Source organism: Aerococcaceae bacterium DSM 111021, assembly GCA_020112395.1.
In the GTDB taxonomy this organism is placed as follows: Bacteria; Bacillota; Bacilli; order Lactobacillales; family Aerococcaceae; genus Ruoffia.
Genome location: JACCEK010000003.1, coordinates 115,344 through 173,014 on the forward strand (window position 1 = coordinate 115,344; position 57,671 = coordinate 173,014).

Annotated in this window: 54 protein-coding genes, 1 other RNA gene and 2 pseudogenes (2 of these 57 cut by a window edge); 44 read left to right on the forward strand and 13 right to left on the reverse strand. The window is 34.6% G+C overall.

Going from position 1 to position 57,671, the window contains the following annotated elements; all coding sequences use genetic code 11:
- Positions 1–205: the 5' portion of a hypothetical protein gene (locus tag HYQ40_10255; protein MBZ6528146.1), read on the reverse strand. The gene continues 146 nt to the left of window position 1, outside the view; only the first 205 of its 351 coding nucleotides appear in the window; it begins with the start codon at positions 203–205; the stop codon falls past the left edge of the window.
- A gap of 311 nt (positions 206–516) precedes the next feature.
- Here HYQ40_10255 and pepA point away from each other — a divergent pair, with 311 nt between their 5' ends.
- The 18 genes from pepA (at position 517) to HYQ40_10345 (ending at position 18,603) form a co-directional block, all read left to right on the forward strand.
- A complete protein-coding gene (gene pepA / locus HYQ40_10260; GenBank protein MBZ6528147.1) occupies positions 517–1,590 on the forward strand; it encodes a glutamyl aminopeptidase in 1,074 nt (357 codons plus the stop codon).
- A 29-nt stretch (positions 1,591–1,619) separates the two neighbouring features.
- Positions 1,620–2,249 (forward strand): DUF4479 domain-containing protein, encoded by a 630-nt coding sequence (locus HYQ40_10265; GenBank protein ID MBZ6528148.1) that lies wholly within the window; start codon positions 1,620–1,622, stop codon positions 2,247–2,249.
- 38 nt (positions 2,250–2,287) lie between these two features.
- Complete coding sequence (locus HYQ40_10270; GenBank protein ID MBZ6528149.1) at positions 2,288–2,848, forward strand: hypothetical protein; 561 nt, start codon at positions 2,288–2,290, stop codon at positions 2,846–2,848.
- A gap of 21 nt (positions 2,849–2,869) precedes the next feature.
- Complete coding sequence (locus HYQ40_10275; GenBank protein ID MBZ6528150.1) at positions 2,870–4,204, forward strand: UDP-N-acetylmuramate--L-alanine ligase; 1,335 nt, start codon at positions 2,870–2,872, stop codon at positions 4,202–4,204.
- Positions 4,205–4,282: 78 nt separating this feature from the next.
- Positions 4,283–6,949, forward strand: coding sequence for a DNA polymerase I (gene polA / locus HYQ40_10280; GenBank protein MBZ6528151.1), 2,667 nt, complete (start codon positions 4,283–4,285; stop codon positions 6,947–6,949).
- Positions 6,950–7,291: 342 nt separating this feature from the next.
- Positions 7,292–8,176: a glycine/betaine ABC transporter substrate-binding protein gene (locus tag HYQ40_10285; GenBank protein ID MBZ6528152.1), complete on the forward strand. Its 885-nt coding sequence runs from the start codon at positions 7,292–7,294 to the stop codon at positions 8,174–8,176.
- 222 nt (positions 8,177–8,398) lie between these two features.
- Positions 8,399–8,965 carry an ABC transporter permease gene (locus tag HYQ40_10290; protein ID MBZ6528153.1) on the forward strand — a complete coding sequence of 189 codons (567 nt, stop codon included), beginning with the start codon at positions 8,399–8,401 and terminating at the stop codon, positions 8,963–8,965.
- Positions 8,955–9,725 carry an ABC transporter ATP-binding protein gene (locus tag HYQ40_10295; GenBank protein ID MBZ6528154.1) on the forward strand — a complete coding sequence of 257 codons (771 nt, stop codon included), beginning with the start codon at positions 8,955–8,957 and terminating at the stop codon, positions 9,723–9,725. Before HYQ40_10290 ends, HYQ40_10295 begins: the two co-directional genes overlap by 11 nt.
- Positions 9,722–10,354: an ABC transporter permease gene (locus HYQ40_10300; protein ID MBZ6528155.1), complete on the forward strand. Its 633-nt coding sequence runs from the start codon at positions 9,722–9,724 to the stop codon at positions 10,352–10,354. The genes HYQ40_10295 and HYQ40_10300 overlap by 4 nt, the downstream gene beginning before the upstream one ends.
- Before the next feature lie 140 nt (positions 10,355–10,494).
- Positions 10,495–11,331, forward strand: coding sequence for a DNA-formamidopyrimidine glycosylase (mutM, locus tag HYQ40_10305; protein MBZ6528156.1), 837 nt, complete (start codon positions 10,495–10,497; stop codon positions 11,329–11,331).
- Between the two features lie 13 nt (positions 11,332–11,344).
- Positions 11,345–11,941, forward strand: a complete 597-nt coding sequence (locus HYQ40_10310; GenBank protein ID MBZ6528157.1) for a dephospho-CoA kinase — start codon at positions 11,345–11,347, stop codon at positions 11,939–11,941.
- Positions 11,942–11,958: 17 nt separating this feature from the next.
- Positions 11,959–12,459 carry a transcriptional repressor NrdR gene (gene nrdR, locus HYQ40_10315; GenBank protein MBZ6528158.1) on the forward strand — a complete coding sequence of 167 codons (501 nt, stop codon included), beginning with the start codon at positions 11,959–11,961 and terminating at the stop codon, positions 12,457–12,459.
- On the forward strand, positions 12,443–13,894 hold the full coding sequence (locus HYQ40_10320) for a hypothetical protein (GenBank protein ID MBZ6528159.1): 1,452 nt from the start codon (positions 12,443–12,445) through the stop codon (positions 13,892–13,894). The genes nrdR and HYQ40_10320 overlap by 17 nt, the downstream gene beginning before the upstream one ends.
- Entirely contained in the window at positions 13,894–14,829 is a 936-nt protein-coding gene (gene dnaI / locus HYQ40_10325) for a primosomal protein DnaI (protein MBZ6528160.1), read from the forward strand. The genes HYQ40_10320 and dnaI overlap by 1 nt, the downstream gene beginning before the upstream one ends.
- Positions 14,830–14,840: 11 nt before the next feature.
- The gene (locus HYQ40_10330) at positions 14,841–15,044 is read left to right on the forward strand and encodes a hypothetical protein (GenBank protein MBZ6528161.1); all 204 of its coding nucleotides are present in this window, start codon (positions 14,841–14,843) and stop codon (positions 15,042–15,044) included.
- A gap of 367 nt (positions 15,045–15,411) precedes the next feature.
- Entirely contained in the window at positions 15,412–17,358 is a 1,947-nt protein-coding gene (thrS, locus tag HYQ40_10335) for a threonine--tRNA ligase (protein MBZ6528162.1), read from the forward strand.
- Positions 17,359–17,539: 181 nt separating this feature from the next.
- The gene (locus HYQ40_10340) at positions 17,540–17,902 is read left to right on the forward strand and encodes a DUF488 family protein (GenBank protein ID MBZ6528163.1); all 363 of its coding nucleotides are present in this window, start codon (positions 17,540–17,542) and stop codon (positions 17,900–17,902) included.
- Positions 17,903–17,994: 92 nt separating this feature from the next.
- A complete protein-coding gene (locus HYQ40_10345) occupies positions 17,995–18,603 on the forward strand; it encodes a hypothetical protein (GenBank protein MBZ6528164.1) in 609 nt (202 codons plus the stop codon).
- A 42-nt stretch (positions 18,604–18,645) separates the two neighbouring features.
- Here HYQ40_10345 and fetB read toward each other — a convergent pair whose 3' ends face one another.
- The 3 genes from fetB to HYQ40_10360 all read right to left on the reverse strand — a co-directional run bounded on the left by fetB (position 18,646) and on the right by HYQ40_10360 (position 20,660).
- Positions 18,646–19,425 carry an iron export ABC transporter permease subunit FetB gene (gene fetB / locus HYQ40_10350; protein ID MBZ6528165.1) on the reverse strand — a complete coding sequence of 260 codons (780 nt, stop codon included), beginning with the start codon at positions 19,423–19,425 and terminating at the stop codon, positions 18,646–18,648.
- Complete coding sequence (locus HYQ40_10355) at positions 19,412–20,089, reverse strand: ATP-binding cassette domain-containing protein (protein MBZ6528166.1); 678 nt, start codon at positions 20,087–20,089, stop codon at positions 19,412–19,414. The genes fetB and HYQ40_10355 overlap by 14 nt, the downstream gene beginning before the upstream one ends.
- Before the next feature lie 148 nt (positions 20,090–20,237).
- Positions 20,238–20,660 carry a cupin domain-containing protein gene (locus tag HYQ40_10360; GenBank protein ID MBZ6528167.1) on the reverse strand — a complete coding sequence of 141 codons (423 nt, stop codon included), beginning with the start codon at positions 20,658–20,660 and terminating at the stop codon, positions 20,238–20,240.
- 280 nt (positions 20,661–20,940) lie between these two features.
- On the opposite strand from HYQ40_10360, the gene HYQ40_10365 reads away from it, so the two are divergent.
- Positions 20,941–21,099, forward strand: coding sequence for a hypothetical protein (locus HYQ40_10365; GenBank protein ID MBZ6528168.1), 159 nt, complete (start codon positions 20,941–20,943; stop codon positions 21,097–21,099).
- Positions 21,100–21,168: 69 nt separating this feature from the next.
- Here HYQ40_10365 and HYQ40_10370 read toward each other — a convergent pair whose 3' ends face one another.
- From HYQ40_10370 to ald, 3 genes are all read right to left on the reverse strand, one after another.
- The gene (locus tag HYQ40_10370) at positions 21,169–21,579 is read right to left on the reverse strand and encodes a DUF2871 domain-containing protein (protein MBZ6528169.1); all 411 of its coding nucleotides are present in this window, start codon (positions 21,577–21,579) and stop codon (positions 21,169–21,171) included.
- Position 21,580: 1 nt separating this feature from the next.
- On the reverse strand, positions 21,581–22,090 hold the full coding sequence (locus HYQ40_10375) for a TetR/AcrR family transcriptional regulator (protein MBZ6528170.1): 510 nt from the start codon (positions 22,088–22,090) through the stop codon (positions 21,581–21,583).
- Positions 22,091–22,462: 372 nt separating this feature from the next.
- Positions 22,463–23,578 carry an alanine dehydrogenase gene (gene ald, locus HYQ40_10380; protein MBZ6528171.1) on the reverse strand — a complete coding sequence of 372 codons (1,116 nt, stop codon included), beginning with the start codon at positions 23,576–23,578 and terminating at the stop codon, positions 22,463–22,465.
- A gap of 319 nt (positions 23,579–23,897) precedes the next feature.
- On the opposite strand from ald, the gene HYQ40_10385 reads away from it, so the two are divergent.
- Positions 23,898–24,665: an NRDE family protein gene (locus HYQ40_10385; protein MBZ6528172.1), complete on the forward strand. Its 768-nt coding sequence runs from the start codon at positions 23,898–23,900 to the stop codon at positions 24,663–24,665.
- A 66-nt stretch (positions 24,666–24,731) separates the two neighbouring features.
- Positions 24,732–25,097, forward strand: a transfer-messenger RNA (tmRNA) gene (ssrA, locus tag HYQ40_10390).
- A 315-nt stretch (positions 25,098–25,412) separates the two neighbouring features.
- Here the strand turns inward: ssrA and HYQ40_10395 are convergent.
- The 3 genes and pseudogenes from HYQ40_10395 to HYQ40_10405 all read right to left on the reverse strand — a co-directional run bounded on the left by HYQ40_10395 (position 25,413) and on the right by HYQ40_10405 (position 26,768).
- A pseudogene (locus tag HYQ40_10395) lies at positions 25,413–25,931 on the reverse strand (GrpB family protein).
- A 34-nt stretch (positions 25,932–25,965) separates the two neighbouring features.
- Complete coding sequence (locus tag HYQ40_10400) at positions 25,966–26,103, reverse strand: hypothetical protein (protein MBZ6528173.1); 138 nt, start codon at positions 26,101–26,103, stop codon at positions 25,966–25,968.
- Positions 26,104–26,243: 140 nt separating this feature from the next.
- A pseudogene (locus HYQ40_10405) lies at positions 26,244–26,768 on the reverse strand (sugar O-acetyltransferase).
- Positions 26,769–27,457: 689 nt separating this feature from the next.
- Here HYQ40_10405 and HYQ40_10410 point away from each other — a divergent pair.
- From HYQ40_10410 to HYQ40_10455, 10 genes are all read left to right on the forward strand, one after another.
- Positions 27,458–27,772, forward strand: coding sequence for a DnaD domain protein (locus HYQ40_10410; GenBank protein MBZ6528174.1), 315 nt, complete (start codon positions 27,458–27,460; stop codon positions 27,770–27,772).
- Between the two features lie 261 nt (positions 27,773–28,033).
- Positions 28,034–28,318 (forward strand): hypothetical protein, encoded by a 285-nt coding sequence (locus HYQ40_10415; GenBank protein ID MBZ6528175.1) that lies wholly within the window; start codon positions 28,034–28,036, stop codon positions 28,316–28,318.
- Between the two features lie 165 nt (positions 28,319–28,483).
- A complete protein-coding gene (locus tag HYQ40_10420) occupies positions 28,484–28,948 on the forward strand; it encodes a hypothetical protein (protein ID MBZ6528176.1) in 465 nt (154 codons plus the stop codon).
- 335 nt (positions 28,949–29,283) lie between these two features.
- On the forward strand, positions 29,284–33,486 hold the full coding sequence (locus HYQ40_10425; GenBank protein ID MBZ6528177.1) for a hypothetical protein: 4,203 nt from the start codon (positions 29,284–29,286) through the stop codon (positions 33,484–33,486).
- Positions 33,487–33,818: 332 nt separating this feature from the next.
- A complete protein-coding gene (locus HYQ40_10430; GenBank protein ID MBZ6528178.1) occupies positions 33,819–34,052 on the forward strand; it encodes a TIGR04540 family protein in 234 nt (77 codons plus the stop codon).
- Positions 34,053–34,071: 19 nt separating this feature from the next.
- Complete coding sequence (locus HYQ40_10435) at positions 34,072–35,982, forward strand: Eco57I restriction-modification methylase domain-containing protein (GenBank protein ID MBZ6528179.1); 1,911 nt, start codon at positions 34,072–34,074, stop codon at positions 35,980–35,982.
- Position 35,983: 1 nt separating this feature from the next.
- Positions 35,984–39,310: a DEAD/DEAH box helicase family protein gene (locus tag HYQ40_10440; GenBank protein MBZ6528180.1), complete on the forward strand. Its 3,327-nt coding sequence runs from the start codon at positions 35,984–35,986 to the stop codon at positions 39,308–39,310.
- 85 nt (positions 39,311–39,395) lie between these two features.
- Positions 39,396–40,307, forward strand: a complete 912-nt coding sequence (locus HYQ40_10445; GenBank protein ID MBZ6528181.1) for an Mrr restriction system protein — start codon at positions 39,396–39,398, stop codon at positions 40,305–40,307.
- A gap of 430 nt (positions 40,308–40,737) precedes the next feature.
- The gene (locus tag HYQ40_10450; GenBank protein MBZ6528182.1) at positions 40,738–40,998 is read left to right on the forward strand and encodes a hypothetical protein; all 261 of its coding nucleotides are present in this window, start codon (positions 40,738–40,740) and stop codon (positions 40,996–40,998) included.
- A gap of 248 nt (positions 40,999–41,246) precedes the next feature.
- Positions 41,247–42,092 carry a toll/interleukin-1 receptor domain-containing protein gene (locus HYQ40_10455; protein ID MBZ6528183.1) on the forward strand — a complete coding sequence of 282 codons (846 nt, stop codon included), beginning with the start codon at positions 41,247–41,249 and terminating at the stop codon, positions 42,090–42,092.
- Between the two features lie 520 nt (positions 42,093–42,612).
- Here HYQ40_10455 and HYQ40_10460 read toward each other — a convergent pair.
- A complete protein-coding gene (locus HYQ40_10460; GenBank protein MBZ6528184.1) occupies positions 42,613–43,806 on the reverse strand; it encodes a D-alanyl-D-alanine carboxypeptidase in 1,194 nt (397 codons plus the stop codon).
- A gap of 201 nt (positions 43,807–44,007) precedes the next feature.
- Here HYQ40_10460 and HYQ40_10465 point away from each other — a divergent pair, with 201 nt between their 5' ends.
- From HYQ40_10465 to HYQ40_10505, 9 genes are all read left to right on the forward strand, one after another.
- Entirely contained in the window at positions 44,008–45,168 is a 1,161-nt protein-coding gene (locus tag HYQ40_10465; GenBank protein MBZ6528185.1) for an O-antigen ligase family protein, read from the forward strand.
- A gap of 203 nt (positions 45,169–45,371) precedes the next feature.
- A complete protein-coding gene (gene infC / locus HYQ40_10470; GenBank protein MBZ6528186.1) occupies positions 45,372–45,902 on the forward strand; it encodes a translation initiation factor IF-3 in 531 nt (176 codons plus the stop codon).
- Between the two features lie 32 nt (positions 45,903–45,934).
- Entirely contained in the window at positions 45,935–46,132 is a 198-nt protein-coding gene (gene rpmI / locus HYQ40_10475; protein ID MBZ6528187.1) for a 50S ribosomal protein L35, read from the forward strand.
- A 29-nt stretch (positions 46,133–46,161) separates the two neighbouring features.
- Positions 46,162–46,518, forward strand: a complete 357-nt coding sequence (gene rplT, locus HYQ40_10480) for a 50S ribosomal protein L20 (GenBank protein MBZ6528188.1) — start codon at positions 46,162–46,164, stop codon at positions 46,516–46,518.
- Between the two features lie 135 nt (positions 46,519–46,653).
- A complete protein-coding gene (locus tag HYQ40_10485; protein ID MBZ6528189.1) occupies positions 46,654–48,387 on the forward strand; it encodes an ABC transporter ATP-binding protein in 1,734 nt (577 codons plus the stop codon).
- Positions 48,388–48,400: 13 nt separating this feature from the next.
- Positions 48,401–50,164, forward strand: a complete 1,764-nt coding sequence (locus HYQ40_10490; GenBank protein MBZ6528190.1) for an ABC transporter ATP-binding protein — start codon at positions 48,401–48,403, stop codon at positions 50,162–50,164.
- A gap of 153 nt (positions 50,165–50,317) precedes the next feature.
- Positions 50,318–51,172 (forward strand): prephenate dehydratase, encoded by an 855-nt coding sequence (locus HYQ40_10495; protein ID MBZ6528191.1) that lies wholly within the window; start codon positions 50,318–50,320, stop codon positions 51,170–51,172.
- Between the two features lie 30 nt (positions 51,173–51,202).
- Complete coding sequence (locus HYQ40_10500) at positions 51,203–52,066, forward strand: prephenate dehydrogenase (GenBank protein MBZ6528192.1); 864 nt, start codon at positions 51,203–51,205, stop codon at positions 52,064–52,066.
- Between the two features lie 336 nt (positions 52,067–52,402).
- Complete coding sequence (locus tag HYQ40_10505; protein MBZ6528193.1) at positions 52,403–53,401, forward strand: bile acid:sodium symporter family protein; 999 nt, start codon at positions 52,403–52,405, stop codon at positions 53,399–53,401.
- Between the two features lie 71 nt (positions 53,402–53,472).
- Here the strand turns inward: HYQ40_10505 and HYQ40_10510 are convergent, their stop codons facing one another.
- Together HYQ40_10510 and HYQ40_10515 are read right to left on the reverse strand one after the other, a co-directional pair.
- Positions 53,473–54,138, reverse strand: coding sequence for a DsbA family protein (locus HYQ40_10510; GenBank protein ID MBZ6528194.1), 666 nt, complete (start codon positions 54,136–54,138; stop codon positions 53,473–53,475).
- A gap of 85 nt (positions 54,139–54,223) precedes the next feature.
- Positions 54,224–54,814, reverse strand: a complete 591-nt coding sequence (locus HYQ40_10515) for a CYTH domain-containing protein (GenBank protein ID MBZ6528195.1) — start codon at positions 54,812–54,814, stop codon at positions 54,224–54,226.
- A gap of 159 nt (positions 54,815–54,973) precedes the next feature.
- Between HYQ40_10515 and HYQ40_10520 the strand changes: the two genes are divergently transcribed.
- The 4 genes in view from HYQ40_10520 to HYQ40_10535 are tightly spaced (at most 28 nt apart) and all read left to right on the forward strand, a layout consistent with a single transcriptional unit that may run on beyond the window.
- Positions 54,974–55,651: a GTP pyrophosphokinase family protein gene (locus HYQ40_10520; protein MBZ6528196.1), complete on the forward strand. Its 678-nt coding sequence runs from the start codon at positions 54,974–54,976 to the stop codon at positions 55,649–55,651.
- Positions 55,648–56,463: an NAD kinase gene (locus HYQ40_10525; GenBank protein MBZ6528197.1), complete on the forward strand. Its 816-nt coding sequence runs from the start codon at positions 55,648–55,650 to the stop codon at positions 56,461–56,463. The genes HYQ40_10520 and HYQ40_10525 overlap by 4 nt, the downstream gene beginning before the upstream one ends.
- Before the next feature lie 17 nt (positions 56,464–56,480).
- The gene (locus tag HYQ40_10530) at positions 56,481–57,077 is read left to right on the forward strand and encodes a hypothetical protein (protein MBZ6528198.1); all 597 of its coding nucleotides are present in this window, start codon (positions 56,481–56,483) and stop codon (positions 57,075–57,077) included.
- A gap of 28 nt (positions 57,078–57,105) precedes the next feature.
- On the forward strand, positions 57,106–57,671 hold the 5' portion of the coding sequence (locus HYQ40_10535; GenBank protein MBZ6528199.1) for an RluA family pseudouridine synthase. It continues 331 nt past the right edge of the window; only the first 566 of its 897 coding nucleotides appear in the window; the start codon lies at positions 57,106–57,108; its stop codon lies off the right edge, out of view.

The following is a 57,671-nucleotide window of genomic DNA, read 5'->3' on the forward strand; positions in this document are numbered from 1 at the left end:
CAATTGAATCATAGTCTATCCAAGAGCCTACGACGTTGCCTTTTTCACCCAAACGATTTTTTGCAGTTTCTAATACTAGACCCGCTTTTTTTGGGCGATTTTCTTTAATTAATAAAGTTGTTGCGGCGCCAATAAGTATACCCGTTGCAAGAAGGAGCCCTCCGAGGAGTCCGTTACTGTTGTTGTAGTTATTATTTTCACTCATTTACTTCACTCCTATTTTGTTAGTCTGCAACTAGTTTAACACGTTGATTGAATCAAGGCTAAAGAAAACATTGGAAAAAGCCTAAATTTAACAACGATGGGCGCTTAACCTATAATCATGCGGTTAAATTCCGCTCTTTTATTTGCTCGTAGTATCTTATAAATAGATGGAAAAACACGCCTTTTTATTAGAAAATTCTATGAATAATGAGACTTACTTATAAATTGCATTTTGACGCTATTTGTGCAACAATTAGAAGGATTGTTTACAGATAAAAGTTTATTAGAAGGAGGCAGTTTAACTGCATGACTATTAATGAGAATCAATTTAAACGAATTAAAGAATTAACTGAATTACAAGGGATTTCCGGTAACGAGGGCGAAGTAAGAGCTTACCTCAAAGAGAAATTAACACCACTTGTAGACGAAGTTGAAATAAGTGGTTTAGGGAATATCTTTGGAATTAAAAAATCAACAACAGAACATGCACCTAAATTAATGGTTGCAGCTCACATGGATGAAGTAGGATTCATGGTTAGCCAAATTAATGATAACGGGACATTCAAAGTGACACCTATTGGTGGTTGGAACGTTTATGCAGTATCTGCGCAACGTTTTACATTACAGACAAAGCAAGGAAACTATCCTTGTGTCTCAAGTGCAGTAGCGCCACACTTATTACGTGGAAGCAAAGCGCAGTCACTTAAACCAGCTGATATTCTGTTCGACGCAGGCTTTACTTCTAAAGAAGAAGCGATGTCTTACGGTGTAAGACCTGGTGATAGTTTAGTCCCAGATGTTGAAACAATTCGAACAGCTAATAAAGAATCGATTATTAGTAAAGCTTGGGATAATCGTTACGGTAGTGCTGTTATATTAGATACGTTAGAGAAGATACAAGGCAAATCATTAGCCTCAGACTTAATCATGGGTGCTTCTGTTCAAGAAGAAGTGGGCTTACGTGGTATTCGCGGAGCGGTACATCGTTACCAGCCAGACCTATTCTTAGCAGTAGATTGTTCACCAGCAGCGGATGCTGAAGGTAAAAAAGATGTACAAGGGCGTTTAGGTGAAGGATTCCTGTTACGAGTACAAGACCCAGGAATGATTACACACAAAGGCTTACGAGAATACTTATTAGATACTGCGGAGTCCAATAACATCCCGTATCAATATTTCTTCTCAAAAGGTGGAACAGATGCCGGTGCAGCTCACACGATGAATGAAGGTGTGATTAGTGGCGTAATCGGTGTTCCAGCTAGATATATTCATGGTCATCAATCATTATTTAGAATATCAGACTATGAAGCCGCGCAAGCAATGTTAGAAGCAGTGGTAACGACATTTGATCGTACTACTTACGAGACTTTAATTCAAAATACTTAATATTGACGGAAAGAAAGGATTTAATTTTTATGTGGATAGCTTTTTATAACGAACAAGGTGTTGGAGATGTATTGATGTTAACTCATGGGCAAGCAGATGAGAATCATTTAACTTCTGAATCGAATAAGAACGTGACTATCGTTAGAGATAGTACGAAAGATAATCAAGTTATGTCAGTGAATTTATTTAATATTTCTGAAACATTTAAGCCAAATGGTAATGGGAATGTTGACTTAACTGCGGAACAAGTATCTCAAGTTAATGACAAGATTAAAGAAGCTGGATTTGATGTTGAAATAGTTGTTGACACAAAGCCTAAATTCGTAGTAGGATACGTTGAATCATGCGAAAAACACGAAGATAGTGACCACTTATCAATAACTAAAACAAACGTTGGAGACGAAGTGTTGCAAATTGTTTGTGGAGCGAATAATATTTCTGAAGGAATGAATGTTATGGTTGCTCGTCCTGGAGCAGCTATGCCAAGTGGATCAATTATTTGGCCAGGTGAGTTACGTGGAGTTGAAAGTTTTGGAATGATCTGCTCAACACGTGAATTAGGATTAGCAGACATTGAAGATTTACCAGGAATCTGGGAATTAGAGAAGTCATTTAAACCAGGGACAAGTTTAGAAGATGTAGTCGCTTCATACAAGTAATAAAAGGTGATTAAACTAGTAGTCAAGGATGTGAAATGATGAAAAAATACGAAGGACCAGCATATAATAATGGAACAGGTCAGTCAGCAAAAAGACGCTTCGCTCATCCAACTCAAGGAATGGAATCAGGTAAGTTCAAGTTTGAACCTGCCTATTCGATTAAGCAGAAAAAATCACAACATTCAGAGGATATTCGTAATACTCAAACCAAACAAGCCAATGAAGATATAACCGATGAATTAAAACAACCAGCGCCAAAAAGTGGATTAGAGCACTATGAAATACCATTTTTGAAGAAGCAACATAAAACGATGACACCGGTTAAGAATCATAAGGATTTAGAAGAGAGTCAAACAAGGAACGATGAGAACCATGATATAACGTCACGATCTCAAAGGTCCAACTATGAACCTTCATACAAGAAGCAAATTGAGCAACTGTCTGAAGAAGAACAGGTTAGGCGACCTTTTAAACCTAAAGAATTACCGAAGCCATATAAGAAACCAGAAGCAATCGATCGACGAGTAGATGAGAATACAAGATTACTAGCTAAAAGATTACATAAATCTAAAAATAGCTTTTTATTGTTTGAGAACTAGGAGGCAATAAAACATATGAATATGATGAATAGAGAACAAACATATCATTTTGTTGGAATTAAAGGATCTGGAATGAGTGCATTAGCGCTTATTCTACATGGAGAAGGTTATAATGTTCAAGGTAGTGATGTAGGGAAATACTTCTTCACTCAACAAGAACTAGAAAACCAACACATAACAATTTTAGAATTTGATGCAGAGAACATCACAGAGAAATTAACAATTATTGCAGGGAATGCATTTAATGATGATCATCCTGAATTAGTAAAAGCTCGAGAACTAGGCTTAGAAATTCATCGTTATCATGATTTTATCGGTGGGTTAATTGAAAACTACACAAGTATTGCAGTTACAGGGTCACATGGTAAAACATCGACAACTGGTTTGCTGTCACATACATTAAAGAATCTTGCTCCGACAAGTTATTTAATTGGTGATGGAACTGGTTTTGGTGACGAAACGGCAACATATTTCGCACTTGAAGCGTGTGAATATCGTCGTCACTTCTTAGCTTACAAACCTGATTATGCAATTATTACTAACGTCGATTTTGATCATCCAGATTACTACCGCTCGATTGAAGATGTATTTGAAGCCATTCAAACATTCTCACATCAAGCGAAAAAAGCAATCATTGCTTGTGGAGATGACGAACATTTACCGCATTTAAAAGCGGATGTTCCTGTGTATTACTATGGACTGACTGAGGATTCGCATGTTCATGCGAAGAATATAGATCGTACAGTTGAAGGATCTGAATTTGACGTTGTCGTAGATGGCGAATTATTCGGACGATTCACTATCCCAGTATTTGGTGAACATAATATCCTGAATGCTTTATCTGTGATTACAGTTCTTTACTTGGAAGGATTTAAAGCATCAGATATCAATCAACATATTGCTACGTTTGGTGGCGTTAAACGTCGTTTTTCTGCCCGACAAATTCAAGATTTAACGATTATTGATGACTATGCGCATCATCCATCTGAGATTACAGCAACCATTGATGCAGCAAAACAACGGTATCCAAAACGTGAGATCGTTGCAATATTCCAACCGCATACTTTCTCAAGGACTGTCGCAATGCTTAAAGAATTTGCGGAGTCTTTAGGGTTAGCGGATAAAGTTTATCTCGTTGAAATATTCAACTCAGCACGTGAAGCGAATGGTGAGGTAACGATTGATGATTTAGCAAAATTAATCAATCAGAAAGTTGAGATTATCTCGACAGAACATTTATCACCATTAATGGATTATAACGATGCTGTATTCCTGTTCATGGGTGCAGGAGATATTGACGAATTATCTCGTCAGTTTGAGAAAGCATACGCTAACTTAAGCCCTAACCGACTATAGAACATATAACAACCGGCCAACGAGTTAGAATTCGTTGGCTGTTTGTGCTTAAAAATCAAAATGATGGAGGAATATTCAATGAGTCAACGTAAAATTATGTTAATTGACGGAAGCAGTCTTGCTTATCGCGCATTTTATTCTATTCTGGATTTAGATCGATTCAAAAACAAATCGGGCTTGCACACGAATGCACTTTATAGCTTTCATCGAATGTTAGACAGTGTCATGGAACAATTTAAACCGACTCATATTCTAGTTGCTTTCGATAAAAGTGAAGTAACCTTTAGAAATGAGATGTTTAAAGAATATAAAGGTGGTCGCCAAAAAACACCAAGTGAATTCAAAGAACAAATGCCTTATTTAAAAGTATTACTTGATGCATACGGAATGAAACATTATGATGTTCTGCGTTACGAAGCGGATGATGTTATCGGTACATTATCTCATCAAGCCGATACACAAGATGAAGTGATTGTTATTTCAGGTGATAAAGATTTAATTCAATTAGCTACTGATAATGTGACAGTATATATAACACGTAAAGGTGTCAGTCAACTGGAAGCATATACACCGGAAACAGTTATGGAAACTTACGGTGTAACACCTAAACAGTTTATAGACTTAAAAGGCTTGATGGGAGATCCATCAGATAACTATCCTGGTGTCACGCGAATTGGTGAAAAAACTGCAATCAAGTTAATGAAAGAATATCATTCGGTTGAGGAACTTTACGAACGCCTTGATGAATTAAAACCATCAAAAATGAAAGAGAATCTAACCAATGAAAAAGATCAAGCATACTTAAGTAAAGAATTAGCAGAAATCTTATTAGAAGCACCGATTGAAATTGGGATAGAAGATATAGAATATAAGGGTAAAAACATTGAAGAATTAGTTGAGTTTTATCGTCAGATGGAATTTAATAGTTTCCTAACTGAACTTCAGGCTACGTCTGATGTTGATATTACAGCGATTGAAACTGATCAACCAGAACTTGAATATGATGTGCAATATGTCGAAGAAATAACTGAAGCGATGTTGCCGCAACAATCGGCAATCTACTTTGAGACTGTGGGAGACAACTATCATTTTGATGATGTCTTGCAAGTATCTTGGTACAGCCAAGTTGAGAATACAGTCTATATTGCTGAAGCTGATATGGCATTGAATGATTCATTATTTAAGGCATGGCTAGAAGACGAAACCGTAGATAAAATTACATTCGACTCTAAACGCGACCAAGTTTTAGCGAGTCATTATGGCATTCAATTAGCCGGAATTTTCTTTGATACACTCATTGCAGCTTACTTAGTGGAAGCGAATCATATGGATGAAGTGGCGAATGTTGTAAGAGCCTTAGAAGTCCCAGTGAATGTTCAACTTGATGAGATGGTATATGGTAAAGGTGCCAAGCGGAAGTTACCTGAAGACAAAGAGGTCATGATTAAACATGTAGCAAGTAAAGCAATGGCACTTGGTGCTTTAGTTGAACCCCTTCAAACCCGGCTAGTCGATTTAGAGATGGATGGGTTGTATACGGATATTGAGATGCCTGTCGCACGTGTTTTAGCACGTATGGAAATAACAGGAATCAAAGTGGATGGGGAGACTTTAGAAGAGAAGAACAAGGAATTGATCCAACGACTCAAACAAATGGAAGCGCGAATTCATGAACATGCCGGTCAAGAGTTCAATGTCAATTCACCTAAGCAATTAGGAGAAATTCTCTTTGACAAAATGAACCTACCTGTGATTAAAAAGACAAAAACAGGTTATAGTACTGCTGCGAATGTGTTAGAGAAATTACTTGATAAACATCCGATTATCCAAGAGATTTTAGATTACCGTCAAATAAGTAAGCTACAAGGTACATATTTAGCTGGACTGCCGGGATATATTAAAGAAGATGGTAAGATACATACTAAGTTTGTCCAAACACTCACTCAAACAGGACGATTAAGCAGTGCGGATCCAAACTTACAGAATATTCCAGTTCGTTTAGAAGAAGGGCGCAAAATTCGACAAGCTTTCGTGCCATCAGAAGAAGGTTGGCAATTATTTGGAGCAGACTACTCACAAATTGAATTGCGTGTTCTAGCTCATATAAGTCAAGAAGAGAATATGACTAAAGACTTTGTTGCTGGCGAAGATATTCACTCAGCAACCGCGAGACGTGTGTTTAATATGGAATCTGATGAAGAAGTGAATAGCGATTTACGACGACAAGCTAAGGCTGTTAACTTCGGAATTGTTTATGGTATTAGTGATTACGGTTTATCTCAAAACCTGAATATACCAAGACCTGAAGCGAAAGAATTTATTGAGCGCTACTTTGTCATGTACCCAGGGGTGCAACAATTTATGGACGATATCGTCGTCAAAGCACGAGAAGAAGGGTATGTTAGTACCTTATTCCACCGTCGTCGATATTTACCAGATATCAAAGCGAGCAACTTCAATATACGTTCATTTGCTGAGCGAACAGCAATGAACTCGCCTATTCAAGGAACGGCTGCTGATATCTTGAAGATAGCGATGATCAGACTTCAAAAAGCGATAGATGATGAAGGTCTTCAAGCACGTCTTCTACTACAAGTGCATGATGAGTTGATATTAGAGGCACCATCAGAAGAGATGGAACGCTTAAGTGAACTCGTACCAGAGATTATGGAAAATGCAGTTGATTTAGATGTACCATTAGAAGTTGATTACAATCAAGGTATTAATTGGTATGAATTGAAATAATAAGATGTTACTCTTCCTATTTTTAATAGGGAGAGTTTTTTAGGTTAGGAAGCTTTTAGTGGATACAATTGAGAGTCTGACACATATTTTTGTGTCATGGGGGAATTTCTTACTGTCACTTCACTACTGTATTAAAAAAGTGAAAACTGTACGGATAGATTTCGATTTACACATAGATTTATCCCGTAGGTACTTTCATTTGAGCATGTCAATAAATTGCTTGATCTTATGAATTCCTTTATAATAAAATTAACATTTATTTTGTTTCAGTTTAAGTCTCTGAATAGGGATTCCACAGGTATTCTATTGAGTTAAAGTTTATTATCGTAAAGGAGTAGAAAAATGAAAAAAGTTAAATATATTATAAGTTTAATTGCAGTCACGAGTTTAATTCTTGTCGGATGTTCTTCAGGAGCGTCTGATGGTAGCATAAAGATTGGATCAAAAGACTTTACAGAAAGTCTGATTGTGAGTGAGATTTATGCTTTAGCATTGGAAGACAATGGATATAGTGTTGAGCGGGTACCAAGTATCGCAAGCTCTGTCATCCCACAATCAATTGAAAGTGGAGAGATTGATTTGTATCCTGAATATACGGGTACTGCTTTGTTAACCATCTTTAATTTACCCATGGATACAGACCCTGACAGTGTTGCTGAGACGATTCGAGGTGCATATGAAGAAGGTGGGGATTTAACTACGTTAGAATATGCCCCAGCCAATGACTCTCAAGGTATTGCGATAACAACAGCAGCATCAGAAGAATACGGAATTGAAACAATTAGTGATTTACAAGCGAATGCTGAGAGTATTCGTTTTGCTTCTCAAGGAGAGTTTGAAGAACGAGAAGATGGGTTAAAAGGACTTGAAGAAGTATACGGTGAGTTTAATTTTGAGTCGATGACTGTATACGATAATAGTTTAAAATACCAAGTATTGAGCAGTGATGAAGCTGACGCAACGCCGGCTTATACAACCGAAGGACAATTATCAAACACGGATATGTATAAAGTATTAGAAGATGATCAACGATTTTGGCCACCTTATAATTTAGTGCCGGTTATTCGCCAAGATGTGTTAGAAGCTAACGCTGAGATTGAAACCATTATTAATAATATAAGCGAAACGCTTGATACAGAAACTGTTATTGATTTAAATGCGAGAGTGGATATTGATGGTGAAGATTATATGGAAGTTGCACAAGATTATTTTAATTCGATTAAATAAGAGCCAGTAGATAATTAATTATACACGTTCGTAGAATCAACCGTTCTACAAGCGTGTTTTTTACTTGATACGGTACATATTTATAGAATATCATGATGTATCATGTAAAATACAGTGTAAAAAGACATAGGAGTATACATAGGAGGGAATAGCTTGCTTAATCAAATTATCGACTACTTTCAAAGTAATTCTAGCCAGTTTATAGGGTATTTAATCCAACATATGAAGCTGAGTTTTATAGCATTGTTTATCGCGATATGTATAGGAATTCCCCTAGGTTATATTAGTTACCGAAATAAAAGATTAGGAGAAGTCCTAACAACATCGTCGCAATTATTACGAATTATACCGAGCCTTGCAGTGTTATTCATACTCATTCCGCTTATCGGAGTAGGAGAGTTACCAGCGCTCATTGCTTTAACATTTTTAGCAGTTCCTCCGATTATTATGAATACAATTTTAGGGTTCAATGAAATACCCTCTATAACTTTAGAAGTAGCGCAAGGATTAGGGATGAACGAGAAGCAGTTGAGAAATCGGATTGAATTTCCTTTAGCTGCCCCTTATATCTTAAACGGAATCAAATTAGCTTTAGTTGAAATTATTGCGAGTGCGACACTTGCCACTTATATTGGAGCAGGAGGTCTGGGAACGTTGATATTTACAGGACTTGGACTCTACCGCATGGATTTATTAATCATTGGTGGGGGAACCGTTGCGATATTATCATTACTGAGTATGTTTATGATGGATTTACTTATAGAAAAGGTGGCAGAGAATCATGGCTAATACAACAATAAAGTTTAGAGATATCAATAAATCATTCGGAGAAAAACAAATCATCAACGAATTATCTTTTGATATCGAAGAAGGGCAATTTATTACAATATTAGGCTCATCAGGATCAGGAAAAACAACAACGCTTAAAATGGTCAATCGGCTTGTAGAACCAGACAGTGGAACGATTGAAATTAATAATAAAGAGATTAAAGAGTATAACTTGATAGAACTACGAAGAAAAATTGGTTACGTGGTACAACAAATTGGCCTATTCCCTCACGTCACTATTGAGAAGAATATTGCGACCGTACCGGAATTACTAGGATGGGACAAAGAAAAAATAAAACAACGTGTTATAGAATTAATGGATCTAATTCAGTTACCTTATTCTGAATATGCACATCGATTTCCCAAGCAGTTATCTGGAGGACAACAACAACGAATAGGGGTTGCTAGAGCCTTAGCAGCTAATCCACAAATTATGCTTTTAGACGAGCCGTTTGGGTCCGTTGATGCAATTACACGTAAAGAATTGCAAGCACAAATTAAAGCAATCCATGAAGAATTGGCAGGTAAAACATTCCTCTTCGTAACCCATGATATTAATGAAGCCTTCTTACTTGGTGATAAAGTGATGATTATGAATGAGGGGCGAATAGAGCAATATGATACACCAAAGAATATAATCAAGAATCCTGAAGGTAGTTTCGTGAATAGTCTCTTGGATACTGTCCGTGAGGAAGAAGCATTATGGAGTGAGTTAGTATGATTGATTATTTAGTACGATATAGTGACCGACTCATCGATGCAACACTGACACATCTACAACTCGTTACTGTCTCTTTACTTATTGCTATTGTCATTGCTGGGTTGATCATCTATACCTTAATCAACAATCAAGTATGGCTTAAGCGAGTAACTTATTTTTTCTCCGCTTTATATTCCGTACCTAGTTACGCATTGTTTGCTTTGTTAATTCCTTTAACGGGGTTAGGTGCAGACACTGCAATGATTGTTTTAACACTTTACTGCGAGTATATTCTACTTCGAACGTTTAGCACGGGAATCAATGAAATTAATCCAATGATTATTGAATCAGCCATCGGTATGGGTATGACTGATAAAGAATTGTTTTTTAGAATTCAATTACCACTAGCATCTAAAGCGATCTTTAGCGGGATTAGACTTGCAATGACATCTAGTATCGGTATTGCCACAATTGGGGCGACGATTAATGCTGGAGGATTAGGGACAATCTTATTTTCTGGGTTAAGAACCCAAGATATGGTTCAAATTCTTTGGGGGATGATTTTAACCGTTTTTCTCTGTATTGCGTGTAACTTTATTTTGAAACAAATCGAGAAACTAGCTTTAAGAAACTTCGAATTGGAAGGCTAATCTCGGTAATAAATGATGTAAATATTCTATAACCAGCCTGAATGCAAAAGCATTTGGGTTTTTTGTTATATTTAAGGTTTTAACTCACAAAGTATATAGGAATTTTGTTATAATTATCATATATAGAAAGAGGTGTGTTCATGCCTGAGTTACCAGAAGTAGAAGTCAATCGGAAAGGATTAGACCGATTAGTTAAAGGTAAGAAAATAAAAAATATCCAAGTAGATTGGGCAAGGATCGTCGTTGAATATGAAGAAAATCCAACAGTGCTTGAACCATTAATTAATGAGACTATTTTAGCAGTTGAACGAAGAGGCAAATACTTATTATTTAGTTTTACAGATAGTTATTTAGTCTCTCACTTAAGAATGGAAGGCAAATACTTTTACTACCCTGAAGAGGAAGTTCCAGAAGTTAAAGATAAGCATACTCATGTTAGGATTGAATTTTACGATAACAGCCAATTACATTATAATGATGTAAGAAAATTTGGTAGAATGGAGTACGTTCCTAAAAATCTCATCAAGCAATTCTTTGATGAGCGTAAGATTGGTCCAGAACCAACAAAAAAGGACTTTCATTTGAATGAATTCAAAGAAAAACTGGCAGCATCAAACCAACCTATCAAAACAGCATTACTATCTCAAAAGATAGTAACGGGTTTAGGTAACATCTATGTTGATGAAGTATTATTCGAATCACATATTCATCCGCTTACGACAGGGAATAAACTGTCTGATAGCCAGATAAACACCCTGTATCATGGTATAATTAATATTATGGCAAAAGCGATTGAACTAGGTGGATCTACAATTCGTAGTTACCGGAATACAGTTGGAGAAGTAGGGCGATATCAGAACGAATTGAAAGTTTACGGCAAAAAAGGGGAACCATGTACTCGGTGTCAAACACCGATCGAAAAAATACGTGTTGCTCAAAGAGGGACTCATTATTGTCCAATTTGCCAAGAATTATAATGGGAGATAAATGATGAAAGTAATCGCTATAACAGGAAGTATTGCCACAGGGAAATCCACTGTATCAAATCACATAATCAAGCAAGGTTTTCCAGTGATAGATACGGATATTCTCAGTCGTGTTGTTGTCGAAAAAGGGACAGAGGGCTTAGACGGTTTAAGTGAGCTTTTTGGTGAAAGTATCTTGAATACTGACGGGACACTCAATCGAAAAGCTCTGGGCGATATTATCTTTAACGATGAAGCGAGCAAGAAAAAAGTCAATCAACTATTGCATCCATTAATTGCTAAAGAAGCCCATGACCGCATAGATAAATACAAAGATGAAGGGCAAAAACTGGTCTTTGTTGATATCCCACTTTATTATGAAGTAGATATAGATATTCCAACAGATGCCGTATGGCTTGTTTATACAAAGCCAGAAATACAGTTGGACCGTTTAATGAAACGTAATAATATAAATGAAAAAGAAGCCCGTCAGCTTATCAGCAATCAAATATCGATCGAGGATAAAGCTAAATGGAGCGATATCATTATAGATAATTCAGACACAACTGAAATAACAAACCGACAAGTTGAAAAACGATTAAAGTTAGAACAAATTAGTTAAAGAAGGAGGTATGTGCTATGCAATGCCCTAAATGTCAAAGTCAGTCATCGAAAGTTATCGATTCACGACCAGCAGAAGAGGGACAATCTATCCGACGCAGAAGAGAATGCTTGGAATGTGCTTTTCGCTTCAATACACATGAGCGAATTGAACAAGCACCATTACTTGTAGTTAAACGTGATGGAACCCGAGAAGAGTTTAATCGAGACAAATTATTACGCGGAATTGTTCGAAGTGCAGAGAAACGTCCGATCGCAGTGGAGCAAATGAATGAACTTGTGAATCAAGTAGAAGAGTCTATTCGTAATGCAGCAGATCAAGAAATCGAAACCAGCCGTATTGGAGAATACGTTATGCCTCTTTTAATGGAATTGGATGAGGTTGCTTATATCCGCTTCGCCAGCGTCTACCGTGAGTTTCAATCACGTGAGATGTTCATGAAAGAGTTAGAGTCAATGGCTGGAAAACATGATACACATATTGAGGAAGGTCAAGATCAAGATGAGCTTATCAATTAACCCACTTCAACCTTTCGTGCTGAGAGGGCAAGAAGATATTTCAGCTATATGTTTAAAAAGTCTAACCCAGTTATATCAACCGATTGTAGGGCCAGCAAGTATTAGCTTATATCTGACCTTAATGTCACAGCCTAATGTGGTCAATGATGATAGTAGACGATCACTACGTCATCAGATTCTACTTCTACAGTTGAATATTGGAATCAACGAACTTAATGAAGCGCGGACAAAACTCGAAGCTGTAGGGCTAGTGCGAACGTATCGCGATATGGAATCAAATCCAAATCCGCAACATCAAACAATTCTTTATGACTTAAAATTACCATTACTGAATCGAGCGTTCTTCCAAGATGCCTTATTAAGCACTGCTTTATTAAACCAACTTGGCGAAAAAGATTATGAAGATCTGGCCACGAAGCTTACAGTGGCACCGATTGATGATAATCGCTATGCAGAGGAGACGGTAACGTTTCAAAAAGCTCTTTACCCAATTCGGGTTGAGGAGACAGCTAAGAAAGTATTGGACGAGGAACAAGAAAAGGCAAATAACTATTCGCCTGGCTTAGACTATAGCCGCTTTATCTCGTATGTGATATCAGAAGGGATCAATCACTCAGAAATTACTGAGCAGTTAAAAGATCAGATTTATGCTATTCATGATATTTATGGCAATTCCGAGAGTGAATTAGCCAATCTTGTCTTTTTAGCTATGGACAAAGCCAATGGTAATGTAAATTTAACTGACCTTCAAAAAATAGCTCAAAGACAAAACGCCAAAGCCAATTCAACGTGGCAGACAGAGGCGCAACAAGATGACATTTATGAGATTAGAAGCGAAGCAAACCGCACTTCACAGATGTATACTAAAGAAGATATCGAGATGCGAAAAAAACAATTAAAAGACCAGTATCCTGAATTGATTCCAGGGGATATGCAGCTGATTATATCTTGTGAACAAATGCCAAGCAATGCTTTCTTAAATAAGATGAAGCAAGCAAAAAAATCATTTGCAACGGATTCAGAGCACTTCTATATTAAAGAATTAGCACAAAAAACGCGTCTTAATGAACATGTCGTGAACTTTTTAATATATTATTTATTGGTTATTTTGGATAGGCCGAATATTTATAAGGGTCAATTAGAGCGAACGGCTAGTGAATGGCAACAAGAGGAATTAACTAATATTCCTAAAGCGATGCAGTATGTTAAAGCGCAGCGTAAGAAGAAAGAAATAGAACAGAAACAACAAGAAAATCGAGCAAATTACAGAAAACGTGGGCAATCTCAACATCAAGAAATTATTCCATCATGGATGAAAGAGAAAGAGCAGCCTACACAGCAACAACAAGCAACTCCACAGCCAACATCTCAATATAGTGAAGATGAGATGCGTAAACGACTGAATGAGTTGATAGGGGAAGAAGGTGAGTCATAGTGCAAAAAATTAATCAATTATTAAACAAATTTACTAGAGATCCAAAGTTTCAAGCAGACTATAAGACAACGGTAGATTACGTATTAAATCATGCTGATGTGAAGGCCTTTATTAACCAGCACGAGAAAGCAATCTCTCAAGAGATGATTGAAAATTCAATTTCGAAATTGAATGAATTCGCTCGTGAAATGGACCTATTGAAAAAAGGTGAACAAGGGCAAAACCCAGGATTTAAACCTGTATTATTTTTAAATATTAATTACATTGATGTATCATATGTTCCGACTAAAGCTTACTATGACAATAAAGAAAAGCAACAACAGCGGAATTTATTAGATAACCGTATGATGGCTGCTGATGTTCGAGAAGCAACATTGAATGATTACTATGCCAATACGGAATCACGCAAACAATTATTAGGTGAAGTCCTAAGCTTTTTAGAAGAGTATAAGAAACATCCACTCCGTGCTCAAGGGTTGTATATATCAGGTGAATTTGGTGTAGGAAAGACATTCTTACTAGGGGCATTAGCGAATGCTCTTGTTAAGTTAAATAAGAGTGTGACAATGATTCATTATCCAACCTTTACTACAGAGATAAAGTCGACCTTTGCAGATAATTCGACACAACAAGTGTTAACTGACGTTAAATCAGTTGATATCTTAATCATCGATGATATTGGGGCAGAGGCGAATACCGTTTGGGTGCGTGATGAGGTATTAACAACGATTCTTGAATACCGAATGAAAGAGTCATTAGCAACATTCTTCTCGTCTAACTTTAATTTAAATGAGATAGAGAGTCACTTAGCTCATTCAAGAGATGGTGGGAATGAAACAATAAAAGCCAAACGAATTATGGAAAGAATTCGATTCTTGGCTAAAGAAGTATCTCTATCTGGAGAGAACTTAAGACATCGAGATCGAATAAGATAAGGAGTGATGATTTGAACCATAATCCTGAAGAAGATTTAAAACAAAAGCGATTATTGATGATTTACTTTGGTATAGCATTGGCTATTCAAATAATTGTCTTAGTTATTTATTACTTTAGAGAAGGTCAGACACAATTGGCATTTCCGATGCTTTTAGGAATTTTTATTACTGGAGCAGGCTTGGTGACGCTTTCGCAATTTGGTAAAAGACATTAGGACTTGTAATCCAATAAAAGTCATGATATAAATATGATAGAGCTTTTGAAAAGCCAAAAAATGAATACTTAAATTTACATGAAGACAACTTTGTAAGCTCGATGCTTTTAGAGAGGGATGACTTGGTGAAACATCCTACATTGATTTATATAAGACCCCTTCATATTTATTTACTCAGAACCCTTTAGAGGCATTAAGAGTAAACGCAGACGCCCGTTAAGCTTTAATGAAGTTCATAGGACAAGATTGTATCTGTTGCTATGAAAGATTTGGGTGGAACCACGTAATAAATTAACGTCCCATTGGTTGAGTATCAACTCAATCGATGGGACTTTTTTGTATAGTTTAAACGTAGAGGAGAATTATAATGGATAAAATTAAATTAACGTTTCCGGATGGAAATGTAAAAGAATTTGATGCAGGCATTACAATTGCTGATGTTGCAGATTCAATTAGTAAATCACTTAAAAAAGCGTCATTAGCAGGGAAATTAAATGGTGAGATTATTGATTATCATACACCAATCAATGAAGATGGTTCGATTGAAATTATCACAAATAAAAGCCCAGAAGCATTAGAATTAATGCGTCATTCATCAGCGCATCTATTAGCTCACGCATTGACACGCTTATACCCAGGCATTCAATTCGGAGTAGGACCAGCGATAGAATCAGGCTTCTATTATGATACATTCAAAGAAGAGCCTATTACAGAAGAAGACTTACCAAAAATTGAAAAAGAAATGAAGAAAATTATTTCTGAAAACCATGATATTATTGGTCGTATTGTGACTAGGGAAGAAGCACTAGAAATCTTTAAAAACGATACATTCAAGCAAGAATTAATTAATGAATTACCAGAAGATGAAGACATTTCAGTATATCAACAAGGTGAATTCGTTGATTTATGTCGTGGTGGACATATGCCTTCAACAGGTAAGATTAAGATTACTAAACTATTATCACTTGCTGGAGCTTATTGGCGAGGTAATTCAGATAACACTATGATGCAACGTGTTTACGGTACTGCATTCTTCAAACAAGATGAATTAGATGAATTCTTACGTTTACGTGAAGAAGCAAGAGAACGTGACCACCGTAAGTTAGGTAAAGAACTCGGTATCTTCATGATTAATCAAGAAGCAGGGCAAGGTCTCCCATTCTGGTTACCGAACGGGGCAACAATCCGTCGTACCATTGAACGTTACATTATGGATAAAGAAATTAACTTAGGTTATGAACATGTGTATACACCGATTATGGCTAAATCTGATCTGTATAAAACATCAGGACACTGGGATCATTATAAAGATGACATGTTCCCACTAATGGATATGGGAGACGGCGAGATGTTAGCACTTCGTCCAATGAACTGTCCACACCACATGTTAATCTATAAGAATGATATCCATTCATACCGTGAGTTACCTATTCGTATTGCTGAATTAGGTATGATGCACCGTTATGAAAAGTCAGGTGCATTATCTGGTTTACAACGTGTACGTGAGATGACATTGAACGACGCGCATATCTTTGTACGTCCTGACCAAATTAAAGAAGAATTCAAACGCGTACTGAAATTAATTGAAGATGTATACAACGACTTTAATATTACAGATTATCGCTTCCGCTTAAGCTACCGCGATCCAGAAGATAAAGAGAAATACTTTGATGACGATCAAATGTGGGAAAAAGCAGAAGCAATGTTAAAAGAAGCGATGGACGAATTAGGTCTAGAATACTTTGAAGCGATTGGTGAAGCAGCCTTCTACGGACCTAAATTAGACGTACAATTCAAGACAGCTATTGGTCTTGAAGAAACAATGTCTACGGTTCAATTAGACTTCTTATTACCAGAACGCTTTGAATTAACTTATGTCGGTGAAGATGGACAAAATACGCATCGTCCAGTAGTTATTCACCGTGGGGTTGTATCAACAATGGAACGTTTCGTTGCTTACTTAATCGAAGAGTATAAAGGGGCATTCCCAACGTGGTTGGCACCTGTTCAAGCGATATTATTACCAGTAAGTAATGAAGCACATGGAGACCGTATTGAAGAGCTTTACCACGATTTAAGAGCGAAGGGCTACCGTGTTGAGATGGATCTACGTAATGAAAAGTTAGGTTATAAGATTCGTGAAGCACAAACGTCTAAAGTTCCTTATCAAATTGTCATTGGAGACCAAGAAGTAGAAGACGGTACAGTGAATATTCGTTCATATGGTTCTAAGGACTCTAAGACAATGTCTTACGACGAGTTTGTTGAATACCTTGAGAAAGATATCGCATCAAAAAGTCGTGACTCTGAATAATTTAAATAGTTAATAGCAGAACAGCTCAACCGTTGTGGTTTATGACCATGATTGTTGAGCTTTTTTGCATGGAAGTGAGGGACTAAAGTGCCGACCACAATTTGTGTATCTCGTGACTTTACTTTAAGTTAGCGCTAAGCTAATTATATACAGCTTTAAACAACTTAAGGAGGATTATATTATGGCGAAAATACATATTAAAAGAGCTTATGATGATGCTAAAGACCAAGATGGTTACCGCGTACTAGTGGACCGTCTATGGCCAAGAGGCATTAAGAAAGAAGACTTACATCATGATGAGTGGTTTAAAGACTTGGCCCCTTCATCAGACTTACGTAAAGACTTTGATCATGAAGAGGATATATTCTCATGGTTCAAAGAAAAATATGAAGAAGAGTTGAACAATCATGATGAGAAAAATTCTTGGCTAGCTTTGGTCAAAGAAAAATTAGATGATGGTCCTGTAACTTTGTTATATGCAGCTAAGGATAAGGACAATAATAATGCTGTTGTATTAAAAGAATGGACAGAGGATCATCTATAAAAATACTCGATACAATCAATTTCATTTTACTTTTAACTAATAACATCGCTATAATGGAACGAAAGAGATTAAAAAATTGAGGAGGAAAATAAATGGTCTTTGAAATTGTAGTGATAGTAATATTAGTTATCTTACTCATCAACCAATTTAACTTATGGAATCGCTTTACAGTTTGGTTTAATCAACAATCTGGTAGCGAAGTGGGAGAAAATGGACGCAATTATAAGGGGTATATCTTTATCGTACTCATTGGAGCAATCTTCGCTTTCATCACAGCTTACTTTCAAACAGCTAGAGAGATTAACTTTGCAGCGACATCCTTAGCGCTTGAGAAATTAGCAATGAATAACGAAGTGATTGCGGAATCAGCAATGAATGCCCAAACTGCTGCGTTTCAGAATGCCTTTGATTTCACATCATTGTACTGGCAAAAATTCTTTGAAAATGCGACACTGTTTATCTTATTACCAGTCTTAATTAGTTTAGGAACAGTATTCATGCAAGATGAAATGAAGAAAACAAAAGAAGAGTTAGCGCAAGTTACGATTGGTGATTCGAAAAAAATTGAACCAGAACCTGAAATAGAAGTCACAGAAACAACTGAACCCACAGAAGAACCTATAGTCAATGAAGACATCGCTGTATTAGCTGAAGAAGAAAGCAAGGAAGAAACACAAGACGATACAACGGAATTCTTATAACAAAAAATGAGTTAGAGAGAAATATCTCTCTAACTCATTTTTTTATTTATCTTGTAATCGATTTGTACGTAATTGGTGTCGGTCACTAAAGAATGAACGATACGTTAAGTAAGTTGCGATATAAGTAGAGATTGCTGTAGAGGCTAGCATCATAAACATAACCATAATTTGGTAAAGAATGGCTTTAGTAGGATCAATTCCCGCAAACATTAAACCAGCCATCATCCCAGGTAAAGTCACTAATCCAACAGTCTTCGTACTATCAATCGTTGGTTGTAACCCCCGACTCATTGTTGCTTTTAGAATCGATTGGGAAGCTTGATAAGGTGTCGCACCAAGAGCCAGTTTTTCTTGAACGGCTTGTGCTTGGTCTGTAAACGTCTGTGATAGGGTAGAGAAGGCTAAACCAATCGAACTCATTGAGCCCCCGATAATCATCCCAGTAATTGGAATAAGTTGAGAGGGTGTGAATTCCAAACTACCTGAAAGTACAAGGACACTAATCGTAATCGTCGCTGTGGTTAAAATCGCAATTAAAGAATTGATAAAAGCATTTTTCAGCCCTTTACCACGTTGTCCTGCATTCCAGCTAGCATTCAATATCATGACTAGCATCATCGCTAGTGTTACAAATGTGTTATTAACTTGGAAAATTCCTTGTAATAGGAACCCAACCACAACGAGTTGAACAATCATGCGGACAATCGCAATAATTAACTCTTTTTCAAGTTTTAATTTTTCTCGGTATGAAATGATAATCGCAATAATGACTAAAATAAATGATAAAACTAAAGAAGTTGGGGTCACATTAAGCTGGTTCATGGTTATCCTCACTTTCATCGAAGGCTATCTTATCTAAAGTAATTATTCGGTCAGCTAATTGCTGTTCTTTTTCAATGTGGCTGACTAAAATAACTGTAACATTATTCTCTTTACGGTATTGATTTAACCATTCCCAGATGATTTTTCGAGTTTCTGAATCTAAGGCACTCGTAATCTCATCAAGTAAAAGAATATCAGGACGGAATTGAACGTTACGAATTAAAGCCACACGTTGTTTCTCTCCACCAGATAAAGTTGTAATGTCTTTATCCAAATACGACTTCGGTAATTGAACATGTGAAAGCAAATCTTTCGCAAGCTCTTCATCAAAGTCCATATCGCGAATATCATAACTAAACTGTAAGTTATCGCGCACCGTCTCACCAAATAAGGTTGGCGCTTGGAAACAATATGAGACATTTTGACGTAATTCAATGGGATCAATGTCTTCGACATTCTCACCTTTGAATAAATAGTCACCTGACGTTGTTAAGGCAGGACTTTGTAATTGCGCAAGGTATTTGAGTACGGTACTTTTACCGCTCCCAGAAGGGCCATTAATCGTAAGAATTTCGTTGGGTTGAACGTTAAATGATAAGTTACTTATGATTGTTTGCGTATTGGTTTTAATTGTTAGATTATTAATCTGTATAAGTTCTGACACGGTAATCACCTTTCTTTGAAAAACATATAACCTAATTGTAAGTATTATAATTGGACTTTGCAAGACGTACTAAAAATATATATAAAAACTCTGAGCCAATGTCATGAACTAACACCGGATCAGAGTTGCTTTGTTAATGATTGATTATTTAATGTTCATTCGGATCGTTTTCTGCATCTTCATGAGTCGGGTGGACTGTTCCTTCTAAGTGATCGGGTCCAGCATATATTGTATATAACTTAAGTGGTTTAACTCCAGTATTCTCGATATTATGCCACATATTTGCTGGAACAAATACAGCATCATCATCAGATACTTTTATTTGTACATTTAAATCATCTTCAGTTGGCCCCATCTTACATAAGCCTTCACCATCTTCAATTCGAATAAATTGATCAATGCCTTCGTGTACTTCTAAACCAATATCATCACCTGGTTGAATTGACATGACAGTTACTTGTAATTTTTCGCCTGTCCAAATTGTAGTACGATAGTTATTATTTTCCTTTGTTGCATCTTCGATATTTATTACATACGGCTTTTTACCATGGTCCTTGTAGTCAAATTCCATATTAAATCCTCCTCGTAATAGTTTACACATCTAAAATACATATGTTACATAGACAATAACGATTATATAAAATTTTGTCAAATAATATAAATGTTTTTTATAAAAAAATATTGAGGGAGCAAATTATATTTATATTAGGTAATGATTTGAAGGGGCATAATGAGAGAGTAGTTTTCAAGATTTAAAGGCAAGCTTATAAAGCAAAGGTATAGTAATTCGAGAATGGTCAACAACAGAAAAATGAATCACTTATATAAGCAATACAAGTGAGGGTGATGTGTTGTTAGATCGATATTATCAACAATATAAAAAAGAAGGTATAAAATCAATTGATATTCAAGAAGAGAGTTTATTGATAACGATCGAAACAATTAATCAACTAAAAAATTATTTCACCGAAGCTGTTGAAAAGATTGATCAAATAAATAACTCGAATTAATCAGGTGCAAGCTATTAAGAGCCCCTTAAATCCAAACGAGGATTAAAAGGGGGCTCCTCTTAAATAAAACTATTTAACTGCTTTAATACTATCCATTAATACTTTAAAGAAAAAGCCAAGACCAATTGTTAGTAGAATATGCCCAATACCAGCAATCCCAGACATCATTGCAGATGATTCCATTCCCATCACAATCATTGATCCGTGAATTAACATAATTAGTAAAGATAAGCCTAAACCAGATTGGTAGAACATAATGAATTTTTTATAATGGCGGTGTGCGCTTAATTTAAATTGGTGTTCAAGAATTAATACAATTAAGAAAAAGAACATTCCTAAAATTAAAGTGTGTGTGTGTAATACTCCTAATTGAGTATAGCCAGTAAAGTCATAAATTCGAGCGAATTCACGATCAAATAATCCGAAAGCCAGACCTAAAATCATATAAATCATACTCGTACGTGCTAATTTGTGTTGCATATTAATCTCCTTTTGTGTTGTTTATGCCATGTAGTAACCAAGAAATCTTTCGATCGTATTCTAAGAGAAGTGTCTGTGAATCCCATTCATTGGCGATATATTCAGTTAAACTATTCGTAACCAATGACATGACAAAGTATAAAAAGCTCATCGCTTCTTCTTTATTTGAGATATCAAAGTGATTCTTCTCTAATATCGTAAACCAATGATCAAACATATGTGATTCTGAAGGAACTTTACGACGTCTTGAGAATATCAATTGATCACTTCGAGTTAAGAATTTGATTTGTTTCCATTGAATATCTTGATGATCGAGGTGACTAATTTCCCTCAAGTAATTCGCAATCCCATCGAATAGGGCATCCTCGCTTTGTTGAATGTGCTGCATAATATCAATATGAATTGCGCGTGCCACTGTTGATATTAAGTAATCATTCGCATCAGCCAAATCTTTAAAATACTTATAAAAAGCGCCGCGAGACATATTCATTAAAGAAATAATTTCTGACACCTTTACTTGACTCAGTGGTTGATCGTAAAGAACATCCAATAAAATCAATTCAATCTGTGTGCGTTTATCAGCATCTAAATGTAAAAAAGTATCTTTAGGGATATGAAAACCTCCTCTATAACTTATTAGTGACAGAATGTCACTATGAGAGTATAGCACGAGAGTGACACTCTGTCACTCTGAAAAAAAGGTATAACTTAAATTATAAACATTACATAGAATAATGCCGGCCCAGCAGGTGAGAAGAAAATCGGTGTTATGAATCTAAAAGTATGAAAAGAATATTTCGGCATGCTCATTCTAAATGACGTAGTAGGTAATGTACGGCAAAAAAAACGTCATCCTTATAAGGATGACGTTTTTTGAATTAAATTAATCTTTTAATAATTCTATAGCTTCTTGATATTCACGGTCTTGGGATTCAGCGACACCTTCTTGTGTAAGATGTCCTTTATACGTATTGATTCCTGTTAAGATAGTTGAATTCTCTAAAGCTGCTTGTTTAACACCTTTACTGATAATATCTTGTGCATAACGTAAAGTAACGTTTGTTAAACCTAATGTAGCTGTACGTGGCACAGCACCTGGGATGTTAGCCACTGTATAGTGTAGAACACCGTGTTTAATATAGATTGGATCTTTATGTGTTGTCGCATGTGTCGTTGTTTCAAAGTTTCCACCTTGGTCAACGGCGATATCAACAATAACAGATCCTTCTTTCATTGTCTTAACCATATCTTCAGTTACTAAGATTGGTGCACGACGACCTGGGATTAACACAGATCCGATTGCCACATCAGCATCTTGAATGACACGGGTAATATTCTCTTCCGTAGACATTAATGTCTCAACTTGACCATCAAGTAAGTCTTCTAATTCAGCTAGACGTTGTGGGTTAATATCTAAGATTGTCACTTTAGCCCCCATACCCACTGAGAGTCTTGCTGCGTTGTATCCTACGATACCTCCACCAATAACAACAACATGGGCACTGCTCACGCCTGGTAGACCATCTAATAGAATTCCACGGCCACCATTTTGTTTTTCTAAGAAGTGAGCACCAATTTGAACAGCCATTCGTCCCGCTACTTCACTCATTGGGATAAGTAACGGTAGGGCACCATTTTCAACCATTGTTTCGTAAGCAATTCCAATAACGCCTTTGTCTAGAAGAGCTTGTGTTAATGCTAATTCTGGAGCAAGGTGTAAGTATGCGAATAAGATTAATCCATCGTGGAAGTAATCATATTCTGCTGGTAGAGGTTCTTTTACTTTAATTACCATATCAGCAGACCACACGTCTTTTGCGTCTGATTTAATTTCAGCGCCTGCTTCGATATATTCCTCATCAGTAAAACCAGATCCGTCACCTGCGTGTTTTCCAACGTAAACTGTATTACCTGCTTCGACTAACGTTTGCACGTTACCGGGTGTCATACCAACGCGATCTTCATTCGGTTTAATTTCTTTCGGAATTCCAATTATCATAAATATTTCTCTCCTCAAATTTCTTTTATCAAATGTCAAATTATAAATTTCCAACAAATTTAGTATAACACGATTCGTGAAAAAGTTATAATGATATACTTATTTTTCCGAAAATAGCCTAATCTAGGAGTTTAAATTTAGGTTAATAATTTAACTTAATGAACAATGAAAACAATATATAACAAAATAGGTTTTTATTTAATTATATAGTCTCTTCATTCAATATAAGCACATTCATACTAAAAATTATTGAGAGTGATATACTAACATAAATGAGCGTTATTTATAGAAAAGAGACAACTTTAGCGAGGTGATTAAAGTGTGCTTAATAACATTTAATAAGCAAAGCAGTAGTAAGTATCCATTAATACTTGTAGCCAATCGAGACGAATCGTATCTACGGGAAAGTAAACCAATTCATTTTTGGGAGGATAATCCTGACATACTCGGAGGAAGAGATATGAAAGCTGGGGGAACATGGCTTGCTATTACAAAAACAGGGCGGTTTGCTGCGTTAACGAATCAACCATTCACTCAGCATGAGCCGATTGAACTTACTTCACGAGGAGCATTAATAACAAACTTTCTTAAAAGTGATATCCATGCCATTGATTATGCAAAGGAACTAAGAGAGAATCGGATGAATTATGATGGGTATAATTTAGTCTTTGGAACGGTTGATGATTTATATTTGTATGACAATGTGATTGATGAATTTAAACCTTTTACAGATGGGACTCACAGTGTTAGCAATACTAAAGATGATTTGTCTAAATTCCGACAATCACATTCAGAAACAAATTTGGAACGTATGACTGCAGAGGAACGACCGCCGTCAATTGATCGATTAATTGAATCTTTCCAAGATCGAACACCTAATCCAGACTTTAGAGATTATCCTGAACAATTGAATGAAGCGTATGCTAAACAAAGTTCATCGATCTTTATCAAAGGAAGTCAGGAGTTTGGAACCGTCTCAACGACGGCTTTAATTGTTGATGACCAAGGTGTTGTTCAAATGAAAGAAGTACGATATAACCCAGAAGAGACCATACAAGTAACAACAGAAGAATTCGAGATATCATGAAGAGAGAAACACTGACTAAGTTTGACATATGGTACTAAGCGTGCTATACTTACTAAGTATCATATCGGGGATGTCTTGGTTTCGACAGGTATTGTTCGAACTTATGATGCGTCAGGTAGGCAGCGACTACCTAAAAACGCTACAGTTTAAATTAACTGCAAACAATACAAACAATAATTTCGCTTTAGCAGCCTAAGAACTGCGGGTGAAGATCGCCCTGGCATCACCCATGTGCTCAGGTTCCGGTCTCAAATTCAGTGGGATACGCGCTAACTTTCCGTCTGTAAGTTAACGAAGAGATTACCAGACTCGCGAACTGTGATGCCCGTTTATCGGCTAACAGGGAGCTAACTTTAAATGGATAAACTATTGACGTAGATTCGTAAGTGGCGAGATATTTGGACAGGAGTTCGAATCTCCTCATCTCCATTGTTAAAATATAGCTATGTCCAGTTAATCTGGGCATGACACAACACCAGCGCATAGTGATTTGGCCATTGCTATGATACGCTGGTTTTTTTTTGTATAGGAAAATGATTATTTATGTTATAAATAGGAATTGAGGGTGCTTGGCTAGGGAATTGAACCCCCTCAACTCAATAATAGCTTTACTAAGGTTTCCTAACAGCTTCTAAAGGCTGGTAGGAAGCCTTTTTTAATTCCCGAACTTTGTTTACAATTGCTATAAACCATTACTAACCATTACCATTTCTATTACTACATGAAAAAAATAATGGTTTTAATTCATTAATTTATATTAATTATTTTTTCTAAGATGTTTTTTATAAAAGTCGTTTTTTCTTCAGCATACTTATGCTTATTTTTATTATTTAGGTTTGACAATTTAAATTTCAATTTTTCATAATCAACTCTAGCTTTGGGATTTTCTCTAAGATAGTCTCTAAAGTTTAACTGCTCTAAGAGATACTTATTTCCATGTTGATACATATGAATTTGATGTGTTCTTGGTTCACCTTTAGTAAAATAATACCGATCCGGCAAAATATTGGTTCCATGTGAAGTGTAACCGATAGATTCTAAAGCTGAGACACATTTTTCACTGTCAGTATATTAATTAAGTTCAATTGCAATGTCAATGATTGGTTTTGAACTTAAATGTTCTACTGCTGTACTACCGATATGGTGGATTTCTGCAGTATACACTCCGATTTTATTTTGTATTCTTTCTTTCTCTGATATAAACTCTTTTTCCCATTCACTAGACCATGGAACTAGAAATACTTCACCTCTAGGCAAACCAAGCATATATAAAACTCCTCGTTAATTGATTTTGTTATGTTTAATTCTCCAAAAACTTCGCAAATTTATTAGCTGTGTCTTTCTTCTCTTCTTTTGTAACGTGAGCGTAGATATTCATTGTTGTTTGGATATCTGTGTGTCCTAGACGAGCCTGAACATCTTTAATTGAAGCTCCCATAGAGAAGTGAATACTACAATATTGTATAAAAATTTAGACAGATAGCTGCAATCAATTCAAGTGATGGATCAATATTTTTTTTACGAAAGATTATAATTTTTTGGTTAATTGTTATGTCTGAGTGTTTCTAGCATAAAGTTTTATTCTTCAATTTCAATTTCTCTTAATACGCGTGCCGGAACACCCCCTATAACGACATTGTCTCCAAAGGACTTCGTGACTGTTGCACCAGCCGCGACCACAACGTTATCTCCCAGGGTGACACCGCCAATAATCGTGGCATTTCCGCCAATCTAGCAGTTGTCTCCGATTGTTATTGGACGGCCGAATTCGTAACCTGAATTTCTTTCTGTCGGATTTAGTGGATGTTCAGGTGTTAAAATATGAACAGCAGGCCCCAACATCGCATTCTTGCCGAAACGAATAGGACAGACATCCAAGAAAACACAATTGAAGTTGGCAGAAAAATTTTCACCGACATGGATATTGTACCCATAATCAACTTGGAAGCTCGGTTCAATACCGATTGATTCACCCATCGTTCCTAGTAGCTCTTTTAAAATAGTATATCGTCTTTCGTATGACACTGGTCCGTTAAACTCTTGGGTTAACTGACGCGCTTCAGCTCGTTCTTTCAGCAATTGTGGGTCTTCTGGGGAATACATTTTTCCAGTTAGTATTTTTCTTTTTCAATAGATATTCAATTCCTTCTTTCTCTTTAAATGCTTTAGTACAAAGATTATATAGATAGTCTGGAATGAAGTAAATAATTTTCACATGACTATATAAAGTATAAGTTGAATTGAAATAGAAAAAGTAATCAAGCAGACAGTTCAGCTTCTAAAAGGAAAGCGTCGTTTCCCACTATATAATAGAACCATTTTTGAATGTACAGAGGTATTTTACTATTTAAAGGAATAGTCTTTTCCCACAACTATTTTTATTTCTAGACACCTAGCTATTCATCGATTACATTATTTCTTCAATTTTCCATTCACTATTTTTTAACTAAAGCGTGGTTTTTCTCCGAATTCAGATGTATTGTTTGATGATATTGAAGTAGACGAAACTATTCAGGTGTTAACAGACAATCTACACTTGATACCCAGTGATTGGGAACTTGTAAACTTTAATAAACATACATTTGCGGCGTCCATGCGGACGCGATAATGGACAGAATCGTTCATAATGCGGTTTGGTATGACACGGGTCAACTAAACATGCGCGAACACAAAGCAATCAATTAAAAACTGTAGAAATAGTCGTGCTGAAATTGGCATGGCTATTTTACTGGACTCGATCTGCGTACCAGTGGACTCCAATTGGATATTGAAAGACTCGATAGGACGAATAGGTGGGCCTGAAGGCGCGTAATAATCAATTGAGACCAATAGCAATATCTATGTCGAAACTAATGAATCTTCACAATAAAACTCTTGAGGAAGCTGAAGAGGTTATTTTATTAGCTATAGAATCATTTGAATTAAATAATGGACGATCGATAAATTATCTTATTGCATTACTTGAGGATTGGGAAGAAAAAGAATTGTATAGTGCTGAAGATATCAGAAAATATAGAAGGGATTATAAAAGAGGTTACACTGATGAAATGATAAATGAAATAGAATCAGTGCCTATGATTAATTGGCTTAAGGATTTACAAAAGTAGAAATCAAGAGAAAGGAGTTAAATATGGAAATACAAAGCGTAAATAAAAATTCTATCAAAAAAATAATTTTAAAAATAAAAAAGTCCTCACAAACTGGCATTTGTAAGGACAGAAATAAAACTTTCTAAGAAAATTATAACACACTGAGTAATTTCTATAAAGAGCATGTTCTTTTATAAAAGTTTATGCGCAATTTAGAGCATGCTCTTATATTATTTAATCTCAAAATCTAATTTCAAAATAAGCAAAGGAGTTTTAAAAATGAATAGAAAAAATTTAAATGATTCTAAAAGAAATGAAATATCTCAAAACAGAGAAACAAGTTTAATTCGAATTGACGACGAATTAAAAGACAAAGTTCGTATACAGGCTATGAAAAATAAAGTAACAATGAAAGAATATATTGAGTATTTGATTTTAAGAGATGACAACTCAAATAATAATTTTGAAAACTCTAAAGACTCAAAAAGTGAAGAAGCTGATCAAGATATTGATTCCAAAAAAATAAAAATTGAAATTGAAGGACATATATACATTCGACAATAATCTTAGGTTTTGACAGGCAAGCAACGGGTTTGTACACCAAAGTGTACACCAAACCCCCAAAACAAAGTTTTGGCTTGTCAGGAATTATTCCTGAAACCTTCTTGTCGCTGCGCTCGATTTTTTAAAAAAGGAAAAAAATTAATAAAAGAAAGTGAGAGATTTTGTATGAAAAGAACTGAAAGTATTCAGGTCAGATTGCCCGATGGTGGTAGATTACACTTAAGAGTTTCACCAGAAGAAAAAGAAATGATTCGATCAAAAGCTGAAGCAGAAAGGATGACTATGTCTTCATTAGTTTTAAATACTCTTGATAAAATTGATAATCCGATTTCTGTTAATTTAGATGATTCAGATCTTCGACAGTGGTTAATAGAAGTTAGAAGAATTAATGCGAATGTTAGAGCTCTTTTAAAACAAGTCGGAACTGGTGAACATTTTCCAATTGATAAAAGAGAAGAAATCGAAGGATTACTAGTAGCAAATGAAAAACAAGTCTTAGATGAATATAAAAGAGTAAGAGATTTAGTTTCAAAAATAGAGAGTATGAATAGTGAAGAAGCAGTTGAAATTGCTAGGAGAATAAAAGATGAAAAGCAAGAGAGTATAAATGAAATCGATGAACTGCGCTGAGCATGATAAATAGAACTTTAAAAAAGAATATATATAATGTTAAAATTTAGTACTTTCTGCAATCTAGAAATCTTCAAAAAACTATTCTTCTGTTTGTGGAAAAAAATTGTGATTTTCTATGGTTTTAAAAATATTTTTAAACATAGGAAGTAGATTTTATTGTTATATATGTGTCTGTTTTGCTTTATAACACGATTCAGTGAAATAGATTTTCACAAGAGCCTCAATAGCGAAAGCTATTGGGGCTTTCCCTTTTATACTTTATTGCTTAAAAAATGCTATAATTAAGTTCCTATAATTAAGTTGATTGTATTTCTAAAGAAGGGAGAAAATAAATGATTACTTGGGATCATTTTAACGTGAATAATAACCATAAAACAAGCTCCTTTGAGAGTTTAAGCAGACTGTTGTTCAAAGAAAACTATTGTGTAGAAGGTACTCCTTTGAGATCTAATCCAAATCATAAAGGAATTGAAGTTGACCCAGTTACTGGAAAAGATGGATTAAAAATAAGTTTTCAGGCTAAATACTTTTCAAAAGGAATAGACTATTCTCAAATTAAGAAGAGTTTTCAAACCATTAAAGATAATTACGAGGGTGAACTGGATAGAGTCTACCTTTTTAGCAATGAAGATGTAAGTACTAATAATTCAAGTTATTTAGAGTGCGTTAAGATTTTAAAAGAAGCATCTATAGAGTGTATTGCGATTACCAACATAGAGCTGCTTGAACAAGCTGCGAAATCAAAACATGCTAGTGCATTATTCTTTAATCAACATAAGTTTGATGCTGAATGGTTTCAAAAACAAGTACAATGGAATTTGAATTCGCTATCTTATCGCTATAATAAGAAGTTTAATGCAACAACTGATACAGAAAAATCTGTTAGCTTATTTAGTCAGAGTGAAATGTCGGACGAATTATTGTCTACTCGTGTTTCAAATTATCTCAAGGAAATTAAATTCTATTATAAACCAAGCGGACGAGAATTATTAGATAATATTGCAGAAGATATTCTTAAGTCAGGTAAGATAGAAAATGCAAATGATTATTACAAACTAAATGAATATATTAAGAATAAATATGATGACAAATTTTCACGGCTTGAGATTTCTTTAAATGAGCTAAATGGTAAAATTTATTCTGCTGATTTTAAAAACGAAGAAAGAGATAAGCTGCTTTCTAAAAGGCAGGACTTAGAAAAAGTAAAGAGTTTACTAGATAATTTATTGCTTTCTAAATCTGAAGAAAGACTAATTGATAATCAAATTCTATTGTTGAAAGGAAAAGCAGGGGTTGGTAAATCACATACTTTAGCCATTTCTGCTAATAATTTAATTTATGAAGAAAGACCAACAATTTTATTGCCAGGGTATTCATTCATAAAAAACAACTCTGTTAAAAATCAATTAATTGATTTACTTAATATACCTAATACAGATCTAAATAACTTGTTAGATAGTTTAGATGCTCTTGGAACATTAATAAACAAGCCGGTTGTTATTTTTATTGATGGAATAAATGAAACTAAAGATAATATTATTTGGAAGAACATTATTGAAGATATCTCTCAAATTTTAGACAATTATACTTACCTAAAATTTGCTTTTTCATTTAGAAATGGATTTGAGGAGAAATTAATATCAGATTATACAAATGAATTGATATCAGAAGAAAAAATATCTGTACTAAACCACGAAGGACTTGATAATTTTAATTATGACCAGATAAATATCTTTCTAGATTACTACAATATAACCTTTTCGCCAACGTTATATTTTAATGAACAAATGTTAAACCCTTTATTTTTAACATTATTCTGTGAAAACTTTGAAGGATATGATATGGACATTCAAGAGATATTTAGTAAAACGCTAGAAAAAATTGATCAATCATCTAGAGAAGAAATTGAATTCGATGAAGACTTTAATTTATTAAAAGAATTTCTTGCTCAATTTGTTTCTAAAATGCTGGTAGGAAATGGATGGACTGTTTCTAAAGAAGAAACTTTTTCAATACCGTTTTGGGAAAACAACGGATTAGTATTTAAAAAGCATGATTATATTGGCTCACTTATAAGAAATGGATTAATAAATAAAGTTGAAAATCCTGACGAAACTTATTATACATTTTCTTATAACTTAGTACGAGATTATTTACTTGGAAATGAGATATTCAAAAAGAGCACTAACTTAGATGAACTTGAATATAATATTTTAGATGTACTAATTGATGGTGATAGTCTCAATTATTCTATGATAGATCCCTTATTGTTTACTTCAGAAATGGGATATGAAAGTTATGGAAGAGATATAATTATACCTGTATTAGAGTTTATTTATGAAGAAGATATACATTTAGCTAATGATTTAGCAGAGCGTTTCATAGAATCCTTTACTATTAGAAAAAATATAAATACGAGTGTTGAAATATTAAGGAAGATAGTTAATAACTACGAAGTTTCAATCGATACTTTATATAATATGCTAATAGATAACAGTATTAAGCTAGAAAATTCAACTAATGCACGATTTTTAGATAGTCATCTTTCTCAAATGTCTATGGTTAATCGAGACTCACTATGGACAACTTTTATAAATAGAATTAGTAGTGATTCTAGACTAGGTCAGATTATATTTTCTTTTGAAACTGCGAAAATAAATACACACTCTCTAAAAAATGAGCAAATTAGACTAATGCTTATATTGTTTAGCTGGACTTTGACATCTAGTAATAGAAAGTTAAGAGACCGTTGTTCAAAGGCTATGATTGTAATTCTTAAGGATAATTTTCAATTATGTTTAGACCTGCTAAAAAAGTTTGAAAATACCAACGACCCATATATAGTTCACAGATTATATGGTGTAGTTTTTGGAGTATTAGTGCGCGTGAAGGACAAAAAAACTGAAACTTATAAAGAGTTAGTAAATTACGTATATAAAACTATCTTTCTGGCAGATGAAGTGTACCCAGATATCTTATTAAGGGATTATGCACGATTGATTATAGAGCTATATTTATATGAATATCCCGAAGAGTTGGACTTTTCAAGAGAAAAAATCAGACCGCCTTATAATTCTTCTGATATTCCTGAAATGGAAAGAATGGAGTATGATTCTTTCGGAAAAAATGATTCTTCAATAGATGCAATTATCTCTTCTATGAATACTGAGAATAGTGGCCCAGGAATTTATGGAGATTTTGGAAGATACGTGTTTGATTCAGCACTAAATCAATTTAAAAACTTTGATAATGAAAATGGCTATTATTATGCTATGGATTACATTTTTAATGTTATAGGTTTTGATGGCAGACTATTTCCACACGACATTAATAATTATTATACTGACAGGCATGATACGCGAAAAGTTGAACGAATTGGAAAAAAATATCAATGGATTGCTTTATATAATCTTTTAGCCAAGGTAGCTGATAATTATTTAGTACAAAACGATTACGATATTTCAGAAGATTACAGCGGTCCATGGAATCCATATGTTAGAGATTTTGATCCAACACTAAACAATAGATTTAAACCTGGTAAAAATTTAATTGAATTCAATCCTAAAGACAAGTTATATTCACAAGAATTTTTAGACGATTTTGATCGAGAAGAAACAGATATAATAGATTGGGTAAATAAGACTTCCACACTATTTGATGATATTGAAAATGAAATTAAAATAAAAGATTCTCGAGGAAATAATTGGATAATTTTAAACCACATAAAAGAAATTGAAAAAAATGAAAATATATTACGAAAATACGATGGAAAACGACAAGAAATTTATAACATTATCCAGGCATATTTTGTTAAAGAAGAAGATTATGAAAGTTGTTTGGAAGATATAGACACTAGGAAATTTTATGGAAGAAACTATCCTGAGGGTAGCCGATCATATGAATTTTTTAATAGAGAATATTATTGGAGTTCTGCATTAAAAAATACTGTACTGAAAAACGAGTGGTTTGCTATAGAGATTGAGACAGGAGAGTATTTTGAAGAAGGAGTACGGGATTATAGCTCTTCATATTTTGAAAATCTGCTATTAGGTAAAGAAAATAATGAGGAAATAAAGTATAAGACCATAAAACATCCAGTAAAAGAAATCGGTTATTATGTCTTACCAGGTAGTAATGAGTTTTTATATGAGTCCCAATACGATGGAACACTTGAGGAGAGTTCAATTTCTTTTAAAATACCGAATTCAGAAATTATAAATATTTTAAAGTTAGAGCAAAAAACGATTGATGGATTTTTCTATGTAGAAGATGAGCTAGTGGCATTTGATACAAAATTAATAGATGAAGATTATGGATTGATCATAAAAGAAACTTATCTTCATAAATTCTTAGAAGAGCAGAGATACAGAGTGTTTTGGACCTTAATTGGAGAAAAAAGCTTTAGAAAACCAGATAGAATGCAAACATGGAGTCAGTGGAGTGGTTATGCGTGTATCAATGAGAAATTTGATATTGCTAGTAAAATGAGATTAGAAACTCCTGGTAAGTCAAATAAGTCTAATAACAAAGTTTGAAACCGTATACTACAAATCATTTTATAGTAGTTATCGTAATGACATAACTTATATCCAAAACCCACAATAAGTTTTGTTAATTTTATAGTGATTTATCACTCATAATGACTGGTGCATTAGACAACGATTTACAGATGTTTTAACGGACATTGGTATGTCTATTGCTTTAAACTCTGCTCTAAATGACTGTCACATCAAGATGTAAAGCTAAAAAGCTTTGAAGAAAGACACTGTCTTCTTTAAAGCTTTTTTACATTCTTAAAAATTATTAGATTACTATACGTATCTAAAGTATAATAAAAGTAAGAATTAAATATGACAGAGGTGATTCTGTGAAAGTAAAGAGATTTTACCGTACCCAACGGGAAGTTGCAACTGTAATTAATGAAATAGTTGGTGAATATTGGGTAGATAATCTAACAGATGAAGAGTTAGAAGAAAATATAATTATGATTTATAAAAATAACCAACGTAAAATAATAAAAAATGATGATTTTACTACAATACTTAAGCAACAATGCGGTAAAAATCGTTTAACAATAGTAGCAAATATAATTACTAATTAAAAACAAAGGAGGTGGCTTCTTGAACGAAAATAATAACTTATCACTCTCGAATCTAAGTGATTCAACTATTTTAAGAGAAAATGAATCTCTATTAGGTTTACTGCTTAAGGATCATACCACTGGTAAGAATATAAAATGGGGGACAGATAGCTATATAATTCATGGCTATTCATTCCGAGATGATCAAGAAATTAAAATAGATCTTATTACTGGATGGTATGAAGGTTTTATTCGACCAAGAGTAGATAAAGATATAGATATCCAACTTGAACGGCAGCGTAATAGAGCAGAAGTTTTCACACCCTCATGGGTAATTAAATTACAAGTAGATGCAGCTCTAGAGGATATGGAAAATTTACCGTTGGCTGATTTTATCCAAAAAAAATGGCTTGAAATTACATGTGGAGAGGCTCCATACATGGTAAACCGCTATGATATGGAAACGGGAGAAGTAATATCTTTAAAAGACAGAGCAGGCTTCGTTGATGTTAAATTTAAAAAATTAAATGAAGCAATAAAAATAGAAGAAGAATGGCTGAAGTTAGCCGTTGAAATCTATAAAGCCAGTTATGGTTATGAATATCAAGGAGACTCACTTCTACTAGCTAGAGAAAATTTAATTTTAACATTTATAGATAACTATTTTTATATGTTCGGAGCTTTCCCAAAAGAGAAAATACTATTAGAAATTACTAAAATAATAAGTCTGAATGTATTTCAAATGGACGGCTTAACATATGAAGTGCCACATTCAGATAGTGGGACTGGATATTTTGGTACTCAATTAAGTTTATTTGAAGAGATAGGGACTGAAGAGAACATCACACCTAAACTGGCTAGAATAAAGTTGTGGGGAAAAGACAAGACAATCGAATTCAAATTGATCTCGGAAAGGAATGACACAGAAATGAAATTTGACGTTGTGATAGGTAACCCACCATATCAGAATCATGTAGAAGATGAAAATAAAGAGTTTGCTCCTCCAATTTATCATTTTTTTATAGATGCAGCTCAAAGTATTGCTAATAAAGCTATTTTGATACATCCTGCTAGGTTTTTGTTTAATGCAGGTAGTACGCCAAAATCTTGGAATGAAAAGATTTTAAATAGTCCAAATTTTCAAGTTCTAAAATTTGAACAGAAGAGTAATGAAATTTTTCCAAATACTGATATTAAAGGTGGAGTAGCAATAACATATTATGACTCCCTAAAAAAAATGGTTCCAATTAAAGTATTTACCCCATATGACGAATTGCGAACAATTATGAAAAAAGTTAATTCTGATAGAGAAAACTTATCTAATATAATATATACACAGAATAGATTTGATTTAGTGCAGTTGTACAAGGATTATCCAGAAATCAAAAATAAAATTGGAAGTAATGGCAAAGATAGACGTTTTAGAAATAATATATTTACAAAAATTTTTGTGTTTTCTGAAGAAAGAAAACATGACTCAGATATTCCAGTAATTGGTTTAATTAAAAATAAACGAGTTTGGAGATACATAGCCAAAGAATATGTAGATCAACAACATGAAAATTTAAATAAATATAAAGTGTTAGTTCCAAGTGCGAATGGGACAGGTCTATTAGGAGAGACTTTATCAACTCCCTTAATAGCAGAACCATGTGAAGGTTACACTCAAACTTTTATAGGAATCGGAGCTTTTGATACAAAGACTGAAGCAGAAGCTGCTTTAAAATATATTAAAACCAAATTTGCTCGAGTAATGCTTGGGATTTTGAAAATAACACAACACAATGATAGAGATAAATGGCTAGAAGTTCCTCTTCAGGACTTCACGAGTAATTCTGATATTGACTGGTCAGAATCCATTCCTGTAATTGACCAACAACTTTACAAAAAATATGAGTTGTCTCAAGAAGAAATAAACTTCATAGAAAACAATGTAAAGGAGATGGAATAATATGCAAACACCCTATATTAATACGAAAACACGTATTATTCCAAAAATTTATGCGTATCGAACACCAAGTAACATAGAAAAACAAGGTTGGTTTAAAATTGGTTATACAGAAAGAGACGTAGATAGGCGGATTCGTGAACAAACGCATACGGTCGGTATTACTCCTGAAAAGTTGTGGGACTATGTCGCACGTTTCAATGACGGGTATTATTTCAATGACCATGATTTCCATGCCTACTTGGTTCGTAAAGGTATTCCTAGAGAGAGCGGCACTGAATGGTTTAATTTTGAAAATGATGTAAGTAAATCAAAGCGAATGGTTTCTGCTTTTATGTTAAAAGAAGACATTCATGAGTTAGAAGGTTCTGTAAAATCTGAGAGTTACGTTCTAAGACAAGAACAAGCCAAAGCTGTCGAAATGACTGCTGAATATTTCAAAAGTCGTGAGTCAGAAGAGTTTTTGTGGAATGCTAAACCAAGATTTGGAAAAACTTTAACTACTTACGATTTGATTAAAGAAATGGAATTTTCAAATGTTTTAATATTAACAAATAGACCAGCAGTCGGAAATTCATGGGTGGATGATTACGAAAAATTTATTAAGTATGATAAAGAACATAATTATCACTTTGTAAGTGATAGTCCTGCGATTGCACACAGAGATATTTTAAGTCGGAATGAATACACAGAAAAATTAATAGATTTAGGGGCTTCAAAACAAATTGCATTTGTTAGTTTGCAGGATTTAAAAGGTTCTGCTTACTTTGGAGGGGATTATCCAAAATTACGCTGGATCAGAGACTTAAATTGGGACTTAGTAGTAATTGATGAGGCACATGAGGCTGTTGACACGAATAAAACTGAGTTTGCCTTAGAGAGAATTAAAACGGACTACATATTGCATCTTTCAGGGACCCCTTTTAAACAAATTGCTAGTGATAAATTTGAATCCCATCAAATATTTAACTGGTCTTATATGGATGAGCAGGAAGCGAAAGCGAACTGGGATGAAAGTGAAACTGATGAACATAATCCATATGAAGAATTACCTACTTTAAACATGTATACATATCAAATGTCGAACATGATTGTTAACCGAATTAAACAAGGTGCTGATTTAGAGGAAGAGACGAATGTGGATTATGCTTTTGATCTGAATGAATTTTTTTCTACTGATGATAAGGGCAATTTAATTTATGAAGCAGATGTCTTAAATTGGCTAGATTCTTTAACAAGTAATCAAAAATATCCATTTTCTACTCCAGAATTAAGAAATGAATTAAAGCATACTTTATGGTTGTTGAATAGAGTAGATAGTGCCAAAGCCCTTGCTAATATTTTACGAAATCACCCCGTATTTGAAAACTATGAAGTTGTTTCTGTAGCTGGAGATGGAAAACTTGAACAAATTAATGGAGAAGAAATAGAGGTTGATGAAGAGAATGTTGACGGTCGAAATAGTGCATTAGAACGAGTAAAAAATGCAATAGCTAATAATGACAAAACAATTACTCTCACAGTTGGCCAATTGACAACAGGTGTAACTGTTCCTGAGTGGTCTGGTGTTCTGATGTTAAGCAATGTTAAATCTCCAGCTCTTTATATGCAAGCAGGATTTCGTGCTCAAAATCCTCATAAATGGTCGGATAGAGATGCTGAAGGTAATCCAGTAACTTATCGAAAACAAAATGCTTACATTTTTGACTTTGCACCTGAGAGAACTTTAGATATTATTGATGAATTTGCGAATAATTTAAATAGTGCAACCTCCGGCGGAAGTGGCACAATGGAAGAACGTGAAGATAATATAAAGCGTTTGCTAAATTTCTTTCCAGTTATTGGCGAAGATACTGACGGTCAAATGACTGAATTAGATGCCAAACAAGTTCTTACTTTACCAAAAAGAATTAAATCACGAGAGGTAGTTCGTCGTGGATTCATGAGTAACTTATTATTTAATAATATTGCAGGTATATTCCGATCTAAAAAGGCCTTAGATATTATCAATAAGTTTGAAAAAACAGAGCAGGGTAAATTAACGACAAATAAAGATAAAGTAGATTCGAAAGATGTAGAAGATTTAAACGTAGATGAAGAAGGAAATGCATATGTAGAAGATGAAGTTGTCGAAGAGAAAAGAGACAGACTTTTTGGTGACAAGATTTACGAGAGACAAGAAATCGAGGAGATTGTTCAACCTGCAGATATAGGTCTTACAACCAATATTCAAGTTCGAGAAAAGTTAAGTGATGCTCTAAGCAAAGAATTAGAGCCAAGCTTTGATAAAATGCGTACGGAGTATGGGCTGACTATCAACCAACGGAAGCAAAAAGAGCGTGCTGCTAAAGAAAAGATTGATAGAGCAACGGAAACATTTGAAGCAGAGTTAAAAGCGCGTCAGGCAGATCGTAAAGCCCAATTAGAAGATGACGGTGCATTAGAAGATCCTAAAAAAGTTGAGGAAGAAAACAAAACCTTTAGTGAAGAAACCTATAATGACCTAAAAGCTAAAATAGAGGAAATAGTTTTAGAAACGACTACTGAAATTATAGAAGAACATGAAGTAAATCAAGAAGAGAAGAAAAAGAATACCGTAGAAGATGATATACGATCAAACTTACGTGGGTTTTCTAGAGCCATACCTAGTTTTATCATGGCATATGGGAATGAAGATTTAAATTTAATGAACTTTGATGAGTATGTTAGTGATGAAGTATTTTATGATGTTACAGGTGTTACATTAGAAGAGTTCATTTTCTTACGAGATGGTGGAACGTATGTTGATGATGAAGGTGAAGAACAACAATTTAATGGTAACTTGTTTAACGAAGTAGTATTTAATGAATCTATACTTGAATTTTTACGCAAGAAATCTGAGTTATCAAACTACTTTGAAGAAACCGATGAGAATATTTATGACTATATTCCACCTCAAAATACCAATCAAATTTATACGCCTAAATGGGTTGTTCAAAAGATGGTACAACAATTAGAAGATGAAAATCCAGGTATTTACGATGATTCTTCTAAGACCTTTATTGATTTGTATATGAAGTCAGGTTTATACATCACAGAAGTCGTTAAAAGATTGTATAACAGTGAAGTAATCAAGTCAGAGATTCCTGATGATTATGACCGTCTGAAACATATACTTGAGAACCAAGTGTATGGATTAGCGCCTACAGAGATTATTTATAGAATCGCAACTAGTTTTATCTTTAGTGAATTGACCGAAGGCATTAGTCAAAAGAACTTTGCACAATTAGATGCCTATCCATATGCAGAAGCCGGAACTTTAGAAGAAACATTAGATGAAGTGTTTGAGTGATAGTTTATAACTAACCCCATATCCATTAGTATAGGATATGGGGTTTTCAAAAAGGAGAGCTATTTTAGTAATGAAACCAAAAATTATGGATGAAAAGACAACATACGATCGAGAAGACTTAATTATGAAAGCGGTTTTAAAGTCTTTGGTTGACTTAGGAGGAATTGCAGAACGTAAGGATATCAAGCGTGATATATATGATAATTCTACACTTATTCCTGAAGATTATATTGATTATACTAGTAAGTCAAAACAAACTGGGAATGAGTATAAACCATTTAATTATCAATTTAGTTTTGCAATTAAACATCTAATGTTAGCTGGATTTGTAAAGTATCCAAATAGAGGTGAAGTTGAACTAACAGAAAAAGGTCGAAAGGTTAACTTGGAAAATTTTGATCCTCTTAAAGAAGTACGTGTCATTTCAGAACCAGCAATGAAAGAAGAGTCAGAGAAAAGAAAAACTAAGAAGCAAATAACTGAAACTGTGGAAATAGAACCTGAAGAGGAAGTAATAGATTCAGAAGGAATAGAAGAGGTCTGGAGAGCTCAACTTAATGAAGCACTCAAAAAGATGTCTCCTGATAAATTTGAAATGTTTGCTAGAGGTTTGATGAATCGAATGGGGATAGAATTAGATAAATCAATCGGAATACAAGCTACAGCAGACGGTGGGCTTGATGGATTTGGGTACATAACAGCAGATGACTTTAGAACCACTCGAGTTGCACTTCAAGCAAAACGCTGGGAAGGTAAGGTAAGCTCTCCAGAAATCGATAAGTTTCGTGGAGCAATGGATAAGTATAATGCAGAATATGGCATTTTCATAACGACTTCCGACTATACAAGATCTGCAATTGAAGCATCAAGAATTGGAACACGAGTTATTACTTTAATTAATGGTGATGATATATGTGACTTGGTAGCTAAGTATGAGTTTTATGTAACTCCTGTAACTACTTATGAGTTGAATGATTTTTATTTTGAGGAAGAGTAAATATAGACTGTTGTATAACTTATTAATGAACTGTTAATTTATAAAACTATAAAGTGTATATTAAGGAGACATATAGTTAAAAAAATGATTTTCATATACATACTATTCCTAGTGAAAAAGACTATAAATTTGAATTCTCATTAGAGTGGTTAAAAGATTATGTAACTAAGACAAATTTAGACGCCATTACAATTACTAATCATGATTTATTTGATATGGATAATTTCTTGGAAATAAAGAAGTCGTTAGAAAAATTAAATTGTGAAGTTTATCCAGGAATAGAGTTAAGTTTAGAAGAAGGACATGTAAATATTGTATTTGATCCTTATGATGCAGAGAACTTATCAACATTTCCCTCATGGATTGAGCGCAATAAAACTGATTCAAAGTCTAATATTACTACAGACATGAACATTAATAATATGAAAAATTGGGAGAATGGTATTTATATTTTGAATTGGGAAAAAGTAATTCGTTAAATGTGCCTCAAAAACTTGAAAATGTAACTGCAGTTGGGGGTATATCTAATCAGTCAAAATTTCAGTCTGTATATTTAAAAGATGATGTACTAACTCCTGTCTTATTTAGTGATGCGCATGCTACTAAAAAAGATCCTGAAGCTAAGAGAAATGACATTCATAGGCTTAAATATAATAATACTTTTTTACAAATGTTGATGATTTTAGTTTAATAATTAACCCTGTAGGAAAAGAAATAATTGAGCAACTTACTGCAAAAATTGAAGAGTTTCATACAAATATGCCAGATATTAAAAAAGAAATATACAGTAAATTTCCTAAATTTGATTATTAAATCTAACTTAATTTAATTAAAGTACTTTTCAAAAATATAGTTGTATGCTAGAAAATTAAGTGCAAATCAGTACCATGCAACTATAAAAATTGACACTAAAGGGTCATTTTTTGTAAGGGAGATAATATGAGTGTAAATGAATCAGGACTAAATAGAACTAAAAAAAATGATGTGCAGTTGCAGACAAAACTTATAAACTTAAGAAGAAAAAGAGATGCTGCTGTTAAAAAAATTAACAAAATTAGTAAAAAAAATAAAAATACTTCAGCAGAGATTAAAAAATTAAAGCGATATAGTAATGGTTTAATTACAATAGAAAGTAACATAACAAAATTATTACAAGAGATACAGAAAAATTCTGAAAAAATGGAAGAGTATAGAAAGAAAGTATCTAAAGAACAAGGCAATCGGTTAGCAGATTTGACGAAATTAATGAAAGGCAATGAGGGAATTAACGAAGGATATATAAACAATCAAATAGAGCTTCAAGTTAAGTTAGATGAACTAGCATCTGACATTAAAGAATCAGTTAACCGCAAAGAAATAATAGAATATGATGTATTTCTTTCACATTCAAGTTTAGATAAAGAAGAATATGTCGCAGAATTATCTGACAAGTTAGAAGAAAAAGGTCTTTCTGTTTTTGAAGATATTAAAGTTTTTAAAAATGGTCAAAGTCAAACAGACATGATGAACTTTGGAATATTAAATTCAAGATTTGTAGTAGTTTTCTTATCAGTAAACTTTATTGAAAGTGGTTGGTCTGATTACGAATTTAAAAGTTTTTTAAACCGAGAAATAAATGAGAAAGAAATTATTATTTTACCAATATGGCATAATGTAACAGTTGAAGAAGTAAAGAATTATAATCCGTATCTAGTAGATAAATATGCCCTAAATACATCAAAATATTCTTTGGATCAAGTTGTAGACAGTATATATCAAGTGATTCAAGATTCAAAAGAAAGTTAAAGTCTGAATGAAAGTGGTATACATGTTGATTTATACCACTAGTGAGCGGAAAGGTTATGGTAAGAAAAAATATTATTAGAATGAAGACAAGGGTGTATTGGAATCTGGGAAGTAGATGGTTCTGACATGCTAATTTGGTTAAAACAATATTTATAATATCTAACTATTCAGATGATAGATGAATGCTAGTTTTAAGGATCACACTAATTTAGTGTCTGTGCTTGTCTTATTTAATAACTTCGTAGTATAAAATATACTTCAAATAGAGTAGAAATTTTAAGGTGTAGTTAAGGTTTTTTCTTCACAAATCATAGGCGTATGCATGAAATTCTAGTACAAACCATTACTATATGGCCATAAACACTGATGAAAAAGGGTAGGTCAGAACTTTAAAATATTATACTGCCAGTTTTTTAATTCCTTTTAACAAGTATTTCCATCATTGATATAGTACACAAGTAAAGAATACATACAAAAAAGGAGTCGCCATTAACTTGGCAACTCCTTTTTATCGAGTTTATTAATTAAACACTCCAAAGATATCTCGCATGAAGTTAGTCACCGCGTTGTCGCGATTATTCTCTACAGGTGCAGCATCTTCAGCAGAAGCGTCTTGACCTTCTGTTGTTTCTTCAGTGGTCTCTTCAATACTTGGGTTATTTCTCAAGTTATTAGGTAAATTTAATTCATACATCTCTGGATAATCTAACAATCCATCAAGTAGAATTTCAATCTCCCAATATGAACTCATGCCTTCACCAAACGTTCCCATAGCTACAGCAATGAAGTTACGATCATTTTGATTACCAGTTGCAACAAAGTTCAATCCAGCAGCATCAGTGAAACCAGACTTCAAGCCAGTAATACCAGAACGACCATAAGTGCCACCTTCAAGTAATTGGTTTGGATTGAATAAAATTTGTTCCTCGTCTGTACCTTCCATATAGGTATATTCACGGGTTGATGTAATATCTAAGATTTGTGGATATTCTTCAATCGTATGTTGGGCCACTAAGGCCATATCTGCTGCGGACATCGTATTCTCGCTCATCTCATTCGAACCAGGCATCCACCATGATTCTGGCACTTCGATGTTTGGAGCACCTGAAGTTGAGTACATCTGAGCGTTTGTAATTCCCCACTCAGTAAGTTGATCTTGCATTGCTTGGACTGCAGCTTGTTCGCTACCGTAAATCTCCCACATTAATGCAGAAGTAGCATCATTAGCAGATTGTAACATCACGGCATACATTAAGTCTTCGACTGGGTATGTCATATCTTCTACTAACCATACGTTTGATAATTCAACGTTTGATGAGATATCGCGGACGATTTCTGTAGGAATCTCAATCTCTTGATCTAAAGATAAAGTACCTTCATCAAGTGCTTTATACACTAGATACATCGACAATACTTTTGTCATTGAAGCAATCGGATACGGAACGTTTCCTTCTTGATGCGCAAGAATTTTATTCGTCTCTTGATCGATGACAACATATGAACGAGCGTCTAAGTTGCTATCGTACCATTCTTGTAATTCAGTAGGGTACTCTTCGGGCATATCAATCGATTCTGAAGGTTCTAACAAGACATTTTCAGAATTGAAAATAGGTGTTTTACTTACAGCTTCAGCTGTAGTTGGATATAGATTGGCAAAGCAAGTGCTCGTTAAAATGAGCACTGTGAGCCACTTTATTGTTCTTTTATTGAACAAATTGATGACCTCCTCAAATTTAATACCAATTTATTATAGCGAACTATTCCGACAATTCAAAGAGGACATTGTCAAATAATTTGTTTTACATGGATTTTCACAGAAAATTCAAACTTTGTTTATGTTTTCATAAAATAAGTATTATTAAAAAGTATAAAAGTAGACTATAATGTATCTAATCACACAGAAGGGGGATGGGAAATGAAATCGGCTTGGAAAAATTATATTCGACCTAATTTGTTTTATATAGTTTCTATTGCCATATTACTACCTATTTATCTCCATGCAGTTGTATTACTAATTGCGATTATCTACTTAATATGGCAGAAGCGTAGTTTAGTTATGCATACGTTTATTAAAAACAAGTGGTTGAGTATATTTATTATATATGTCCTCATCGTTTCATTAATAAATCAAAATTATACGGGTGTATTGATTACTTTAGTTTTTTTCTTATTTGCGATTTATTTCAGCAGTTATTTACAGTGGATCACAATAGAAAGATATCTAAAGACATTGAACATCTTCGTACTAGGAAGTATCCCAGTAGCTATCTATGCTTTAATTGTTTATTTGGCTTATGTTTTTCGTGAAGGGTATACAATCTTGTATGTCTTTCAATACGCTAATGTTCAAACACGAGCTGAATCAACTTTCTTTAATCCTAATTATTACGGACTGTTTTGTATTTTTGCGATCAATATAGCAATGTATCTTCTATTAAAAAGCGATTATGCAAAACGATTTAAGAATTATTATTATGCATCTATTGCATTAAACCTAATATGTATATTGTTAACTGCTTCACGCATGGTCTTACCAACAGTTGCAGTCGCCATAGTCTGGTTTATCTTTTGGACTAAGCGGTCATATGTTTGGTATATGTTAGGAGTGACAGCTATTGGTGGTATTGCTTTAATTGTCAATCCGGATTTGATACCCCGATTTAGTTCAATTGCTTATGCATTTGAAGATCGCTTTGCGCTTTGGGAGGTAGGCTGGCAAATATTCTTAAGTAATCCATTGTTTGGTCGTGGGGCCATGAGTTATATGAATCTATATTATTTATATACGGACAAAGCTGATATGCATGCACATCAATTAGGCGTAAATACGTTAGCGGATTACGGTATTTTAGGAGTAATTATCCTGATGTTAATGTTGAAAGACTACACCAAATCAATCATTAGGTTATCTAAAGAGCTAACTTATCGTAAGGAGTTTGCTTTAATATCGACAATGATTGTCACTGTTATAGTTCATGGAATGATGGATGTATCAATATTATGGACACAAACAGGGTACATATTCTTAGCAGTTATTTTACCAATACAACAACTAACTGAGAAAAGAATGAAATAAATTAAAAAAAGCATTGCACTCCGAATTTCTATGTGGTACTATGTATTAGTTGAGAAAACAAGTAGAAACAAGCCGTTTCTCGCCAAAGTGAATTTGGCAAATACATAGTCTGCCACTGGGAGTGGTGTGTCTATAATTAACGGCGAGTTTATATTTATTTTATAAACTTGCTTTTTTTGTTGTTACTTGTCTCTCAAAATCACATGGAGGTGGAGATCATAAAAGAATTACCTATCAATGATGGCATTCGCGCACGTGAGTTACGTGTTATAGGAGATAAAGGCGATCAAATCGGTGTTAAATCTCTTGAGGATGCTCTAACAATTGCCGCGTCGTTTGAGTTAGATCTAGTGCTTGTGTCTCCAAACGCAAACCCGCCAGTCGCTCGAATCATGGATTACGGTAAGTATCGTTATGAGCAACAGAAGCAAGAGAAAGAGCAACGTAAGAGTCAAAAAACCGTAAGCTTAAAAGAAATTCGTTTAAGCCCAGGGATTGAAGACCATGACTATCAAACAAAATTACGTCAAGCTATTAAATTCCTTGAAAAAGGTGACAAAGTTAAAGTTTCAATTCGCTTCCGTGGTCGTGCAATTACGCATAAAGACCTAGGACGTGACGTTATCATGGATTTTCTAGATGACGCAAATGAAGTTTCAACTATTGAAACAAGACCTAAAATGGATGGTCGTAGCATGTTCGCAATTCTTGCTCCAATCAGTAGCGAAGAATAATACATTATTTTTAAATAATAGGAGGATTTATCATGCCAAAACAAAAAACACATCGTGGATTAGCAAAGCGTGTTAAAAAGACAGGATCAGGAAAATTAAAACGCTCTAGAGCCTTTACTTCTCACCGTTTCCACGGGAAAACTAAGAAACAACGTCGTCAATTACGTAAAGCTGAGTTAGTCTCAAGTGGAGACTACAAACGCATCAAACAACAAATTTCACAACTATAATATCAACGAACTAAAAGGAGGAATTCACAATGGCACGTGTTAAAGGTGGATACGTTACTCGTCAACGTCGTAAACGTACAATTAAATTAGCAAAAGGTTATTACGGAGCAAAGAGTATTTCATTCAAGATGGCTAAACAGCAGGTAATGAAATCATATACTTATGCTTACCGTGACCGTCGTCAAGTAAAACGCAATTTCCGTCGTTTATGGATTACGCGTATTAACGCAGCAGCTCGTATGAACGGACTTAGCTATAGCGTTTTAATGAATGGTCTTAAAAAAGCAGGTATCGAAATGAACCGTAAAATGTTAGCTGATTTAGCAGTTAACGATGAAGCAGCTTTCACAGCTTTAGTAGAACAAGCAAAAGCAGCTTTAGCTTAATCTAAGTTTTGAGTCTCAGTAATGAGACTCCTTTTTTATTGCAAAAAATACCTAAAAATTGAAATTTTGAATCGTTATTTGTTGCCAATATAAAGAGAGATGGTTAAGATATAAATTAGATAAAGGAGGAATCATATGAATTATATTTGGCGTTATATTAAAAAGTATCCGGGACTTCTTACATTAGATGTATTCGGAAGCCTTTTTTTTGTACTTGTTAACTTGGGTTTACCTACTGTGCTTTCAATTATGATTGACGATGCTATTATTCCAGGGAATCAAAGTTTATTATTCACTCTAGCAATGGTTATGTTAGGGGTTATTATTTTGGGTGCACTCGGACGAATTATATTGTCCTACGCCTCAAGTAAATTAACGAATGTCATGATACGTGATATGCGTAATGATATCTTCGATTATACTCAAAAGTTTTCGCATCAAGAGTTTGAGTCAATAGGTGTACCGTCTCTAGTGACGCGTGTGACTAACGACGCATTCGTCTTAATGCAGTTCGCTGAGATGGCGCTTCGATTAGGTGTCAATACACCGTTGATGTTCTTTGGAAGTATTGTCATGATCATTATTACAAGTCCATCATTGGCTTGGATTGTGGCGGCTTCAATGCCATTCTTATTATTTGCAATCTATGTGATTGCGAAGAAATCAAGACCTTTATCTGAAGGACAACAAACGTCTTTAGATAAAATTAATCAGTATGCGAGAGAAAATTTAACCGGTTTACGCGTGATTCGTTCTTTTGCTCGTGAAGAATATCAAGAAGAACGATTCAATAAAGAAAGTAATCATTATAAGAATATCGCAACCCGCTTATTCAAATTAATGGCTACTGCCAATCCAATCTTCATGCATATCTTGGTTTGGATGATTGTTCTTATTATGGGACTATCATTACAACCTTTATCAGTTGGAGAATTACAAATTGGTAACCTAGTTGCCTTCGTTGAATATGCTTTTCACGCTTTATTCTCAGTCATGATGTTCTCACAACTATTCATTATGTATCCAAGAATGAACGTTTCTGCGAATCGTATACAAGAGATTATGAACACAGAAATTTCTATCAATGTGAATGAAGATGGTGTAACACAAACTGAAACGCATGGTTACTTAACCTTTGATAATGTAACGTTTGCTTATCCAGGGGAAACTGAGAACCCAGTGCTACATAATATTAGCTTTGAAGCTAAGCCGGGCGAAATGGTTGCCTTCATCGGAAGTACCGGGAGTGGTAAATCGACCTTGGTTCAATTGATTCCTCGTTTCTTTGATGTAACCTTAGGTCGAATTATTCTTGATGGTGTAGATGTTCGTGATTATAACTTGAAGGCTTTACGTCAGAAGATTGGCTTTATCCCTCAAAAGGCGCTGTTATTTACCGGAACGATTGGTGAGAACTTGCGTTATGGGAAGTATAATGCAACTGACAAAGAGTTAGAGCGTGCAAGTGATGTGGCTCAAGCAAGTGATTTTATCCATAAGACACAAGAACGTTACCACTCATTCTTAGCTGAAGGTGGAACCAACTTATCAGGTGGACAAAAGCAACGTCTATCAATTGCACGTGCGGTTGTTAAACGACCAGATGTGTATATCTTTGATGATAGTTTCTCTGCACTCGATTATAAGACCGATGCTGAATTACGTCGACGCTTGAAAGAAGTGACAACGAAATCAACGGTCTTAGTTGTTGCTCAACGTGTCAGTTCAATTATGAACGCAGATCAAATCATCGTTTTAAACGAAGGCGAGATTATTGGACGTGGGACGCATGAGGAATTGATGGTAGAGAACGAAATTTACCGTGATATTGCGAATTCACAAATGAAAAATCAAACAATAGAAGAGTAAAGGAGTGAGCTAGATGAAAGAAATAAAAACTTTTGGAAATTTATGGAAATATTTAAAAAACTATAACAAACAACTAATCCTAGCCCTCATCCTCTTAATCATTAACGTGTTAATGACTGTAATTGAGCCTTTTATATTAGGATTAGCGATCACAGAAATTACTCAAAACGTGGTTGATATTGCTCGTGGTGTTGAAGGAGCTGGAATCAATTATGAATATATTATGACGATTCTTATTGTGTATGTGATTCGTGGTTTCATTGTCCAAGGAACGAATTATGGATCAAACGTCTTTATTACAATTGCTGTTCAGAATACGACTCGTGATTTACGTGATGATATTATTCGTAAGATTCACCGTCTGCCAGTGGCTTACTTTGACCGTAACCAATTTGGAGATATCTTAGGACGTATTACAAGTGACGTTGAGACGGTTTCAAACTCACTTCAACAAGGAATTATCCAAGTTACAACGGCATTCTTTTCAATTATATTCGTTACGATTATGATGCTTACATTGAATTGGCAATTAGCTCTCGTTGTATTTATGAGTATGCCGGTATCATATCTTGTTGCTCAAAGTGTTGTAAAAATTTCACAAAAACACTTCAAAAATCAAGCGGATGTCTTAGGTAAGATGAACGGATTTGTTCAAGAGAACTTTACTGGGTTCAACATTATTCGTTTATATGGACGTGAAGATAGTTCAGTCGCTGAATTCCGTTCGATTACAGAAGATTTAGCAGATATTGGATTTAAAGCAAGCTTCTTATCAAGTTTAATGATGCCTTTAGTATCGGTAGTATCTCACTTAGCTTACTTAATCGTAGCTGTGGTCGGTGGTATGTTTGCGATAGCTGGACGATTAACTGTTGGTAACTTACAAGCCTTTACTCAATATGTATGGCAGATTAACCAACCAATCCAAATGGTGACACAAATTACTGGCCTGCTGCAAGCAGCGGTTGCTGCTACACAACGTATTTGGGAAGTATTAGATCAAGAGGAAGAATTGAATGAAGTAACGGAAGAACTCCCTTCACCTGTCACAGGACAAGTTACTTTCGATGATGTATCTTTCCAATACACACCAACTAAACCATTAATTAGAGATTTCTCTGTTAAAGTGAAACCGGGTGAAACGATTGCGATAGTTGGTCCAACGGGTGCAGGTAAGACAACGATGATTAACTTACTGATGCGCTTTTATGATGTGGATAAAGGCTCAATCAGACTTGATGGTATGGATAACCGAGCGGTTTCAAGACAAAAATATCGTGAACAGTTCGGGATGGTATTACAAGATGCTTGGTTGTTCGAAGGAACAATTAAAGAAAACTTACGTTTCGGTAATCTAGGTGCGACAGATGAACAGATTGTTGAAGCTGCCAAAGCTGCTAACGTGGATCACTTTATCCGTACGTTACCGGGTGGTTATGACAGTAGAATGAATCAAGAGTCTAATAATATTTCTCTAGGTCAAAAACAATTGTTAACGATCGCTCGTGCTTTGCTATCAGATCCTAAAATTCTTATTCTGGACGAAGCAACAAGTTCTGTTGATACACGTCTAGAGCAATTAATTCAAAAAGCGATGGAACGATTAATGGAAGGGCGAACAAGTTTCGTTATTGCCCATCGTCTATCAACCATTCAAGATGCAGACCGTATCTTAGTTATGAAAGACGGCCAAATTATTGAGCATGGTAATCATGAACAATTGTTAGAACAAAAAGGCTTCTACTTTGACTTATACCAAAGTCAATTTAATGCTTAATCTATGAAGATTGAATGTAACCTTTCATTTAATGCTAATTTCGTTTACAATATTAGCAATAGTTCATGGAAAGTGACATTGAATACTGTAAACACACAGTCACTCATCAGTGCAATCTGAGGTACTGTGTGTTTTTATTTTGGAGGAATATGAATGCGTATTGGATATCAAGGTGTTGCCGGTTCTTATAGCGAGGCAACTTTACAAGATTATATAAAGACATTAGGTGAGACCACTTGGGAATCGGTTCCTGTACCTTACGGGAATTTTAAAGCGGTTGTGAATGATCTATTAGATGATAAGTTGGACTTAATTGTCGTTCCGGTCGAAAATTCGACCACCGGAATTATCGCACGCGTTACTGATTTATTGCGTTATAAGCCTTTGATGGTGATTGCAGAGGCTTACCAACCGGTTCGCCATACTTTATGGGGAGTGGAAGGTAGTCGCTTAGAAGACATCCAGGCGGTTTATTCACATCCGGAAGCCTTATCGCAGTGTCAGGTATTCTTTAATTCGTATCCGCTGATTGAAAGCAAGGTATACGAAGATACAGCTAAAGCTGCTTCCTATATTCAGGCATTGAATCGACCTGATATTGCTGCAATCGCAAGCCCACGAGCAGGGGAGTTACATCATTTAGTTCCACTGATGGAGAATGTGCAAGACGAGTCGACGAATACGACACGCTTTTATGTCATAGAAAAGATTCAAGAAAAGGAATATACTGGATCTTGCTTGAGTCTGTATGTTGAGACACGCCACGAATCGGGCGCGTTATCTAAGTTACTTCAAGTGTTTGATATTTTTAATTGTAATTTACAAAACTTGAACGCAAGACCGATTGAGAATCAGCCATTTACGTATGGTTTCTTTATTGAAGTATCCATAAAAGATATGACAACACCTTTGAATATTTTGATTCAAACGTTAGACCAAGTGTCAGAGTATCTTCAAATATTGGGGCAGTTTAATCAAGTTTCAAAAAGTATCTATCTAGAAGTTTAGTCATGCGGTTGGTTAAGGAAGGGGATAAATATGCAAAAGATTGCGATTGTTGGTTTAGGTGTCATCGGAGGTTCCTTTGCGAAAGCGTTTAAAGCTTCGGACAGTTCGAATTATTATGTGATGGGGATTGATAAAAACCAAGTGACACTCGACCAAGCGATGGAAGCTGGTGTGATTGCTGAAGGTGAAGTTGAGAATGAAACGATTCTACAACGTGCCGACATCGTCATTATTGCCCTATATCCTGAAAATATCAAAGAATTTATTATTAAAAATCAAGATGCATTCAAAGAGGGTGCCATCCTCACTGAAACGACAGGGATTAAACAATACGTGATTGACAGTATCGTGCCAGTTTTACCTAAGCAAGTTGACTTTATCTTTGGTCACCCGATGGCCGGGCGGGAGTCTCAAGGGTTTGAATACTCAGATCATACCGCCTTTATTGGAGCGAATTACGTATTAACACCCTTAGCTTCGAATCAGCCAGAAAATATGGAAATATTTAAAGCCCTTCTCAAGAAAATTGGCTTTCAAAGATTAACCCAAGTGACGCCAATTGTTCATGATGAATTAATCGCTTATACGAGTCAATTATGCCACTGTATCGCGGCGGCTTTAATTAATAGTGATCAACCTGAACGCAACACCGTTCAATTCATAGGTGACAGTTATCGTGATCTAACTCGGATAGCGAAGTTAAATGAGAATTTATGGTCAGAGTTAATGTTGAATAATAAGGATGTTCTCATCAAAGTGATTAGTGATTTTGAATCAGAAATGATAAAAATTAAAGAAGCGCTATTAACAAATAATAAACACGAATTAGAAGAATCGTTTATTGAAGCGACTCGTCGCCGTGTAGAACTTGAAAAAAATGACCTAATGAATTAATTTTAAACAAAAGTATTAAATTCCTTGCAATTAGAATTCATCTAAGTTATATTATAACCACATTAAAAATAAATGATAAAAGAGGTTATCTTATGTTTACCCATTTCAACAATATTATTATTGTCATTCAAAGCTCGGACTTGTTAAATTGATTTTTTAATCAGTTTAAAAAGTCCTATTCGTTTTGAATGAATGGGAACAGATAACAAACTCCCATTCTAGTTTACTAGAATGGGAGTTTTTTTATTATTATAAGGAGTGGTAAAACGATGAGTGACATTGAAAGCAACGTTCATATTTATCAAACTACACAGAAAATAATAGGAGGCTTCATCCATGAATTTATTTAAAAAGTTTAATAGCGCGTTTACAAGTAACCTGTCAATGTTCGTAGCATTAACGGCTTTATTAGCCTTAGTGTTCCCAAGTTTTTTCACACCTTTAAGTGGCTATGTGAGTTTATTACTTCAAGTCGTTATGTTCACAATGGGCTTAACAATGAAAGCATCTGACTTTGCTCATGTTCTTAAAAACCCAACTAGCGTGTTTATGGTTTCTGCCATCCAATACTTATTTATGCCACTGAGCGCTTTTGCGATTGCAAAATTATTCGGGCTATCAGGAGATATTGCTTTAGGTTTAATCATTGTTGGATCAGTTCCTGGAGGGACAGCATCGAACATTATGGCTTTACTGGCAAATGGTAATGTGCCACTTTCAGTCAGTGCGACAACAGTATCTACATTATTATCACCATTTGTTACACCATTACTTATCGCCACTTATGGAGGAGCCTTTATTGAAATAGCTTTTTGGCCAATGTTCTTATCTATTACACAAATCGTATTAGTACCCATTGTTTTAGGTTTAGTTGTGTCACATTTCTTAGGTGACAAATCAGAAAAAATCAAAACGGCGATGCCATCCTTTTCATCAATTGCGGTACTTTTAGTTCTTGCTGGAACAGTATCAGTCAACCGTGAGAATTTATTAAACGGTGGTTTAACAGTTGTTCTAGCCGTATTAGTACATCACTTATTAGCTTATGTAATTGTTTACTTTATCTATGGTTTATTCAATGCTTCAAAGGAAACAAAACGTACGTGTGCCATAGAGGTAGCAGCGCAAAATACAGGTTTATCAGCTAGTCTTGGTTTAGCGCATTTTTCTCCTGAAGCCGCATTAGCAGGAGCTGCAGGAACAATTGTTCATACTTTACTTGGCATGATGTTTGGTAGTTTATGCGCGAAAAAAGATTTAAAAGAAGCTGAACAAGGAAGATATTCAGTCAATGTTAGGCATTCTAAAGCGAAAGTTTTACAAAAATCCCATTAAACTAAAGTTGATATAGAAAAAACACCTTGATTTAGTTTTCGACTAAATCAAGGTGTTTTATTGTTTATTCATTATAGTAAGCGAAGTGATGGGACATTCGTGTTTACAGCTTGTTGTTCATTGCCGTCACATATTAATGCATCGATTTCATCTAAGATAGACTCAAGAGTAATCTGCTGATTATCAATCAATCTTGCTTCGCCTGAGACATATTCATATATGACTAAAGAAGGAGATGAGTGGACAGACATATCAATAGCAGTTTTTTGGTCTTTTAAGAATAATTGCTTCACAAAATCCGACTGCATATCTTGTTTGAATATCTCAACATCTAGGCCAACTTCTTTGGCAAGTTGAACTGCAAAGTCTGAATTGAACTTAGAAACATCACCATCAATACTTTCTTGTAATCTCATTAAGTAATAACGACCTAAACGCTTGCCTTGCATACAAGCTGCTTTGTAAGCTAACGACGCACGATATACGGCTTGAAAGATATAATTTCTCTCTTTTAAACTCGTATCGGATATACCTAATTGTCGCATAAAGTTTTCAACTAAATGTTGATTATGAAAAGGTAGGATGTGCAAATCTATATTTGACGCTACTAAATCAATTAACTTTAATACTTCTTGCTCACAAGTGTAACAGGTATGTCCTAATGGATTAACAAATAAAAAGAATTCAAACACATTAGAAACGCCATTATGTCTATATTCGATCTGATATTGACTCATTTAGATAGTTCTCCTCCTTTCTTATATTTGGTATACTTAATATTAACAAAAATCAAAAACTTATGCGAATAATAGGCTTGTTCACTTATTCATTTGTAAGGTAGCGGTGGGCACGGGCTAACTTGGTTTCTGATTGCTTGTAAGTTATATTAAAATGTGATAATAAAGTACTAAATTGCTCTAAAGCTTCATCAATATTATCGGATTCCAGCTCTAGTTCATAATCGACTGCTTGATTATATTGAGTAAAATCAAGGGCATATAAACCGTATTCAACCTCAATATTATAGCGATGTGTCGTAAGACTCATTGTTCTTTCAATTCCATTCCAAGGAATGTCACGAGAGTCGATAAAGTTTTGGATATCATGTGTTTGAATATCACTTTTACTTAATGAGTGAGGGACCTCAATCGCTGAATTTTGATTGAATTGAGTCAACTCAATTGATTCGAGTTCATTGACTCTTTGTTTTATTGTCCATTCACTTTGACCGTCTTCAAATACTCTTAACCTTAGTGACGCATTATTTTGCTTGAAAAGTTCATCTGCTGTATCATAATAGTAATTGGATTGAATGATTTTTGGTTGATGCTCTAAGTTAAAGTAGGCAAAAAGACTATCATAGTCTGCTTTATTGATAATTGTTTTTAGTTCACGTTCAATTGAAGATACCATGTATATATCCTTTCTTATCAAAATTATGTACAATATAATATATACAAATAATAAAAAAACTGTACTTAATTTACAGTCCGTTCACTATCCTATAATAATTAGTGAATATATGCAAATAAATATACTTATAACAAAGTGAGAAAGTCGGTGACTTGATTGATAGAAGATAATTTTATCGAGAACTGGGACTTATTTCTAGCTCCTTATGAACAAGCTGTAGAAGAATTAAAATTAAAACTAAAGAATATTAGAAAAGAATATAGAACATTACATCGACATACGCCTATTGAATTCGTGACGGGGCGTGTTAAGACACGTGAGAGTATCTTGGAAAAGATGGAAATGCGACATATCGAACCAGAAGACATGCTAATTGGGGTTCAAGATATAGCTGGTATACGCATCATGTGTCAATTCGTTGATGATATATATGAAGTAGCTGAATTAATTAAAGAACGGACTGATTTTAAAGTTCTATTAATACGTGATTATATTCATCATCATAAACCAAGTGGCTACCGATCGTATCATATGGTGGTTGAATACCCTGTTCAACGGGCAAAAAATGTTGAAACCGTGATTGTTGAAGTTCAAATTAGAACATTAGCTATGAACTTCTGGGCTACTATAGAACATTCACTCAATTACAAGTATCAAGGAGAATATCCTAATCATATCCTTGAACGCTTAGAGAGAGCATCAGAAGCGGCATTTATGCTAGATCAAGAAATGTCAGAAATTCGAGAAGAAATCCGTGAAGCAACACAATTCTTCGAAGAGCGTTATGACGATGCTAAGAAAAAAACTCAAAATGGAAATCATGAGGTAAATAGATGAAACCAACTGTACTCATATATTCAAATACAAAACCTCAATCAAAATCAATAAAAAGTGAGTTAACTAAAAAGCTAAATGAACATCAAATACAAATTGTTGATGAAAGGGAGCAACCCGATTTTATTATTTCAATCGGTGGAGATGGGACGTTTCTATCTGCTTTCCATCATTTCAAACATTATATTGAACATTCTAAATTCGTTGGGATTCATACAGGCCATTTGGGGTTCTATACAGATTGGTTGAGTGATGAAGTGGATGAGGTCATCAATGGGTTATTAAATACTTCAGAGAAATCTGTTTCTTACCCATTACTTGACGTAGAAATCTATTTAGAAGATGGGCGATGCAAGAAAATGCTAGCTTTGAACGAGTTCTCAATTCGTTCGACGATGGGAACAATGGTTAGTGACGTCTATATTAAAGACCATTTCTTTGAAACATTTCGTGGTGATGGTATTAGTATTTCGACACCGACCGGATCAACTGGGTTGAATAAATCACTTGGAGGTGCGGTCATTCATCCAAGACTTGATGCTATTCAGATGGCTGAAATGGCGTCGATTAACAATCGAGTCTATCGAACGTTAAGTTCACCTATTATTATTCCATCAGATGAATGGTTTACTTTGAAACCGGATAGTACGCAATCGGCCATACTATCTGTTGACAATCAAAGTTGGCAGAACTATGAAGTGTCGAAAGTGAATTGTCGTGTAGCCAAGCAAAGAATTCATTTTGCGAGTTTTAGACACACCCATTTCTGGGATCGTGTAGAGAACGCGTTTATTGGAAGAAAGCAATCACTTTAAAGGAGAATGATTAGTTTATGCATCGTATTTTTAAACATGTCTTAATATTTTTAACAATGATATTTTTAGGAGCTTGTAGTAGTAATCAAGCGAATGAGTTTGAGTATACTGCTTTAGAAGGGATGGCACGTACTAATGCTCCGGTGACAATTCCAGAAGAAACTGCTTATTTAACGATGGAAGATAAAACGAAACAAAGTATGTATGACGTGTTGGATGAGATAGGTACACACGCAGAAAGCACAGCATCACCCGTTGATTATTCACACATTGAAGACTTAGCTACTGAAAAAGAGTATATTGAGTTTCTTGAAAGTACGAATAATGAAGCAAGTTTATTATACATAGGTTTTGATGAATGCCCTTGGTGTAAAGCTTTCTCACCAAAAATCAACCAAATAGCGAGTGAACTAAACATTCCCATATACTACTATAATACACGGGCACACGAACAGGATCTAACATATGCAGGAGCTATGCAAAGTTTTGAGGTTGAGACTGTTCCGCACGTCTTTATTATGGAAGATGGCGAGCCGAAAGAACGAATCAATCAAGATTCATCCATGCAACAAATTGAATCGTTCTTTAAGTTGTACACTGAAGAATATAACTAGAAAAATATAACAAGTTAGGAAAGATAATGTGATTTTAACGTGGGAGTATCGAGATAATGTAGAACAAACGATTAAACGATTTCTACATTTTGAAGGAATACCAAGGAATTTTGTAAAAGCCGTTAAGTTTAACGGGGGAAAGATTCTACTTAATCAAAAAGAAGTAACAGTGCGAGCAAAACTCAATCGTGGGGACATATTAAAGCTTATTGCGCCTGATGAGATTGGACATGATACAGTTGCTCCATCTAATGTGTCAATTGATGTAGTATATGAAGATGAGGATTTATTGATTGTGAATAAACCAAGTGAATCAGTCTCTATACCATCAAAGCAAAATCCTGATAGTTCGATGGCTAATCGAATTAAAGGGTATTATGTCGATAATAATTATAAAGACCAAGTCATCCATATCGTAACCAGATTAGACCGTGATACTACAGGTCTCATGCTGATTGCGAAGCATCGACTTGCGCACGCCTACATGGACCGATTGATTCAAAGTAAAGGAATCACTAAAATATATTATGCACTGTCACATAAAGTTGATTGGGCACAACATGGATATATTGAAGACCCAATTGGAAGAAACCC

Bases quoted from the DNA above. Each gene is read 5' to 3' on its own strand.
- HYQ40_10265 (MBZ6528148.1), top strand. From the start codon at position 1,620: ATGTGGATAGCTTTTTATAACGAACAAGGTGTTGGAGATGTATTGATG.
- HYQ40_10270 (MBZ6528149.1), top strand. From the start codon at position 2,288: ATGAAAAAATACGAAGGACCAGCATATAATAATGGAACAGGTCAGTCA.
- HYQ40_10275 (MBZ6528150.1), top strand. From the start codon at position 2,870: ATGATGAATAGAGAACAAACATATCATTTTGTTGGAATTAAAGGATCT.
- polA (MBZ6528151.1), top strand. From the start codon at position 4,283: ATGAGTCAACGTAAAATTATGTTAATTGACGGAAGCAGTCTTGCTTAT.
- HYQ40_10285 (MBZ6528152.1), top strand. From the start codon at position 7,292: ATGAAAAAAGTTAAATATATTATAAGTTTAATTGCAGTCACGAGTTTA.
- HYQ40_10290 (MBZ6528153.1), top strand. From the start codon at position 8,399: ATGAAGCTGAGTTTTATAGCATTGTTTATCGCGATATGTATAGGAATT.
- HYQ40_10300 (MBZ6528155.1), top strand. From the start codon at position 9,722: ATGATTGATTATTTAGTACGATATAGTGACCGACTCATCGATGCAACA.
- mutM (MBZ6528156.1), top strand. From the start codon at position 10,495: ATGCCTGAGTTACCAGAAGTAGAAGTCAATCGGAAAGGATTAGACCGA.
- HYQ40_10310 (MBZ6528157.1), top strand. From the start codon at position 11,345: ATGAAAGTAATCGCTATAACAGGAAGTATTGCCACAGGGAAATCCACT.
- nrdR (MBZ6528158.1), top strand. From the start codon at position 11,959: ATGCAATGCCCTAAATGTCAAAGTCAGTCATCGAAAGTTATCGATTCA.
- HYQ40_10320 (MBZ6528159.1), top strand. From the start codon at position 12,443: ATGAGCTTATCAATTAACCCACTTCAACCTTTCGTGCTGAGAGGGCAA.
- thrS (MBZ6528162.1), top strand. From the start codon at position 15,412: ATGGATAAAATTAAATTAACGTTTCCGGATGGAAATGTAAAAGAATTT.
- HYQ40_10340 (MBZ6528163.1), top strand. From the start codon at position 17,540: ATGGCGAAAATACATATTAAAAGAGCTTATGATGATGCTAAAGACCAA.
- HYQ40_10345 (MBZ6528164.1), top strand. From the start codon at position 17,995: ATGGTCTTTGAAATTGTAGTGATAGTAATATTAGTTATCTTACTCATC.
- fetB (MBZ6528165.1), bottom strand. From the start codon at position 19,425: ATGAACCAGCTTAATGTGACCCCAACTTCTTTAGTTTTATCATTTATT.
- HYQ40_10360 (MBZ6528167.1), bottom strand. From the start codon at position 20,660: ATGGAATTTGACTACAAGGACCATGGTAAAAAGCCGTATGTAATAAAT.
- HYQ40_10370 (MBZ6528169.1), bottom strand. From the start codon at position 21,579: ATGCAACACAAATTAGCACGTACGAGTATGATTTATATGATTTTAGGT.
- ald (MBZ6528171.1), bottom strand. From the start codon at position 23,578: ATGATAATTGGAATTCCGAAAGAAATTAAACCGAATGAAGATCGCGTT.
- HYQ40_10400 (MBZ6528173.1), bottom strand. From the start codon at position 26,103: ATGGGAGCTTCAATTAAAGATGTTCAGGCTCGTCTAGGACACACAGAT.
- HYQ40_10415 (MBZ6528175.1), top strand. From the start codon at position 28,034: ATGAATAGAAAAAATTTAAATGATTCTAAAAGAAATGAAATATCTCAA.
- HYQ40_10420 (MBZ6528176.1), top strand. From the start codon at position 28,484: ATGAAAAGAACTGAAAGTATTCAGGTCAGATTGCCCGATGGTGGTAGA.
- HYQ40_10425 (MBZ6528177.1), top strand. From the start codon at position 29,284: ATGATTACTTGGGATCATTTTAACGTGAATAATAACCATAAAACAAGC.
- HYQ40_10440 (MBZ6528180.1), top strand. From the start codon at position 35,984: ATGCAAACACCCTATATTAATACGAAAACACGTATTATTCCAAAAATT.
- HYQ40_10445 (MBZ6528181.1), top strand. From the start codon at position 39,396: ATGGATGAAAAGACAACATACGATCGAGAAGACTTAATTATGAAAGCG.
- HYQ40_10455 (MBZ6528183.1), top strand. From the start codon at position 41,247: ATGAGTGTAAATGAATCAGGACTAAATAGAACTAAAAAAAATGATGTG.
- HYQ40_10465 (MBZ6528185.1), top strand. From the start codon at position 44,008: ATGAAATCGGCTTGGAAAAATTATATTCGACCTAATTTGTTTTATATA.
- infC (MBZ6528186.1), top strand. From the start codon at position 45,372: ATGGAGGTGGAGATCATAAAAGAATTACCTATCAATGATGGCATTCGC.
- rpmI (MBZ6528187.1), top strand. From the start codon at position 45,935: ATGCCAAAACAAAAAACACATCGTGGATTAGCAAAGCGTGTTAAAAAG.
- rplT (MBZ6528188.1), top strand. From the start codon at position 46,162: ATGGCACGTGTTAAAGGTGGATACGTTACTCGTCAACGTCGTAAACGT.
- HYQ40_10485 (MBZ6528189.1), top strand. From the start codon at position 46,654: ATGAATTATATTTGGCGTTATATTAAAAAGTATCCGGGACTTCTTACA.
- HYQ40_10490 (MBZ6528190.1), top strand. From the start codon at position 48,401: ATGAAAGAAATAAAAACTTTTGGAAATTTATGGAAATATTTAAAAAAC.
- HYQ40_10495 (MBZ6528191.1), top strand. From the start codon at position 50,318: ATGCGTATTGGATATCAAGGTGTTGCCGGTTCTTATAGCGAGGCAACT.
- HYQ40_10500 (MBZ6528192.1), top strand. From the start codon at position 51,203: ATGCAAAAGATTGCGATTGTTGGTTTAGGTGTCATCGGAGGTTCCTTT.
- HYQ40_10505 (MBZ6528193.1), top strand. From the start codon at position 52,403: ATGAATTTATTTAAAAAGTTTAATAGCGCGTTTACAAGTAACCTGTCA.
- HYQ40_10510 (MBZ6528194.1), bottom strand. From the start codon at position 54,138: ATGAGTCAATATCAGATCGAATATAGACATAATGGCGTTTCTAATGTG.
- HYQ40_10515 (MBZ6528195.1), bottom strand. From the start codon at position 54,814: ATGGTATCTTCAATTGAACGTGAACTAAAAACAATTATCAATAAAGCA.
- HYQ40_10525 (MBZ6528197.1), top strand. From the start codon at position 55,648: ATGAAACCAACTGTACTCATATATTCAAATACAAAACCTCAATCAAAA.
- HYQ40_10530 (MBZ6528198.1), top strand. From the start codon at position 56,481: ATGCATCGTATTTTTAAACATGTCTTAATATTTTTAACAATGATATTT.